The sequence below is a fragment of the Pyxidicoccus sp. MSG2 genome (assembly GCF_026626705.1).
Classification (GTDB): Bacteria; Myxococcota; Myxococcia; order Myxococcales; family Myxococcaceae; genus Myxococcus.
Window position 1 is genome coordinate 3,444,288 of record NZ_JAPNKC010000001.1, and the last position, 56,829, is coordinate 3,501,116.

The window sequence follows — 56,829 nt, forward strand, 5'->3', positions numbered from 1 at the left end:
CACCCGCGCGTGGCGAGCGCTTGTGCAGCGCCCGCGCCACCATCTCCTTCCCCGTCCCCGTCTCGCCCGTAATCAGCACCGGCACGTGGCTCGCCGCCGCGCGCGCCACGTGTTTGTACACCTCCAGCAGCGCCGGGCTGCGCCCCACCAGCACCAGCGAGGTGCGCTCCACCTGCTGCCGCAGCGAGCGGTTCTCCTCCACCAGTCGCTTCTGCTCCAGCGCCCGCCGCGCCACGCGCAGAATCGCGTCCACGTCGAACGGCTTCGCCAGGTAGTCGAACGCGCCCTGCTGGATGCTGTCCAGCGCCCCCTCGATGTTGCCGAAGGCCGTCACCACGATGACCGGCGTGTCCGGCAGGTGCGTCTTCACCGCCTGCAGGACCTTCAAGCCATCCCCCGGCTCGGGCATGGCCATGTCCGTCATCACCAGGTCGAACGGCCCCTCCGCCAGCCGCTCCGCCGCGCGCTTCGGGTCCGCCGCCTGCGTCACCGTCCCCAGCGTGCCCAGCAACCGCTGGAGCAGGTCGCGAGCCTGGGGGTCATCGTCCACCACGAGGATGCGGGCTGTGCTCATGTGCCGACCTTGCGCATTCCGGAAGCGGCGGAGGCCACCTGCGACTCACCGATGCCACCCGCCGCCACCGGGCGCACCACGCGGGGAAAGCGCACCACCACCCGCGTGCCCCTCCCCTCTTCCGAGCGCACCACCAGCGTGCCGCCGTGCGCCTCCACCACGCGCTTCGTCGTGACGAGCCCCAGCCCATGGCCCGGCAGGGCCCGCACCTCCGGCGCGCGGAAGAAGGGCTGGAAGAGCGAGGCCAGCGTCGCCGGCGCCATGCCGATGCCGTTGTCCTCCACCTCCAGCACCGCCTCCTCGCCCTCGGTGGACACCCGCACCTTCACCTTCGGCTCCGCCCGGCCCGCCGTGTACTTCACCGCGTTCGTCAGGAGGTTGCGCGCGCCCACCTGCAACAACTGCCCCGGGCAGTCCACCACCACGCCCGGCGACAAGTCACGCTCCAGCGCCACGCCCTGCGCCGCCGCCGTCTGCGCCACCTCCAGCAGCACCGTGGTGACGGCCGTGTCCAGCTCGCCCACCGTGCGCTCACCCCGCGTGCCCGCGCGGCAGAAGCGCAGCAGCGCCTCAATCAGCTCGCCCATGCGCAGCGCGCTGGACTCGCACTGCGCCAGCATCTCCAGCGCGCCCGCGTCCTTCACCGCGCCGGTGCGGCGGATGAGCGTGAGGTAGCCCTTGAGCGGCGCCAGCGGCGAGATGAGGTCGTGCGCCACGCGCCGGGTGAAGGCGTCCAGTTCCTGGTTGTGCCGGCCCAGCTCCTCCAATTGCCCCTGAATCGTGGCGTCCTGGCGCTTGAGCAGCGAGGTGATGTGCCAGCCCACTCCCAGGGACAAGAGCAGCGCCAGCAGCGTGGCGCTCGCGCCCAGGGCGGTGTTGCGCACGCGCAGGTCGGCGAGCCGGCCCACCAGCTCGCGCGCCTGGTCCGTGTTCTCCTGGGCCAGCGTGCCGGCCAGCGTGTCCAGCTCCGCGGCCAGCGGGCGGATGCGCTCGGCCAGGTGGCGCCGCGCCCGGTCCGCCTCCCGCCGCTGCGACAACACCGCCGCCGCGCGCACCTGGTCCGCCAGCCCCTGACACCCGGCGTTGAAGCGATGCCACACCGCCTTCTCTCCCGGGGGCAGGTTGCGCGTGTACGCCTCCGACGAGGCGCGGATGTCGCCGAGGATTTCCTCCATCACCGCGTCCGCCGCGCCGCGCTCGGCATCGTCGGTGGCGCGGATGTGCGCTTCAATCGCGGACTCCAGCGACAGCGCGTCCACGCGGATGCGGCCGATGAGGCCCGCGCGCTCCAGCGCCTCCTGCACCAGCGCGTCCACCTGCCGACCCGTGCGCACCTCCGTCCACAGTGTGAAGGAGGTGACGGCGGACAGCAGCACCACCACGAAGAAGAAGCCGGCGCGGTAGCCGCGGATGGGCGTGCGAGAGCTCACGGGGGATGATTCCTCTACCACGGCGGCGCCCGCGGCGCGGGGCCCGCCCGTCCTTCACGGTGCTTCACTTCCACCGAGCCTACGGAGCGCCCGTCTTGCCGCCGTCCCGCGGCGAGGTACCGGACTGCTGCGGAGGCTGCATGCGCCGGCGGGCGCGCTCCAGCGCGGACTCGTACCAGACGTCCGACAGCTCCTCGTGCATCTCCTTCAGTTCCTTCAGCTCGTTGAGCTGCCGCTCCAGCGCCAGCAACTGCGCGTTGTGCTCCTCCAGCGCGTGCCGGTCCGCCTCCGTGCGCACCAGCTCCTCCAGCACCACCGCGCGTCCCTGCTCCGCCTCGGCGCGCTCCAGCGCCAGTCGCTCCAGGGCGGACTCCAGCGCGGCCATCCGCACCGCCAGCGCCTCGGTCCGCTCGCGCTCCGCTTCGTACTCGCGCCGCCAGCGCTCTGCTTCCAGCACCTGGGCCTCGAGCTGCGCGGGGGTGATTCGCGCACACCCGCCTCCCAGACATGCCACCGCCGTCACGAGCCGCAGGTACCGCATACACCGTCTCTCCCGCGCCGCGGCCGCGCGACATGCGCGGCGTGAGGCCCGGGCCTGCCACCTGATGTCACCGGGTAGCGGATGCAGCTTGCTCAACTGCTCCGGTGTCGTCAAAGCGACAGGTGCTCGCCTGGGGAGCAGGCCCCCACTGTTGCTCCGCCAACCGTGGAGTTTCTCCCCAACGAAATGCCGCTTGCGCACGCGCTTCACTCTGAGCGGGGCCCTGGCACGCCGGCTGCTCAAGGGACAGGCACCAACCCGACGCAATCCAGCGTCGCCCCCCGAACGGAGCTTTCCATGAAGACCGTGTTCGCCGCCGCCCTCCTCGCCGCCGCCACCGCCTTTGCCAACACCCCCGCTCCGGCCGCCGAGGCCAAGCCGGCCGCTGCCGAGGCCAAGCCCGCCGAGGCCGCTCCCGCCGCCGAGGTGAAGGCCGAGCCCGCGCCCGCCGCCGAGGCCAAGGCCGAGGCGAAGCCGGAGGCCAAGCCCGCGAAGAAGACCAAGAAGGCCCCGAAGACCGAGACCGCCGCCGACACCAAGTAATTCCAGCTTTCCCAGTTCCAGAAGCAGCCGCGGGGGTGCCTCTCCAAGGGAGGCGCCCCCGTTGTCTTTTTTCTGGGTCCCCGACAACCCGGTCCACGCGTCAGCGCGAGCACGCACTCGGAGAAGGGTGGGAGTCTCTTTCACCCCGCCCGGGTCATTCTTCTCGTTACGCGATTGCGTTATTCAATGAGTCTGAGATTTGACAGGAACAAAGGAATCCTGCTTAATGTGACTTAAGTGAATGACAGCCCGTTCCGGACAGTGACGGAACTCGTTGTTCCCCCCCTCACTCTGGAAAGCCCCCTCCGATGATTGAAGCCTTCGCGAAGGTGTCAGAAGCCTCGAAGATGCTCCTGGACAAGGGCCTGGGCGCGGCCACCGGCGGCGAGGCGCTCCGCATGGTGGGCCACGCGCTCGGCGTGGACCGGGCCTACATCTTCGAGAACCGCGTCCACGGCACGTACGGCCGCTTCATCACCGACATGCGCCACGCCTGGGCGGAGGCGCCCACGCCGTCGCCTCTGGCCAACCCGGTGCTGCGCGCCTTCTCCTTCCGGGACTTCGCGCCGGGCTGGGTGGACATGCTGGAGGCGGGCATGGTGGTGGCCTGCCCCACCCGCGACGCGCCGCCGATGATGAAGGACCTGCTGGAGCGCCAGGGCACGCAGTCGGTGCTGCTGTGCCCCATCCACCCCTCGCGGCAGCAGTGGTGGGGCGTGGTGGGTTTCGAGGACTGCCAGCGTCCCCGCGCCTGGAGGCCGGAGGACATCAGCCTCCTCAAGTCGCTGTCGCGCGCGGTGGCCGCGTCGGTGCGCCACGGACAGATGCGCTCGTCGCTGGACCAGGTCCGCAACAGCCTGCGCCAGGCGGTGGGCCGCACCCCGGTGTCCGGACACTGAAGGCCGCGCAGGTCGCCTGCCTGGGGGGGTACCGGCGACCCGTGAGGAGCGGATAGTACGCCCCCGCGTTTCTGCTACCCTGGCGGCCCCTCGCTCACCGCCATGTCCTCAATCGACCCCACCGCGATCAGCCGGCCACGCTCTCCGGACCTCATCAGCGGCTACCACCTCGAGAAGCTGGTCGGTAGCGGAGGCATGGGAGAGGTACACAAGGCCACCCAGCTCTCGCTGGGCCGCACGGTGGCCGTGAAGCTGCTCAACCCGGAGCTGGCGAAGGACCCGGCCTTCATCGCGCGCTTCCAGAAGGAAGCCGCCGCCCTGGCCACGCTGAGCCACCCGCACATCGTCTCCATCGTCGACAAGGGCAAGACGGAGACCACCTATTACCTGGTGATGGAGTTCGTGGACGGCCCGTCGCTGCGCGAGCTGATCCGCGCGCCGGAGCTGGACGTCATGGGCGCGCTGCGGCGGATGCTCGAAATCTGCCGGGCCATCGAGTACGCGCACGGCCGCGGCGTCATCCACCGGGACTTGAAGCCGGAGAACATCCTGCTGGACCAGCAGGCCGGCGGCATCGCCAAGGTGTCGGACTTCGGGCTGGCCTCGTTCCTCGCGGATGCGAGCCCCTCCTCGCGCTACGCGCTCACGTCCACGCACGTGTCCATGGGCACGCTGTCGTACATGGCGCCCGAGCAGCGCGTGGACGCGAAGAACGCGGACGCGCGCGCGGACATCTTCTCGCTGGGCGTCATCCTCTACGAGTGGCTCACCGGCGAGGTGCCGCTGGGGACGTTCGACCCGCCGTCGCGGCGCAAGCCGGGGCTGGACGCGCGGCTGGACAACATCGTCACCCGGTGCCTCAAGCCGGACCCGGACGACCGCTACCCGTCGGTGACGGCGCTCATCGCGGACCTGGAAGTGATGGTGCCCGGCAGCCTGCCGTCGCTCTTGCCGGTGAAGCAGACGCGCATGCAGCGCTTCCGCCAGGGCGTGCGCAAGGTGGTGCGCCGCGCGCGGCAGACGGCGGAGGTGCTGACGGTGCTCGCGGCGCTCGGCGTGCTGGGCGTCGCCTGGCTGCGCACCACCGAGCGGCCCGTGCAGCTGCAGCCGGGCGCGGCCCTCACCGGGGAGCTGGGGCCCCAGTCGCCGCGCACCGGGCCGGGGCGCCTGGAAACGGGCCAGGAGAAGCGCACGGTGTCGGTGGGTGACGGGCCGGACCCGCTGTCGCTGCTGGTGGCCGGCCGGGCGGTGGAGTTCGAGGAGAAGGCGCTTGTCTTCCCACCGGAGGACGGGCAGTCGCGCATGGGCCTCGCCCGGGTGGACGTGGTGGGGATGGACGGCGACATCGCCTCGCTCAGCGCCCGCGTGCGCGCCGAGACCCCGCCTCTCACGTGGGAGCGCCGCGCGCGCGCCGTGGCCTTCGGGCCCCCGCCGGACCCGGTGGCCACGCTGCTGCTGCTGGGCAGCAAGGGCCGCTATGTGGCGCTGGTCCACAACGGCGCCGGCGAACCGCTGCGGCTGGAGTGGGCGCTCGGTGAGCGCCGCGGCACCATGCTGGGCCTGGCCTCCCCCGAGGGCGAGGCGGCGCTGGAAATCAAGGTGGACGCCGACGGCATCCTCCAGGCGTACCTGGGCCGGGGCAAGGACCAGCGCGCCATCGCCGAGCCGCTCGACCTGGGGCCGGGATGGATGGAGCACTTCGGCGACGGGCCGGAGCGCGGCCCGGGCATGGCGGAGCGATCCTCCGGCGGGCCGGTGCCCGCGTTCGGCTGCATCGAGGGTACCTGCCGCGCCGAGGGGCTCACCTATATCGTGCGGCAGGCCCCTCCTCCGGGGACGACGGCCCCGGTGCCGCCCGTGCCCGTGGTGCGGACGGTGGCGGCCACCACGGTACCGGCCAAGGCGGTGCCGCCCAAGAAGGTGACGCCGCCCCCGCCGCCCAGGAAGCAGCCCGTCAAGGCGCCCCCCAAGGGCGGCAAGCGGCGGTAGCCGGCCCTTAACGCTCGCAACGGACATCCCAGCGCAGGGGAATATGGCCTCCCACGAGGGATTGCATTATCCCTCCGGCCCTCCTATGCGCACCTTCCGAAGCGGTCTCGCCGCGCTCGCAGTCCTCGCAACCCTGACGGGTTGCCCCCGCGCCTCCTCTTCCGTCACGCCGCACGTCCTCGAGTCCGCCGCCGAGCGGGCCCAGAAGGGCACCGACGAGGCGCGCACGCTCGCGCTCGCGGGCTTCCACGCGTACCTGGTGGCGGGTGACACCGCGCTGGCGCAGCAGCGCTTCGACGCGGCCGTGGCGAAGGACGCGGGAGACGCGTACGCACTGGCCGGGCAGCACCTCATGGCCCGGCGCGCGGGACGCACGGACCGGGCGCTGACGGCCGCGCTGGAACTGGCGGCGCGCTCGCCCCAACACCCGCTGGCGGTGTTCGCCGCGCGCTACGTGCTGGACTCGGTGGGCACGTCGAAGGCGCTGGACGACGACATCCTCCAGGGCGTGGACCGGGCGCTGGCGGCGGGCGCGGCGGGCGAGGCCGCGTTCCTCTTGCGCGGCGCGCGCCTGTCCGTGCAGGTGGTGCGGGGCGACGCGAAGGCGCGGGACGCGGCGCTGCGCGAACTGGGCGGCGTGGGCGAGGCATCCCTCGTGGGCCCCTTCTCCCCCTTCCACGTGCTGTCGTGGGAGGAAGAAGACCCGGTGCGCAAGACGGGCTCACTGGCGGGGCCCTTCACCGGTGCCTTCGGTCCGCTCACCCCGCGCACGCTGCGCGCGCCGGACGGGCGGCTGGACCTGGGCGGCGAGCCGGGCGAGGGCGACCTGTACCTGATGGCCTTCGACGCGGAAGTCACGGAGCCGGGCGCGTACGTGGTGCGCTCGGTGAGCGGCACGTCGCACCAGGTGCTGCTGGACGGGACGCCGCTGCTGGAGCGCCGGGGCTGGCAGCGCGCCGCCTCCACCGTCACCGCGCGCACGGTGGACCTGCCCGCGGGCAAGCACCGCTTCCTCGTCCGCCAGCTCAAGGCCGGCACCTCCGGCGTGCTCACCTTCTCCCTGCTGCGCGTGGACGGGCGTCCCTCCGGCGTGCGCTTCACCGCCGCCACCGGGCCCGCGCCCCAGCCGTGGGGCCAGGGGCCGGAAGCCTCCGACGAGACGCCGGGTGTCTACCCCACGGCGGAGTCGCTGAAGGCGGCGCTGGAGGGAGAGGCGGGAGGCCTGCTCGCCACCGTGCTCGCGGTGCGCGACGGCATGGGGCGGGACGCGGACGGCTCGCGGCGGCTGATGGCGGCGTTGGAGGCCAACACGCCGGCCCTGCTGGCGCTGCGCGCGGAGCTGTCCGCCGTGGACCGCACCGTGCCCACCAAGGTGGCGCGCGGCCGGTCCACGCGGGATTTGGAGGCGGTGCTGGCGAAGGACGCGGGCAACGTGTCCGCGCTGCTGGTGCGCGCGGACCTCTTCCTGGATGACGGCCAGCCGGCCGCGGCGATGGAGACGCTGAAGGCGGTGGACGCGACGAAGGGCCCGCCCCCGTACCTCGTGTCGCTGACACGGGCGCGCGCGGCGCTGGCGCTGGAAGTGGAGTCGCTGGCGGAGGAGTCGCTGCAGGCCGCGCTGGATGCGCAGCCGGGCCTGTGCGAAGCGCTGGGCCTCCAGTACAGCCTGGCGCGCCGGCGCGACGCGGTGGAGCGCGGGGACACGCTGGTGGAGGCGCAGCGCGGCTGCCCCGGCATGGTGGTGCGGCAGGCGGAGCACGCGCGCACCCGGGGCGACATGGAGGCCGCGGCGAAGCTGTACGTGGACCTGCTGGCCAGGGACCCGGCCAGCGTGAGCACCGGCACCTCGCTGGCCAACCTCTACGTGGCCCTGCGCCGCTACGACGACGCCACGGCGGTGCTGCGCGAGCTGGCGAAGGTGTGGCCGCGCAACGCGGACCTGGTGAAGCGCATGGCGGACGTGCGCGAGTACGCGGGCCAGCCGGCCGACGCGCTGGCGCTGCGTGAGAAGGCGCTGGCCATGGAGGGGGATGACCTGTCCCTGCGCCGCGCGGTGGAGCGCGCGAAGACGGGCCGCGAGGTGTTGCAGGACCAGGCCATCGACGGGCGGGAGGCCATCCGCGCGTACGAGGCGGAGCCCATCTCCAGCGGCAGCGTGTCGGCCTTCGTGCTGGACGCGGCGGCGGTGCGCGTCTACCCGGACGGCAGCATCGTCAACCGCATCCACACGGTGCAGAAGGCGCTGGAGCAGTCCGGCATACAGGACATCGCCGAAGTCACGGTGCCGCGCGGCGCGCAGGTGCTGGCGCTGCGCACGCTGAAGGCGGACGGCCGCGTCCTGGAGCCGGAGAACATCGAGGGCAAGGACACGGTGAGCCTGCCGGGCGTGCAGGTGGGTGACTACATCGAGGTGGAGTACCTGCTGGCCGAGGGGCCTCGTGGCCCCGCGCAGCCGGGCTTCACCGCGTCCGCGTTCTACTTCCAGATTGCCAACCAGCCGAACGCGTGGACGACGTACACCGTCGTGGCCCCCAAGGGCATCGGCATGAAGGTGGACGCGCACGGGATGAAGGCGCCCGCTCCGAAGGTGGAGGGCGACGTGGAGGTCTTCCACTACGAGGCGCGCCGGGTGCCGCCGTTCATCGCCGAGCCGGATTCGCCGCCGTCCTCCAACGAGTACCTGCCCTTCGTGCTGGTGGGCGCCGGGGCCACGGGCAACGACGGGCTGGTGCGCGTCTACGGCGACGTGTTCCAGGACCGGTGGACGCGCACGGCGGAGGTGGAGGCCTTCGCGCGCAAGGCGGCCGAGGGCAAGCAGGGACTGGAGGCGGTGAAGGCGCTGCACGCGGCGGCGATGCAGCGCTTCTCCGGGCGGGACTCGGGGCTGGGCCAGTCCGCGTCGTCCACGGTGGCGCAGGACCGGGGCAGCCGGCTGATGGTGATGAAGGCCGGGCTGGACGTGCTGGGGATTCCGGCGCGGGTGGTGGCCATCCGCACCTTCAACACGGACCCGGCGCCGTACCTCTTCCCGCAGGACAGCCTCCTGCCGTTCGCCGCGCTCCGCGTGGACTTGCCGGGCAGCGAGCCGGTGTGGGTGGACACGTCGGTGCGCTTCGGCCCCTTCGGCGAGCTGCCGGAGGCGGCCATGGGCGGGCGCGAGGCGTACCTGCTGCCGGAGCCCGGCAAGCCGCTGGAGAAGGTGGAGACGCCGCCCATGAAGGAGGCGCCCGGCAAGGAGGTGCGGCTGAGCCTGAAGCTGGCCGCGGACGGGCAGCTCACCGGCAAGGGCGAGGAGGTCTATTCCGGGTTCGAGGCCGCGCAGATTGCCGAGGCCTTCAGCCAGCTGTCGGCGGAGAGCCGCAACCAGGCGCTCCAGGGCGCGGTGGCGCGGTACTTCGGCGGGGCGTCGCTGTCCGGCGTGAAGCTGGAGCACGAGGAGCAGGTGGGCGCGCCCTTCGTGCTGCACTACGAGTTCACCGTGCCGCGCTTCGGCCGGCAGGAGGGTGACAAGCGGATGGCGCTGGGCCCCCTCACCTTCCCCGCGCAGCTCGGCCGCCGCTACGTGCAGCTGAGCACGCGCAGCACGCCGCTCTTCATCGACAACACCGAGGCCAGCCGCACGCAGGTGGCGCTGGAGCTGCCGGGCGGCTGGAAGCTGACGGACCCGCAGGCGTCGCTCAACGTGGACAGCCCCTTCGGCAGGTTCAGCCGCGCGGAGAAGCAGGAGGGCAACACCCTCACCATCAACGAGTCGCTGCGGGTGCCTCGCACCCGCGTCGCGCCGAAGCAGTACGAGCAGTTCTCCGGCTTCACCGGCGACGTGGACCTCATCCAGACGCGCGAGCTGGTGCTGGTGAAGCAGTAGAAGAAGGAGGTGACTAGCCTTCCGACGTCGGGGGACGTGCCGGGGCCACCACCGCCACGGCCGCCTCCGGGCTGGCGGGCTCCGGGACGACGGACGCCACCGTCACCCGGGCCCCCGCCTCCTCCAGGAGGGACGCGACGGCCGCGTGCCCCTCGGCGCGGGCCACGTCCACGGGCTTCTGCCCCAGGTCATTCGTGGCGAGCGGATTCGCCCCCGCGGCCAGCAGCGCGGACACCAGGTCCTCCAGGCCGCGCAGCGCCGCCAGGTGCAGCGGGGTGAACTCCAGCGGCCCCGGGCATGAGGGCTGGCGCCGTGGGCCACCAGCAGCGACGCCAGCGCGGTGCGCTTGTAGGCCAGCGCCAGCATCAGCGGCGTCTGCCCCAGGCAGTCCAGCGCATCCACCGCGCAGCCCAGCTCCAGCAGCCGCCGCGCCACCTCGACCGAGCCGGAGCGGGCGGCCACCTCGTGCAGTCCCGTGAGGTCCCGCTCGTCCACCGCGTCCCAGGCGGCGCCCTTCTCCAGCAGCACCTCCAGCGCGGCGAGCTGCCCGGCGCCGCAGGCGAAGTGCAGGCCGGTGGCACCCGGCCGGGCCGGCACCTTGTCCGAGGTGGCCCGCCTCGCCCGCTGATTCACGTCCACCCCCAGCTCCAGGAAGCGCCGCACCAATTCCGTGTGGCCGTGCAGCGCCGCCACGTGCAACGCGCTCTGCCCCCAGCCGTCGACGCCCGCCGGGTCCACCCCGCGCGCCAGCAGCAACTCGACGATGTCGCGACTGCCCTGGGACGCGGCGGCCTGGAGCGGGCCGCGCACGGACTCGCGGGCGGCCGTGAGCGCCTCCGGCTTCCTGCGAAGGAGCGCCTCCACCCGCGCGGCATTCCCCTGCCGGATGGCGGCCACCAGGTCCCCGCGCGAACGGAGGACGCGGCGAACGAGCAGCGAGAGGACCACCAGGCCCACCACGGCGGCGACAAGGTACATGCCGGGAGTTTCTTATGATTTCCCCGACTTGCAACAGTAGGCAGGCGACACTTCGGGTTCCGCCTGAATAGAAGCGTCCGGCGGCCGTCTCTTGTTTCAGACCAGGGACCGGGGTTTCCCCCTCACCCCCTGGCGCGGAGAATGTTCCGCACCCAACGGAGATGACGTCATGACTCCTCGATTCTGGGTCTGCCTGGTGGCCGTGCTGGCGGCGCCGATGGTGTACGGGCAGACGGCTCCGGTTCCCGCGCAGGACCCCGACGATTCCCGCTACGCGTCCGACGAGGGCGACTACGACGACGGCGCGCCGGAGGAGGACGACATCCCCACCGCGCCCACCGCCCCTCCCGAAATGCCCGATGAGCGGCCCTCGGCCCGGCCCTATGCGGGCGCGGTGTGGGCCTCCGGCCACTGGGACTGGGATGGCAACGAGTGGCGCTACGTCAACGGCTCGTGGGTGGCCGCGATGCCGGGCTACCGGTTCATCAACGGCTACTGGGAGCAGGACAGCCAGGGCTGGCGCTGGGTGTCCGGGGGCTGGGCGCGGCCGGACTCGAACATGGTGGAGATTCCCGTCGAGCCCTCCGGCGAAGCGCTGACCACCACCCAGGCGCCGCCCGCGCCCCAGATGGAGGAGCCGCCGCCGGCGCCCGCCGAGAACCTCACGTGGACGCCGGGCTACTGGTACTGGGAGGGTGACAACTGGGAGTGGGTGGCGGGAATGTGGGTGGAGCCGCCCCGCGCCGGCCTGGTCTACGTCTCGCCCCGCTGGGTCCCCCGGGGCCCGTCCTGGTATTTCTCGTGGGGCGGCTGGGCCGTCCGCGGCTCGGTCCGGGTGACGGTCCCCGTCTACCCCTACGTGAGCGTCCGCACGAGCTGGGGTTCCCCCCACGGCTACCGCTACACGTGGCACCGCTACCCGGCGTACCACCACGGCTACCGGGTGCGTGACTACGGCTACCGGAGCCGCAACTACGTCTACCGGAACCGGGACCATGGCTACCGGAGCCACGACAGCGGCTACCGGAGCCGGGACTATGGCTACCGGAGCCACGACAGCAGCTACCGGAGCCACGACAACGGCTCCCGGAGCCGGGGCTCCAGCCGCTGGGGCGAGTCCCGCTCACACGGCTCGAACAGCCACTCCGCGTCTCCCGGTGGCAACTCGCGCGGCCGCGGCCACGGCCGCCACTGAGCGAGGGCCGGCCGCTCACACCGGGGGTGGCAGGTCTTCTCCCGGGAGTCGCTCAGCACCGAACGGGCCCTGACACCGCACGTGTCGGGGCCCGTTGTCGTTTCCGCACCCGCCTCACGCCGGCATCAGCGTCCGGGCCACGTGCTGGACGTAGTCGGCGCGGGCGCGGCTCGAGCTCAGCGTCTCCGGGCTGGCGATGGCGAGGTGCAGGAGGCCCACGTACGTGGAATACGCCTGCAGGGCCCAGTTGCGCGCCTCGCGGGCCGGCAGGCCGAGCGCCCGGTACAGCTTCACCAGGTAGTCGATGCGCCGCTGCGACACCCGCGCGAGGACCGGCTGGATGCGCGGGTCCGCGGCGGCACCCGCGACGATGGCGACCTCAATCCTCCCGTGCGGCCCCGGCTCGAACGTCAGCGTCAGCAACTGGCGCAGTCGCTCCCTGGGCTCCGGCAGGGACTCCAGCCGCTGGATGGTGTCCGTGGTCGCCAGTTGTTCCCAGCGCGCGAGCGCGGCCTGGAGCACGTCCGCGCGGTCCTTGAAGTGCCAGTAGAAGCCGCCCTTCGTCACGCCCAGGCCACGGGCCAGCCGCTCCACCGACAGGGCCTCCACGCCGTCCGCGAGGCTCCAGAGGGCGGCATCCGCCCAGTCTTCCGCTGACAGCCCCGGTCCCCGTTGCCGCTTGCGGATGTCCTCGAGGCTCCGGAAGGGCGTGGGCTCCGGCGGGCGGGAAGTAGTGCGTCTCATCGTTGACCCCAGTCTGGCGGCCCTCTTCCCCGGCGTCCAGGGCGCGCCCTCGGAGGCTCCGCTCTATACGGTACCGTATCGGAATACGGTACCGTATCCGAGGACAGGCACGGAGGCCGCACATGCGAGTGACGAACGGGTCGCTGCTGATGATCACCGGAGCGTGGGTCCTCGTTCTGCTGGGCCTCCGGGTGCTCTTCCAGTCGCGACCGTCCACCCGGCTACCGGAGGTGCTGCGCCCCTTCGCGCAGGGCGCGGACCACGTGGACGTGAAGACGGTGGAGTCGGAAGCCACGCTGCGCGAGTTCCTCGCGGGCCTGATGTCGTACCAGCCGGCGTGGGTGACGGCCCTGTACGGCGTGCGCGCCGTCTTCGTGCGGCTGCTGGGGATGCGCCAGCACGGCCTGCCCCGGCCCCAGCACCTGCGGCCGGAGGACATCCCGATGACTCCGGGCAGCGCGGCCGCGTTCTTCACGGTGCGCCACGCCGAGGAGGAGCACGTCTGGGTCGTGGCCGTGGCGGACAAGCACCTGGAGGCCACGCTGGCCGTCGTCGTGGAGCCAGAGCCCACCGGGGGCCCGCGGCGGCGCTTCCACGTCGTGACGCTGGTGCACTACCGGAACTGGGCCGGGCCCGTGTACTTCAACGTCATCCGGCCCTTCCACCACCTCGTCGTCGGCGGCATGGCCCGCAAGGCGGCGAGCGTCGGGTGACAGGACTCAGGGAGGCAGCCCCACCGCGAGAACGTCGCGCAGCTGGGCGGCCGTGTACTGCGTCCCCCAGAGGGCGTTGACCACCGCCGTCACCCAGTCCGCGCCGCCCACCACCTTGCCGGTGGACGGCTCGAACAAGAACACGCGCGGGTCCATGAGCTCGCGGAGCAGGGGCGCCACGGCCCGCACGTCACTGCCAATCCACTGCAACACGCGCACGTCCCACAACCAGGTCGCCAGCGTCACCTCCGTGAAGGGGACGATGAGGAACTGGGTGGGGCGGCCCAGGTCCGTCAGCAGGTGCCCCAGGCTCACCGTCTCGACGACGCTCCAGTACGTGGAGACCAGCGGGCCGTGCGAGAGGTCCCGGCTGTTCCAATCCACGGGGTCCCAGTGCTGGAAGTAGAGCGGCGTCACGCGCGGCCCCGCCAGGGCCGCCAGCGTCTGGGTCTGCTCCACCGGCACGAGGGTGTCCCAGTCCTCGTGGAGCACCAGGAAGGGAACGCTCAACGTCGACGCCAGGTGCTCGCGCGTCCACCGGCCGTAGTCCGTGCCCGGGCCGCCCGGAGGCCCGCCGGTGGTGGCGAAGACGCGGCGCAGGTAGGGCTCGAAGAACGTCGCGTACTGCCCGAGCCGCGTGGGGTCCGTCACCCGCGAGGGGAGGACGTTGAAGAGGTAGTCCACCTCCCGCGCGAAGTCGGAGAGCGGGAAGAGGGCCACGCCCACGCGAGGACGGGATTCGGCCGGCGCATCCACCGCGGCGTAGAGCGCCTCGAAGCCGCCCCACGAGCCGCCGTGGATGCCGATGCGCGAGCGGTCCACGCCCGGTGCCTGCGCGAGGAAGCGCATCCCCGCGTGCATGTCGTCCCGGTCGTTCTGGATGTCTCCGCCTGCGTAGAAGCGGCCGAAGACGGCCAGCACTCCGAAGTCGTGGAACAGGTAGTAGAAGGCCTCCGCCGCGATGGAGTCGGGAGGGGCGAGCGCGTAGGCGATGGACGAGGAGCCCGCGTGGTAGTGCGGCTCGCTGTCGTCGGGGTGGATGCCGTTCCCTCGCGCGGCCCACTTCGCGTCCACCGCCTCCCCCGTCCAGGAGATGCCGTCGTAGGGGCGCGTGAGCATCATCGTGGGCGAGACGCCCGGCTGGCGGGGCGGGAACCACTGGGCATACGTGGCCGCCTTGCCGGGCTCCTGGAGCCGCAGGAGCTGGTACGGCCACACCTGGTCCCCGAACACGGCGTGCCCCGTGCCGAGCACCGTCACCCCGAGGTCTCCATCAGCCGCGAAGGCGGGCCGACCCACGAGGGTCAGCCCCAGCAACGTCAGTAGGAAGAAGCGCATGCCGCTTCAGACACGGCCGAGGCCTTTTCGTGAAAGCGGGGCGCGCGGATTCCTACTTCGCTTCGATGGGCGACGGTCCGTCCTTGAAGATGGCCACCTGCGGCTCGCCGTCCTCGCCGATGTAGCCGCGGTACATGCCGCTGGAGTTGAAGGGCGTGGTGACGTTGCCCTGGCTGTCCATGGCGATGACGCCGCCCTCGCCGTCGACCTTCTTCAGCACGTCGTTGATGACGACGTCGGCGGCCTCGGACAGGGGCAGCCGCTGGTACTCCACGCGGGCGCAGATGTCGCGCGCCACGGTGTAGCGGATGAAGAACTCGCCATGGCCGGTGGCGGAGACAGCGCAGCCCGGGTCGGCATAGGTGCCGGCGCCGATGATGGGCGCGTCGCCCACGCGGCCGAAGCGCTTGTTCGTCATACCTCCGGTGGACGTGCCCGCCGCGAGGTTGCCGGCCTGGTCCAGCGCCACCGCGCCCACGGTGCCGAACTTGTGGTCCCCCGTCACCGGGTCAAACCCGGGCTGAAGAGAAGACGACGGCTGCGTGCTGCGCTCGGCCTGCAGTGCGCGCTGGAGCGCCTGCCAGCGCTCCTCCGTGTAGAAGTACTTCGGGTCCACCAATTCCACGCCCTGCGTCTTCGCGAAGGCCTCGGCGCCGTCGCCCACCATCATCACGTGCGGCGACTTCTCCATCACCGCCCGGGCCAGGTTGATGGGATTCTTCACGCGGCGCAGGCCCGCCACCGCGCCGGCCATGCGCGTCTTGCCGTCCATGATGGCGGCGTCCAATTCGTTGACGCCGTCATGGTTGAAGACGGCGCCCTTGCCCGCGTTGAAGAGCGGCGAGTCCTCCAGCACGCGGATGGAGGCGCCCACCGCGTCCAGGCTGCTGCCGCCCTTCGCGAGCACGGCATGGCCAGCCTGGAGCGCCTGGGTGAGCGCGGCGCGGACCGCGGCCTCGCGCTCGGACGAGAGGTGATCCCGGTCGATGACGCCCGCTCCGCCGTGGATGACGATGCCCCACTTCGGCTTCACCGCGGGTTTGTCGTTCGTGGAGAGCTGGGACTCCTTCACCCGGGTGGACTCGACGCTGGTGCAGCCCATGGGGCCGAAGAGCAGCGCGGCGCCCGCGAGCAGGCCACGGTGAAGGGGAGAGAGCGAGGCGAACATTCGGGGACCTCCGGGAGCATCCGAGGGGACGAGACCGCGCGTCATCAACCGAAACCGCTGGGCAGGAGCGCATTGGCGTGTACGGCCTCCCACCGGCTCGCCGGGTCGGTAGCACGCCCACCAGGGAGGCACAACGCCCCAGCCACGCGAGCCGCGTGGACGGCGGGAGAAGGGCCTCCCTGCCCGCCCCCTCCTCCATTCACGGACCCGCCGGTCATGCACAGGGTCAGTAACGACAACCTTCCTTCCGGATGACAGGGGCGAGAGATGAAGAAGCTCAAGGGGCTGCGAGTGGCCGTGCTGGCGGCGGATGGCTTCGAGCAGGTGGAGCTGACGCTTCCCGTCAAGAAGCTGGAGCGCGAGGGCGCGGACGTGACGATTGTCTCGCTCCATCCGGGGAAGATTCGGGGGATGAACCACCTGTCCCCCGGGAAGAGGGTCGACGTGGACGCGACGCTCCACGAGGTGAAGGCCGCGGACTATGACGCGGTGCTCATCCCCGGCGGCCTCGTGAATCCAGACACCCTGCGGCAGAGCGCGCTGGCGCAGGACTTCGTGCGCGACGCGGACACGCTGGATTTGCCCATGGCCATCATCTGCCACGGCCCGTGGCTGCTGGTGTCCGCGGGCCTCATCGAGGGACGCAAGGTCGCCTCGTGGCCGGGCATCCGGGACGACGTGAAGAACGCAGGGGGAGAGTGGGTGGACGCGCCCGCCATCCGAGACCGCAACTGGGTATCCAGTCCGAGCCCGCAGCACATGCTCGCGTTCCTCAACGGCATGGTGGAGCTGTTCGCGGAGAAGATGCCGGAGGTGGCGGCACGCGTCCCGGCCCACGTCGAGGCGCCCCGGAAGCGGTGGCCGAAGCTGCTCGCGGGGAGCCTGGCCACGGCGGCGCTCGGCGTGGGCGCGCGAAGGCTGGCGGCACTGCGCTGACGCGGACAGCGGCAAAGGCCCGGCACCACCGGGCCTGGGCCGTCACATCCAACCGAGCTGAAGCTTCGCCACGTCCGTCATGCGGTCCTGGCTCCACGGCGGGTCCCACACCAGGTCGATGTTGGCTTCCTTCACGCCGGGCACGGAGGACACCTTCTGGCGCACGTCGTCCACCAGCACCGGGCCCATGCCGCAGCCGGGCGCCGTCAGCGTCATCTGGATGTCCACGCGCTGCCCACCCTCCGGCAGCGGCTCCGCCTTGCACGCGTACACCAGGCCCAGCTCCACGATGTTCACCGGAATCTCCGGGTCATACACCGTGCGCAGCTGCTCCCAGACCTGCTCCTCGTTGAAGGTGCCGTCGTCCGCGGCGGCCTTCTCCTTCGGCGCGTACTCCTCGCCGAGCGCGCCGCCGTCCTTCTCGTCGATGCGGAAGAGCTGGCCGTACGGGTCCTGCACGGTGATGTTGCCGCCGAGCGTCTGCATCACCCGCAGCTCCGCGCCCGCCGGCAGCATCACCCGGTCTCCACTGGGGATGATGGTGGCGGACACGTCCTGCCCCAGCACCGCGGTCATTCCTCTCATGGTGCTCATCCCTTCCCTACTCCGTGGACACGGCCTCGCCGCGTCCCTCCAGCGCCGCGCGCAGCGTGTGCCACGCGAGGCTCGCGCACTTCACCCGGGCCGGGAACTCGCTCACTCCGGACAGCACCGCCAGCTTCCCCAGCGCGTCCACGTCCACGCCCTCCGGCCCCTCCGTCACCAGCTTGTGCACCCGCTCGAAGAGGGCCTCGGCTTCCGCGCGCGTCTTGTCCTTCACCGCCCCCGTCATCAGCGACGCGGACGCCTTGGAAATCGCGCAGCCCTGCCCCTGGAAGCCGATGTCGCGGATGACGTCGCCCTCCACCTTCAGCGTCACCGAGAGCTGGTCGCCACACAGCGGGTTGTGCCCCGCCGCCTCGCGGTTGTGACCCTCCACCACGCGGTAGTTGCGCGGCCGCTTGGAGTGCTCCAGGACGACCTCTTGATAGAGGTCCGACAGGTCCGAGCTCACTTGAACACCTCCAGCACCTTGTGCAGCCCGCGGACGAGCGCGTCCACGTCCTCCGTCGTGTTGTAGAGCGCCAGCGACGCCCGCGACGTGGCCGGCACCTTGAAGTACTGCATCACCGGCTGCGCGCAGTGGTGCCCCGTGCGGATGCAGATGCCCTCGCGGTCCAGAATCGTCCCCACGTCGTGCGGGTGGATGTCCTCGAGGAGGAACGACAGCACGGCCGACTTCTCGCGCGCGGTGCCGACGATGCGCAGCCCCGGCACCGACTCCAGCGCCTTCGTTGCGTACGCCAGCAGTTCCTGGTCGTGCGCCGCGACGTTCGCCATCCCCAGCGCCTCCAGGTACTCGATGGCCGCCGCGAGCCCCACCGCGCCCGCCAGGTCTGGCGTGCCGGCCTCGAAGCGGTGCGGCACCCGGTTGTAGGTCACCTTCTCCATGGTGACGGAGAGGATCATGTCCCCGCCGCCCTGGTACGGAGGCAACGGCTCCAGGCGCTCCAGGCGGCCGTACAGCACGCCGATGCCCGTGGGGCCGAACATCTTGTGCCCGCTGAAGGCGTAGAAGTCGCAGCCCAGGTCCTGCACGTCCACCGGGAAGTGCGTCACCGCCTGCGCCCCGTCCACCAGCACGGGGATGCCCTTCGCGTGCGCCCGGCGAGTGAGCTCCTTCACCGGCACCACCGTGCCCAGCGCGTTGGACACGTGCGTCACCGCGAGGATGCGCGTGCGCTCCGTCATCAGCGCGTCCACCGCGTCCAGCTTCAATTCGCCACGCTCATCCACCGGGATGACCTTCAGCACGGCGCCGGTCTGCTCGCACAACATCCGCCAGGGGACGATGTTGGCGTGGTGCTCGATGTGCGTGATGAGGACTTCATCCCCCCGGCCCAGGTGCTTGCGGCCGTACGTCTGCGCCACCAGGTTGATGGCCTCGGTGGTGCCGCGCACGAAGATGATTTCCTTCGCGTCGCGGGCGTTGATGAAGCGGCGCACCGTCTCGCGCGCGCCCTCGTAGGCCTCGGTGGCGCGCTCGGAGAGCACGTGGACGCCACGGTGCACGTTGGCGTTGTCGTGCTGGTAGAAGCGGACGATGGAGTCGATGACCGACTGAGGCTTCTGCGAGGTGGCCGCGCTGTCCAGGTACACCAGCGGCCGGCCCCGCACCTCCTGCCGGAGGATGGGGAAGTCGGCGCGAACCTTCTGCACGTCGAAACCGCTCATGCCCGCACCTCACGCCGGGCCGCGCCCGGCAGCTTCAGGGCCAGCAGGCCCTCCACACTGTCCCGCACCGGCCCCGCCGGCACCGCGTCCACCACCTCGCGGGCAAAGGCATACGTGAGCAACCGCTCGGCCTCGGCCTGGGGAATGCCGCGCGAGCGCAGGTAGAACAGCGCCCCCGCGTCCAGCCGCCCCACCGCCGCGCCGTGCGCGCACTTCACGTCGTCCGCCAGGATTTCCAATTGGGGCCGTGCGTCCGCCTGCGCCGACTCGGACAGGAGCAGGTTGCGGTTCTGTTGCCGCGAGTCCGTGCGCTGCGCGTCCGGCCGCACCCGGATGAGCCCGTGGAACGTGCCGCGCGACTTGTCGTCCAGCACGCCCTTGTACAGCTCGCGGCTGGTGCAGCGGGGCACCGCGTGGTCCAGCGCCGTGCGGTTGTCCAGGTGCTGCGTGCCCCGGCCCACGTAGAGACCATTGAGCGTGGCGTCTCCGCCCTCGCCCGCGAAGGCCGAGTGCACCTCGTTGCGAGACAGCGCGCCGCCGAAGGAGAAGGCATGCGACGCGAAGCGGCTGTCCCGCCCCTGCCGCACGTGCAGCCCGCTCACGTGCACCGCCGTGTCCGCCTCCGCCTGGAGCTTGTAGTGGTGCAGGCTGGCGTTGTCCTCCAGCGTCACCTCCGTCACCGCGTTGGTGAAGGTGGCGCCAGCGCCGACGCCCGCGTACGTCTCCACCAGCGTCGCCTCGCTGCTCTCACCCGCGAGCACCAGGATGCGCGGGCTCGCCAGCACTGGCGAGTCTCCACGCGTGAGGAAGAGGAGCTGCACCGGCACCTCGCTCACCGTGCCCGGGGCCAGCCGCAAGAGCGCGCCGTCCTCCAGCAGGGCCGCGTTGAGCGCGGTGAGCGCTGAGTCACCGGACAGGGCCCGCTGGCCCAGCACGGACTCCAGCAAGTCACCGTCCTCGCGCAGCGCGTCCCGCAGCGGCTTCAGCGTCAGCCCGCGCGGCAGCCCGGCCACCGACGACAGTTCCGGCGCCAGCCGCCCGTCCACGAAGACGAGCCGAGGGCCCGGCAGTCCGAGCCGCTCCACCATCGCCGACAGTGCCCCCGGGCCGCGCGCATCGGCGGCCGGAATGAACATTCCTTCCGCGAGGGGCGCCAGCCGGGTGTACTTCCACGCCTCGTCGCGATTCGTCGGCAGTCCCTGCCGCTCCAGCTGCGCCAGTCCCTCGGCGCGCACGCGCTTCAGCCACGCCGGCGCGGACGCATCCGCCGCATGGAGGCGCGAAGCCACGTCCAGGTAGTGCGCCAGGGCCGGCGTCATCGCCGCGCCTCCCCGCCCTTCGGTGCGCCCGCCTTGCCGTCCTGCAGGCCCAGCCAGCCGTAGCCCTTCTCCTCCAGCTCCAGCGCCAGCTCGCGCCCGCCCGAGCGGATGATGCGGCCCGCCGCCATGACGTGCACCTTGTCCGGGACGATGTAGTCCAGCAGCCGCTGGTAGTGCGTAATCAGCACCATGCCGCGCTCCGGCGAGCGCAGCGCATTCACGCCGCCCGCCACCGTGCGCAGCGCGTCGATGTCCAGGCCCGAGTCCGTCTCGTCGAGAATCGCCAGGCGCGGCTCCAGCACCGCCATCTGGAAGATTTCGTTCCGCTTCTTCTCGCCGCCGGAGAACCCCTCGTTGACCGAGCGGTTCATGAAGGCCGCGTCGAGCTGCACCAGCTTCGACTTCTCCCTGGCGAGCTGGAGGAAGTCCATCGCGTCCAGCTCCTCCAGCCCCCGCACCCGGCGCTGCGCGTTGAGCGCGGTGCGCAGGAAGTGCAGGTTGCCCACGCCTGGAATCTCCACCGGGTACTGGAAGGCGAGGAAGACACCCGACGTGGCGCGCTCCTCGGGCGACAGCCCCAGCAGCGGCTTGCCGTCGAACAGCACCTCGCCCTGGGTGACTTCGTAGCCGTCACGGCCCGCGAGCACGCTGGCCAGGGTGCTCTTCCCGGAGCCGTTGGGGCCCATGATGGCGTGCACCTCTCCGGGGCGCACCTCCAGGTCGATGCCCTTGAGGATGTCCTTGCCCGCCACGCGGGCGTGCAGATTGCGAACCGTCAGCAATGCCATGACCTACCCCACACTCCCCTCGAGGCTCACCCCGAGCAGCTTCTGCGCTTCCACCGCGAACTCCATCGGGAGCTCCTTGAACACCTGGCGGCAGAAGCCGTTGACGATCATCGACACCGCGTCCTCCTGGGAGATGCCGCGCTGCCGGCAGTAGAAGAGCTGGTCCTCGCCAATCTTCGACGTGGACGCCTCGTGCTCCACCTGCGCGGACGCGTTCTTCACTTCGATGTACGGCACCGTGTGGGCGCCGCACTTGTCGCCGAGGAGCAACGAGTCGCACTGCGTGTAGTTGCGCGCGTTCTCCGCGCTCTTCAGCACCTTCACCAGCCCGCGGTACGTGTTCTGCCCGCGCCCCGCGGAGATGCCCTTGGACACGATGGTGCTGCGGGTGTTCTTCCCGATGTGCACCATCTTCGTGCCGGTGTCCGCCTGCTGCAGGTTGTTGGTGAGCGCCACCGAGTAGAACTCGCCCACCGAGTCATCGCCCTTGAGGATGACGCTCGGGTACTTCCACGTAATCGCCGAGCCCGTCTCCACCTGCGTCCACGAAATCTTGGACCCACGGTGCGCAATCCCGCGCTTGGTGACGAAGTTGTAGATGCCGCCCCGCCCCTCGGCGTCGCCGGGGTACCAGTTCTGCACCGTGGAGTACTTGATGTTGGCGCCGTCCAGCGCCACGAGCTCCACCACCGCCGCGTGCAATTGGTTGGTGTCGCGCTGGGGCGCGGTGCAGCCCTCCAGGTAGCTCACGATGGCGCCCTCGTCCGCGACGATGAGGGTGCGCTCGAACTGGCCCGTCTCCGCCGCGTTGATGCGGAAGTACGTGGACAGCTCCATGGGGCAGCGCACGCCCTTCGGCACGTAGACGAACGAGCCGTCGCTGAACACCGCCGAGTTGAGCGCCGCGAAGAAGTTGTCCGAGTACGGCACCACCGAGCCCAGGTACTTCTTCACCAGCTCCGGGTGCTCGCGCACTGCCTCGGAGAACGAGCAGAAGATGACGCCCGCCTTGGCGAGCTTGTCCTTGAACGTGGTGGCCACGGACACCGAGTCGAAGACGGCGTCCACCGCGACGTTCTGCATCAGCTTCTGCTCGTGCAGCGGGATGCCGAGCTTCTCGTAGGTGCGGAGGATTTCCGGGTCGACCTCGTCCAGGCTGCCCTTCTTCGGCTTCTGCTTCGGCGCCGAGTAGTAGCGGATGGCCTGGTAGTCGATGGGGTTGTACTTCACGGCCTGCCAGTCCGGCTCACGCATGGTGAGCCAGTGGCGGAAGGCCTTGAGGCGCCACTCGAGCATGAAGGCGGGCTCGCCCTTCTTCTCGGACAGCTGGCGGATGACGTCCTCGCTCAGCCCCGGGGGGAAGGTGTCCGACTCCACCTCGGTGACGAAGCCGGCCTCGTACGGGCGGCGAGTCAATTCCTGGAGGGTGTCGGTGCTCATGAACGGACTCCTGTGGCGGAAGCGGAAGCAGGGGGCGCGGCGCTGGCCGGGGCCGCGGGCCGCGACGGCATGCCCAGGCCCACCAGGCGCTCGGGGATGCGGGGCGCGGGGGCGACGAGGTCCGCCAGTGTCAGCCGGCCCAGCGCGTCTTGAATGGCGGTGTTGATGAGGCGCCAGTGGCCGCGCACGTGGCACACGGACTCCAGCTCGCAGGGGGCGCCGCCCGTGGTGTGGACGCCGCACTCGGTGAGGGCGACGGGGCCTTCCAGCGCGGTGACGAGCTCCGCCAGGGTGAGCTCGGCCGGCGGGCGGGCCAGGCCATAGCCGCCGTTGGCGCCGCGGTGGGACACCACGAGGCCCGCCTGGAGCAGGCTCTTGAGCACCTTGCTGGCCGAGGGCAATGGCACGCGCGTGCGCGCCGCCAGCTCGCGAGTGGTGCGCGTGTCACCCTCCGCGCGAGCCAGCTCGGTCATCAGCACGATGCCGTAGTCGGTCATCTTGCTCATCCGAAGCATGGGTGCGGGTGTCTCCTCTCCGGGTCGGATTCCTGCGGGGACCCCGGGGCTCCCGGGGGCGTCATATGTAATGTGGACCAGTTCAGTCCACATTGCATTTTGGAGCACTGCCCGGGAGCCGCTGGTTGGAGGGCAGGTAGGAGAGGGCTAGGGTGGCAGGCCCGTCCCCCGGAGGAGCCCTCACGATGCGCCGTCCCCTGATGCTGCTCGCCACCCTGGCCCTGGCCGCGGTGGCCTGCGAGAAGAAGTCCACGCCCGCGCCCGCGCAGCCCGCGCCGGACGGACAGAGCGCCGGGGCCCAGGCGCCCGGCCCGGCCCCGGTGGATGCGAACACCATCCTGCTGGGTGAGGTGGGCAGCCTGACGGGCTCGGAGGCGACGTTCGGCATCTCCGCGCGCAACGGCATCGAAATGGCCATCAACGAGGCCAACGCGGCGGGTGGGGTGAAGGGCAAGAAGCTGGCCGTGCGCGTGTACGACAGCCAGGGCCGCCCGGAGGAGGGGGCCCAGGCGGTGACGCGGCTCATCACCCAGGACAAGGTGGTGGTCATCCTGGGCGAGGCGGCGTCCTCGGTGTCCATGGCCATGGCGGAGAAGGCGCAGGCGGCGAAGGTGCCGATGATTACGCCCACCTCCACCAGCCCCGAGGTGACGAAGAAGGGCGACTACATCTTCCGCGTCTGCTTCATCGACCCGTTCCAGGGCCTGGTGATGGCGAAGTTCGCCCGGGAGAACCTGAAGCTGTCGAAGGTGGCGATGCTGCGCGACAACAAGAGCGCGTTCTCCATGGGGCTGGCGGACGTGTTCACCGAGAAGTTCACGGCGTTCGGCGGCAAGGTGGTGGGGGACGAGAGCTACTCGAAGGGCGACACGGACTTCCGCGCGCAGCTCACGGCGCTCAAGCAGCTCAAGCCCGAGGCCGTCTTCGTGCCGGGGTACTACACGGACGTGGGCATCATCGCGCGGCAGGCGCGTGAGGTGGGGCTGAAGGTGCCGCTGCTGGGCGGTGACGGCTGGGACTCCGACAAGCTGTACGAGCTGGGTGGCTCCGCACTGGAGGGGAGCTACTTCTCCAACCACTACTCGCCGGACAACCCGGACCCCAAGCTCCAGCAGTTCCTGGCGAAGTACAAGCAGGCCTACGGCAGCGTGCCGGACAGCGTGGGCGTGCTGGCGTACGACGCGGCCCAGGTGGCGATTGAGGCCATGAAGCGCGCGCCGGATACGAGCGGCCCGGCCCTGCGCGACGCGATTGCCGCGACGAAGGACTTCCCGGGCATCTCCGGCCGAATCACGCTCGACGCGAATCGCGACGCGGTGAAGGAGGCCGTGGTGCTGAAGGTGGCCGGCGGCAAGGCGGAGTTCGTCACCACCGTGAAGCCGTAGTCACCGCACTTCCACGTCGCCCACTCCGTCAGGGAATGGGCGACTGGATGATGTAGTAGATGCCCTGGAAGTACCGCTGCAGGCCGTTGATGAGCTGCACCAGGAACGGCCAGCCCAGCACGGTGAAGCCCAGCAGCGCGGCGGTGATGGCCGAGTACTCCACCATCGCCTGACCGCGCGCTCTCGCGAGGAACCCGGCCTTCATTTCCCACCCCCGGTCCCCGGAGCGGGCGCCGGCACCTTGGACGGAGGCTCAGGCGCCTTCGCCGCGGCCTCGCAGCCCTCCAGGCACTTCTTCTTCGTGTCCGCGACGAGCTTCTGGCACTTCGCCAGGGCCGCGCCCGCCTTCGCTATCTTCGTGCAGGTCTCGTCGAAGGCGACCTCGTCGCCGTCACACCTGCGCGTGCACGCGTCCACCGCGCCCGCGGGCCCGGCGGCGAGCCACAGCCCCAGCCCGGCCAGCACGGCCAGCGCCCCCTGGGTCGTCTTCATCGGTCCTTCCCTCCAGAATCCCATCATGGCGCGCCCCCCCGTCGCAGCAGGGACAATTGCAGCTCCACGCCCGGCGACTTCTCGCGCAGCACCGCCCTGCCCCGCGACTCCTGCCGCTCCAGCTCGAAGGCGATGCCTCCCGTCTGTATCGGCTCCGTCGCCCCCGCCTGCCACCCCTTCTCCCGAAGCACCGCCCGGTAGCGCGCCTCCGCGCCCCCGAGCGTGTCCTCCGGCAGCTTCCCGGACACCACCTGGTGCGTGGAGCCCTCCATGTCGAAGGTCATCGCCAGCGGCTCCGTGAGCCCCGGCGGCACCGGCACCCACGCCGGCACGCCCCGGCCCCGCTCCACGAGCCCCTTCACCTGTCCGGACGACACGAAGACCAGCGTCTCCCCGCCCTGCGCCAGCACCGACACCAGCCGCACCTCGAGCGAGTCCGGGCTCCAGTAGCCCACGTAGCCACCGTTGTCCCCGTGCGTCTCCCGGACGACGGGCAGCCCCATGTCCAGCAGCACCTTCGCGTAGTGCCCCAGCACCTGCGCCGGCGTGTCCCGGGTGGAGAACCACGCCACCGCCATGGACGTGTCCGGCCCCAGGTAGTCCGCCGCCAGCACCTCGGGGCGGCTGCCCGCTCGCGGGTAGGGCGGGAAGTGCGACAGCGCCCGCTGGAGGATGGCCTCCTCGGCCGGCGTGCGCGCCAGCTCGCGCGTGGAGCCCTCCTCCCCGTGCCCGGGGAACTCCGGCGGCGCCCACTCTCCCGCCGGGGCGCTGCTTCCATACGAGACGCGCTCCCAGGCGAAGCCGATGAGGCAGCCCACCACCGCCACGGAGAACAGGAGGGCGGGGATGCGGACGGCCCGCCCTGATGCCGCCGCCATCAACAGGGTTCCTCTGGCTTGCAGCCCATGTACCCGGTGCCGCGCGCGTCCCGGGTCTTCTCGTTGCCGTTCTGGCCCCAGTCGCGCCACTCGCTGTTGAAGTAGCTCTGCGAGCTGCCCTGCTGGGTGATGCTCTCCTCCGGCGCGTCGTCACCGAACGTCTTGATGGCCATGCTGGGCTCGCGCGGGTCATCGCCCGCGGGCTTGCCATCCAGGCTCAGGTTGTCGGCGAGTATCTCGTTGTCGATGGCCTCGTCGACGTAGTCGGCGGCCGCCTGCGACATGTCCGAATAGCCCTGGTTGTCCTGGTGCTTGTACAGGTGGGACACGCGCTCGAAGAGGTCCCCCGACTTCGCGCCGGGCCGGATGTCGGCGGGCTCGGTGAGCGCCCAGGTGTCGGTGAGCACGGAGAGCCGCTCCCACGGCAGGAGGTAGACGTTGCCGGCCAGGCCCGTCGGGTCCGCCTGGTAGGTGCCGCCCCTGGCGTTGTTGTGGACGCCCGCGCCCTTGCTCTGCTTGTCCTTGGCCAGGTCCACCTTGGAGAACTCCGCGAAGACGCTGCGCTGCAGGAGGTAGTTCTGCACGCCGATGCGCGCCGAGCAGCGGATGAGGCCGCCCTTGCCGTACTCATCCATGTAGGACTGGTGCATCGACACCCCGTACTCGCCCACCACGGCGCCGCCCGCGTTCAGCGTGCACTCCACCTGCTGGGAGCCGGGGTTGAGCCAGCAGGCGTGGGACACGATTTCCTGGTGGTGGATTTCCTCGTCCCCACACTCGCGGGGGTTGGGCCCGTTCTCGAAGCTGTCGATGCCCGACTCGTGGTCGCAGTACGTCTGGCGCGCATAGCCCTGGACCAGGCCGAAGCCCGCGAACTTCTCTCCGCCCTGCGGCGCCTTGGCGTAGTCCTGGACGACGTAGTCCCAGACGGTGGAGAGCGCGGTCTCCTGCGCGTCCAGGGCGTGGCGCAGCAGGTCGTCCAGGAAGAGCGAGTAGAGGAACACGGGGACGATGACCAGCATGCTCAGCGCCAGCTCCACCGAGGCGGCGCCCCGGGCCGCACGGGCCTGCGCGCGCCTCACAGCGACACCCCCGGCACGCGCGCCATGTCGGCCGCATCCTGGTTGCCCGCCGCCTCCAGCACCCTGCCGGCCTCGTCACCGTCGCGGAAGGGGTGCAGCTTCGCGCGCCAGTAGGGGCCGAAGAGGTTGGGCGGCTCGCGCCAGCCGTTGTCCCCGAAGCGGTGGTAGTAGACCAGCGCCTTGGACAGGCCCACGCCCTCGTCCGCGGACAGCGTGAGCCGGCCCGAGCCCTGCGCGCCGTGCTGGAACTCCAGCGAGGCCGAGCTGTTCAGCTCCCAGGGCGTCTTCTTGGGGTCTCCGCCCCGGAACTGCTTGGTGACGTAGCTGTACACGCGCGGCTGGCCCCAGTCCCGCGTCGCGGAGGGGTTGGCGCGGAACTTCATGAAGCAGTTGCCGGACTGCGAGCAGGCCGTCAGCGCCTTGGCGTTGACGCCCTCGAACGGGTGCTGCCCCGAGTGCGCGCCGCTCGGCTCGTGGCCGCCGTTGCCCTCGTCGCTCCAGACCTCCGCCTTGTAGGGCGACATGCCGATGCCGTGCTTCCACTTGTGGAAGATCATCCCCTCCTCCGACGCCGCCACCACGAGGCCCGAGTTGCCGCCCTGCTGGCCCCCGCCGTTGACCTCGCCGTGGTCCTGCACGGTCTTCGCCGTGCCCACGTGCCGCATCACCTGGTAGTTGCCCTCGTCGGGGATGTCCTCGAACTTGTCCATGAAGTCCGAGTGCAGGTACGCCGGAATCTGGATGGAGGGGATGCCGCCCGTCTCACGGGTGGCGGGCCAGCCGGAGCGGCTCGCGTTGGCCACCTCCGTCATGACCCGTGCGCGCGTCTCGGGGGAGGTGCTCGCCACACTGCCCTGGCAGTCCATGCCATCCACCGCGCAGTTGAACTCGTTGGCGTTCATGCCGCCCACCTGCTGCGCCAGGAAGGTGGCGCCGGGGGCGTTGTATTCCGTCAGCTGCTCCAGCCCGTTGCTCCGGCCGTCCTTCACCGACTTGAGCGTGTTGTCGTGGACCGAGCGCTGGGCGATGTGGAGGTTGTCCACCATGAGGTCCAGGCCCTTCATGGCATTGACGAAGTTCGTCTCCATGCCGCGGACCTTCTGGTCGTAGTCATCGCCCTCCTGGCTGAACTCGCTGGCAATCTGCACGGCCTCGGCGGCGTGGACGCAGTGCTCGATACAGGTGTAACACATACACCTGATGACCTCGAGGGCGGCAATCTGGAAGAAGTTGTTGCGCGCCGCGCGCATCATCTCGCCCGTGACGCTGGCGGCGGCCACGTACGCGTGGATGCTGTTCATGGCCACGTACGAGCCGGCGATGGCCCGGTTGCCCACCGCGTAGTAGTTGAGCGCGCGCGCCTCCAGCACCGCCATGGAGTAGGCCAGCGCGTCGCTGTGCTGCTGCAGGCTCATCTTCTGGCGCAGCGCATGGCTGAGGTTGAAGCTCAGCGTCACCATCAGCGCGAGAATCAGGAAGGACAGGGCGCTGAGCACCATCGCCTGCCCGCGGCGCGCCCTCATCCTCATTTGCCGTAGGAGAACGGGAACTTGCATAGGTTGCTCTCGGGCAGGCTGTTCTTGTTCAGGTAGAAGTTCGACTGCATCCGCATGGTGTAGGTGGCACGGATGGGCATGATGTAGACGCCCTGCGCGGCCGCGTCGTCGTACGTGCCCTCCGACTTGCCGGCGCTGGCGAACCTGCGCCCCTGCACCTTGCTGATCTCCGCCTGCTTCATCTTTCCCATGCGCAGCACGGACGTCACCTCGCGCCCGCGGGCCGCGTGGTAGATGACCCAGTCCGCGAAGGGGATGATCATCCGGTAGTTGAACGTCACCTGGACACGCAGCTTGGTGCGCGCGCTCTCGCGCCACCCGTCCGGGCTGGTGTTCTTCGGGTCGTCGAAGTCCAGCTCCGCCGAGCTCGCGGGGATGTCCTCCTTCGTGGGCCCGCAGATGGTGACTTCGGCGTACTTCAGCGAGACGCCCGGCATCTCGTTCGTCGACAGCTCACTCCACTTGGTCTCGAACTCCTGCGCGGTGCCGACGGGGCGGATGACCTCGATGCCGTCCTGGCCGCCCGTGCGGGTGCCCACCATGGGCAGCAGCACCGCGAGCGCGGCCTTCTCCATCTCGTCCACGTTGGCGTTGTGCAGGGAGCCGGCGCGCACCGCCTTGTAGGCGGCGTACTTCGTCATCAGCCGCGCCTGGTGCATCAACCCCAGCTGGAGGATGCCCAGGATGAGGAAGACGAACAGCGGCAGGACGATGGCGGCCTCCACCGCAGCCTGGCCCGACTGGGTCTCCGTCCCCGCGCGGAGTGGATTCGTCGGACGACGCATGTGCGGAAACTACTTGGGGTTTCCGACGTGGATCAATTCCGACAAGTGGACGCGGGGGCCTTCACCCACCGTGAAGCCTCGCTGAAAACAGACAGGAGCAGCGCATGCGGTAAGGGGTTCCCCGGAAGCTGTAGGCGCCAGGCCCCAACCTTTTCCCATTCACTACGAAAACGGAGCGCGGCCCCCGCCTGCTCGCCTGCCCAGAGAGAAATGGATTACCTGCGTTTCACGATTTCCTGGATGAGCTCCACGTAGCGGCGATTCTTGGGGTTGAGCTTGAAGGCCTTACGGAAGGCGTCCTCGGCAAGAGGCCACTGCGCCTCGCCCTGCGCCACTTCTCCGAGGAAGGCCCAGCCCTCCTCCATGCCCGGTTCCTGACGCACCACGTCCTGCAATTCCTGGAGCGCGAGCCGGCCATGCGCCTCCGGCTTCATCAGGTAGCGCGCGAAGGCGCGGTGGGCCTTGTAGAGCGGCTTCGGGTCGATGTCGCACGCGTACTCGAAGTACTCGAAGGCGCCCGCGAAGTTGCGCGCGTCCAGCCGGCGCTTCGCCTCGTCGAACTGGGTGCTCGCGTCCAGGAGGTCCGTGCGGATGCGGAACTGCTCCGCGGTGCTGGGCCGGTTCGTGCCGCGCTCCTTCTCCCGCTGCGCCGCGCGCCGCTTGCGCCAGAGGAGGTTCTGCTCCGCGTCCGACAGCGCGCCGAAGGCCTTCGCGTACGCGGCCAGCAGGGCCTCCGCCTTCTCGCGCAACTCCGGCGTCTGGAAGCGCAGCGGTGAGTGGCGGTCCGCCCAGGCGAAGAAGGCCTTGCGCAGCGGCACCGGCTGCACGTCCTCCGGCACCTCCAGCAGCGTGAAGGGGTCCTTGCTCCGGTGCGCGAGGAAGGCGCTCACCAGCGCGTTGCGCGCCGCCTCGTCCTCGTCGGAGAAGGGCGTGCCCTGGGGCTGCTGCGCCACGGGTACGGGCGCGGGCGTCTCGACGGGCACGGGCTCGGGCACCGGGGCCGGCGCTGCGGCGGCCAGCTTCGCCGCGCGCTCGTCCACATCCTCCGCGAAGCCCGACACCTCCAGCAGGCACAGCGCGTACAGCCGCCGCAGCACCGTCTCCGTGTCGAAGCCGGTGCGCTCCAGCAACTCGTTGAAGGTGGGACGCTGGCGCAGGGTCTGGAAGAGGCGCGCGTCCTTGGAAGACAGCTTCAGCCCCGCCTCCACGCCGGGCATCTGCCCGAAGCGGCGCTCGTCGGTGAAGGTGAAGTGCGTGGCCACCGCGTCGAAGGGCATCACGTTGGCCACGCCGGTGAGGATGAGCTGCGCGGAATTCATCCGCACGCTCGCGTCCGGCGTCTCCACGTCCGCGATGAGGCGGTACTTCGCGTCCGTCCACCGGAAGCAGTCGAGCAGCTTGTGCGCGAGGTTGGCCTGCAATTGCTTGTAGAGGTCGAAGGGGCTGATGAGCCCCTTCTGGATGAGCAGCGCGCCCATCTGCTGGCCCGACGACACACTCTCCGCCAGCGCCTTCTGGTAGTCCGTCTCGGACAGCCGCCCCTTCTCCACGAGGTACTTGCCCAGCGTCTCGTGCAGCAGGTTGGACTGGCAGCCCACCGGCGCGCCGTCCTCGAAGACGATGCGCTTCTCGCGCTGGCGCACCTTCAGCTCCAGCGTGCAGGTGCGCTCCTCCACCATCAGGGAGTGCAAGAGCAGCGGGAAGGGCGTGTCGGCCAGCGTGCCGTCGCGCTGACGGAGCACCTGCGAGGGCGTGGGGAACATGCGGTGGGTGCCTCCGGTGCGGTGCTACTCGCCCAGGTCTTCTTCCAGGCCCGAGGCCGTGGGCGCCTCATCGTAGTACCCATGGCCGTACACGGGCGGGTTGGACTGCACCTGCCGCATCACCCACCCGGCGGTGCCCAGCACCACCGCCAGCGCCGCCGCGTACATCAGCGGCCGGCTGGGACGCGCGCGCCACGCCCACTTGCGCTCCCGGCGGCGCTGGAAGCGCGGCGCCACCACGTAGTCGCTCCACGACAGCTCGCGCATCCGCTTCGCCTCGTCCGCGCGCCCCGCCTTCGCCAGCGCCTGGGACAGGAGGAAGCGCCCCTCCACCGAGCCATGCCGCACGGTGTTGAAGCGCTCCAGCGCCTCCACCGCGCCCTTCGCGTCCCCGCGCTTCAGCCGGAAGCGGCCTCGCTCCAGGTGGATGGCGCCGAGCTGGTAGCCCTCGTCCAGCTTCTCCGCCTCGTCCAGCAGCAGCTCGCCCCGCTGCGAGTCCCCCGCGCCCAGGTAGGCCACGCCGAGCAGGTACAGCGTGTCCACGTCGTCGTCGCCCGCCTCGAGGTTGGGCTTGAGGATGTCCACCGCTTCCGCGTACCGCTTCTGCGCCACGCGGATGTCCGCCAGCTCGTGCCGGGCGCGCCGCTCATGCGGGTTGGTGAGGATGACGCCGGCCAGGTGCCCCGCGCGCTGGAAGCGCTTGAGCAGCCGCACCGGGCTGGGCAGCACCTGCCACGTGAAGTGGTCCGCCGTGAAGACGATGACCACCATCAGGGCCAGTGCCACCCACGGGCTGCCCGTCAGCATCGTCAGCAACACCCACAACATCCACTTGCTCATTTGCCCTCTCGAATCCTTCTGGCGGGCGCTCCGCTAGAGCAGCCGCGCGCACACGGCGCTGTGCACGTCCGCGCCCTTCTCCGTCAAGGCCAGCCGCCCGTCCTTCAGCGTCGCGAAGCCGTGCTCCACCAGGCGCGCCACCTCCGCGCGCCGGGGCTCCACGGGCTGGCCATACCGCGCGCACACCGCTTCCCAGTCCACCCCGGACACCAGCCGCAGGCCCATGGCCAGCCGCTCCGCGAACAGCTCCTCCGGCCCGAGCGCCTCGCGGCCCTCCTCCGGCAGCCGTCCGGCCTCCGCCTCCACCAGGTACTTCTCCGCGCTGCGCAGATTCACATACCGGTGCGGCGTGGGCTCCAGCAGCATGCCGGACGCGCCCACGCCCAGGGCGAGGTACTCACCGCCCGTCCAGTAGAGCGCGTTGTGCCGCGAGCTGTAGCCGGGCCGCGCGTGGTTGGAGACTTCGTACCGGTGCAGCCCCGCCGCGCCGTACACCTCGCGCACCACGCGGGCCATGGCCACCACGTCGTCGTCCGGGGGCAGCTCCAGCTCGCCGCGCTTCAGCCGCTTCGACAGCGGCGTGTCCTCCGCCAGCACCTCGCGCTCCACCGTCAGCGCGTACGTGGACAGGTGCTCCGGCGCCAGCGCCACCGCGCGCCGCGCATCCGCCTCCACCTGCGCCACCGACTGGCCGTGCACGCCGTAGATGAAGTCCATGGCCACGACGTCGAAGCCCGCCCGGCGCGCCGCGTCCACCGCCCCCTCCACCATGGCCGCGTCGTGCGCGCGCCCCAGCGCCTTCAGCGTCTCCGGCTGGAAGGACTGCACGCCCAGCGACAGGCGATTCACCCCCGCCGCCCGGTAGCCCGCGAAGCGCTCCGCGTCCGCGCGCTCCGGGTTGGCCTCCAGCGACACCTCCACGTTGGGCGACACCGACAGCCGCGCGGCGATTCCCTCCAGCACCTGCGCCACGTAGCGCGGATGCCACAACGAGGGCGTGCCACCGCCGAGGAAGATGGACTCCAGGGGCTTGCCCTTCAGCGCGGGCAGCGCGGCCACCCGTGAGTCCAGTTCCGTGAGCACCGCGCGCGCGTAGCGCTCCTCGGGAACCTGCCGCGCCACCGCCACCGCGAAGTCGCAGTACGGGCACTTCGCCAGGCAATAGGGGAAGTGCAGGTACAGCCCGAAGCGGGCCGCCTGCATTCCCGTGAGTGGGTCCACTGGCGCGTCGAAGGGCATGAAGAGGAACCTCTACTTCTTGCCCTTCAATTGCGCCTCCAGCCGGGCAATCTTCGCCTTGTAGCCAGCCGCGTTCTCGAGCGCTGTCTCGGCTGCCATCAGCTTCCGCTTCAGGTTGGCGACGTCCGTCTTGAGCCCCTCGCGCTCGGACTCCGAGTCGCCCGGGGCCGCCGAGGCTGCCGCCCCCGCGAGCTTCTCCTCGAGCGCCTTCCGGGCCGCCTGCTCTGCCTTCAGGGAGGCCTCCGCCTGCGCCAGCTTCGCCTCGGCCTCCGTGCGGGCCTTGCTGGCCTGCGCCAACTTCGCCTCGGCGTCCGTACGGGCCTGCGCCACCTGCCTGGCCTTTGCGTCGGTCTCCGCTCCGGCCTGTCCCGCCTGCGCCAGCTTCGCCTCGGCCTCCGCTCGCGCCTGGTCCGCCCGCTCCAGCTTCGCCTCGGCCTCCGCTCGCGCCTGGTCCGCCCGCTCCAGCTTCGCCTCGGCCTCCGCTCGCGCCTGGTCCGCCCGCTCCAGCTTCGCCTCGGCCTCCGCTCGTGCCGCGCCGGCCTGCGTCGCCTTCGCCTCGGCTTCCGCCCGGGCCTTTCCCGCCTGCGCCAGCTTCTCTTCCGCCGCCGCGCGGGCCGCGTCTGACTTGCTGGCCGCCGCCGTCTGGGCCTTGGCCGCCTGGAGCGCGCCCTCCAGCATCTTCACCTGCTGTTGCAGGCGCTCCGACTTGTCCGCCTCGGCGCGCGCGCCCTCCAGCTCGTCCTGGAGCTCCGCCAGCTTCGCCTCGGCGCCGCCCTGCCCCGCCGTCAGCGCGTCCACCCGCGCCTCGGCCTCCGCCGCCTTGACCTCCGCGTCCGCGCGCTCGGCCTCCGCCGCCTCGCGCCGCACCCGCTCCAGCGACACTTCCTCCTGAGCCTGCGCCGCGGCGCCCTGAGCCTGCACCGCGGCGCCCTGGGCCTGCGTCAGCGCCCCCTGCAGCCGGGCCAGCTCCGCCTCGCGCTGCCCGGACGCCGCCTCCAGCATGGACACGCGGGCGGCGAGGCCCACGCGCTCGGCGTCCTTGGTGGCGACCTTCATCTCCGTCGCCGCGAGCTGCTTCTTCAGCTCCCCGTGCTCGGCCTGCGCGGCCTCCACGGCGCCGGTCAGCTCGGCCACCTTGGCCTCGGCCTGGTGCACGGCCTCGCCCAGCGCCGCCGCGTCCGACTCCATCCTGTCCCGCAGCGACACCTGCTCGACTTCGGCCACCTCCAGCGCTTCCTTCAGCGCGGCGGCCTCGCCCTCCGCCGTCTGCGCGCGCTCGCTGGCCTGGGACAGCCCCTCCTCCAGGGCCTGCGTCCGCTCCGCCGCCTTGGAGAGCTCGGCCTCCAGCCGCGCGTTCAGCTTCCCCAGCTCCGCGGTGCGTCCCTCCAGCGCCTGGCGCAGCGCGGGCAGCTCCGCGGCCTCCGCGGTGCGCGCGGTGAGCGCCGCCCTCAGGCCGACGATTTCCGCGTCCTTCAGCGCCAGCGCGCGCTCCAGCTCCGTCACCTGCCCCTGCAGGCCGCGCAGCCCGTCCTCCACCACCGCCAGCTGCTTGCGCGCCTCGTCCCGCTCGGACTCCAGCGTGCGGGCCCGGTCCTGCGCTTCCTCCAGCGAGCTCTTGGACCACTCGCTCTCGGACTCCAGCGCGCTCAGCCCGCCCTGCGCCTCCGCCAGCGCCGCCTCGAGCTGCCCGGCGCGCAGCGCCAGCGACTCCTTCTCCGCGGTGACCGCCTCCAGCTCGCCACCCAGCCGCTCCACGTCCGCGACGACCTGCTGGTACTGCTCCTGCACCGCCTCCAGCGCGCCCTGCGCTTCCGACTTCTGCGCGGCCAGCTCCGCCACGCGGTCCTGCGCCAGCGACAGCGCCTCCTTGGCGCCCACCAGCTCCTCGGCCACCGCCCCGCGCGAGCCGCGCTCCTCCTGCAGGTCCGCGTTGAGGCGGGGGACTTCCGACTCCACCTCGGCCAGCGCCCGGGACAAGTCCTTGCGGTCCGCCTCCGCCCCGGCCAGCTCCGCCTCCAGGGCGGACACCTTCGCCTCGGCCTCGGCGGCCCGTGCCTCCGCGCCCGCCAGGGCCTCGGACACCTGGGTCAGCTTCGCGGGCGCGTCCTTCACCGTCGCCAGCTGGGCCTTGGCCTCCGCGGCCTCCTTGCGCGCCAGCGTCAGCGACTGCTTCACCCCGCTCAGCTCACCGTCGCGCTCCGCGTACAGGGTGCGCGCGCGGGCCAGCGTCTCCGTCTTCTGACGGACGACGGCGCGGAAGTACTCCAGCTTGTCCTCCGGAGAGCCCCCCATGGGCATCCGGATTTCGGGGGGCTCGCCGAAGGGGTCATTGCCCGGCACCCGAACGGCACGGGCCGCCGGAGCCACACCCGTGGCCCCGGCCGACGTGGCCGGCTTCGGCACCGCCACCGGGGAGGCGGGCGCACCCGTGCCAGCAGGCGCGGCGGCCAGGGGGGCGGCCGGACGGCGGGGCGGCAGCGGCGGCGGAGCGGCGGGCGGTGGAGCCGAGGGCGGGGGCTTGGGCAGGGGCCTGGGGGCAACGGCGACGGGTGCGGGGGGGGCCGCTCCGGCGCTGGTGTCTTCCAGGCCCAGGCTGTCGCGCAGGTCCGCGAACGGATCCACCTCTTCCGGTGGTGACGGCATGGGCCCGTGCACGTTACCGCCCACAGGCGCGCATCACCAGGGACGCGTGGGGCGGGGGGCGTGGGCGGTCCGACCTTCCGGCCGGACGGCAGCCATACAGTCCCCTCGACGCCGGGGGGGCCGGACGTTAGCCAGTGGGGGAAAACATCACACCTTGTCTTGCCGGCCCCCGGGGCCGGTGACAGCTTCGGACGTTCCTTATGGCCATCCGCTACGCGCTACCCAACGGGCTCACCGTTGTCTTCGAGGAGCAGCACGCCGCCAAGGTCGCGGCCTTCCAGGTCTGGGTCAAGGCCGGGAGCGCCGACGAGCGGCCGGACCAGGCCGGCCTGGCGCACCTGCACGAGCACATGCTCTTCAAGGGCACCGAGCGCCGCGGCCCCGGTGAAATCGCCCGGGACGTCGAGTCCCACGGCGGCGAAATCAACGCCTGGACCTCCTACGACCAGACGGTCTACCACATCGTCATCGCCAGCCAGTTCGCCCGCACGGGCCTGGACATCCTCGGCGACGCCGTGCGCCGCTCCTCCTTCGACGCGGACGAGCTGGCCCGCGAAATCGAGGTGGTGTGCGAGGAAATCAAGCGCAGCCAGGACACGCCCTCCCGGCGCGCCTCGCGGGACTTGTTCTCCACCGCCTACCAGGTGCACCCCTACAAGCTGCCCGTCATCGGCACCGAGCAGAGCGTGCGAAGCTTCACGCGGGAGAAGGTGCTGGAGTTCTACCACCGGCACTACACGCCGAAGAACCTGGTGCTCTCCGTGTCGGGCGACTTGCGCGAGTCGGAGCTGCGCGAGTGGGTGGAGGACATCTTCGGAGGGGACTGGGGCCGCCCGTACGAAGGCGGGGTGAAGCGCACGGACGAGCCGCTTCCCACCGGCCGCCGCGTGCTGCTGCGCCCGGATGACGTGAAGGAAGCGTGGTTGCACCTGTCCTTCGGTATCCCCCAGGCGGACCACCCGGACACGCCCGCGCTGGACGTACTGGCGATGATTGCCGGCCAGGGCGACGCGTCCCGGCTGGTGCGCGAGGTGAAGCGCCGCCACAACGTGGCCAACGACGTCCACGCCTTCGCCTACACGCCGAGGGACCCGGGCCTCTTCTCCGCGTCGCTGACGACGCAGCCGGCACATGCCGCCCGGGCCATTGAAGAGACGGCGCGCGTGCTGGCCACGCTGCGCGTGACGCCCGTGACGGCGGAGGAACTGGCCACCGCCAAGGCGCTGGTGGAGGCCGAGGCCGTGTACCAGCGTGAGACGGTGCAGGGCGTGGCCCGGAAGATGGGCTTCTACCAGTCCGGCATGGGCAGCCTGGAGGCGGAGGCGCGCTACTACGAGGCCGTGCGCGGCCTGACGCCCGAGCACCTGCGCTCGGCGGCGGAGCGCTACCTGCGCTTCGACCGCGCCGTCGTCACCGGCCTGCTGCCCCAGGGCACGGACTTCACCGAGGCGCAGGTGCACGCGCTGCTCGACAAGGTGGACCGCGAGCCGGCCGCAGCCCCTCCCGAGCGCAAGGCGCGCAAGGTGCCCGCGGGCGAGCCGACCATGCGCATCGCCAAGGCGTCGGCCTCCGGCCCCAGCGACATCATCGTGGAGAAGCTGCCCTCGGGCGCGACGCTGGTGGTGCGCGTGGAGCCCGCGGTGCCGCTGTTCGCCATGCGCGCCGCCTTCGCCGGTGGCCTGCGCTACGAGACGCCGGCCGACAACGGCATCACCACCCTGCTCACCCGCTGCCTCACGCGCGGCACGCCGTCACATGACGCGGAGGACATCTCCCACCTCATCGACGCGTATGCCGGCAGCCTGGGCGGCCAGGGCGGGCGCAACTCGGTGAGCCTGCGCGGCGAGTTCCTCTCGCGCCACTTCGAGCCGGCCTTCCGCCTCTTCGCGGACTGCCTCCTCAACCCGTCCTTCCCCGAGGTCGAAGTCACGCGCGAGCGCACGCTGCTGCTCCAGGACATCCTCACCCGCGAGGACAAGCCGTCCAGCGTGGCCTTCGACCTCTTCGGCAAGACGATGTACCGCTCGCACCCGTACCGCCTGCCGTCGCAGGGCGAGCAGGCCTCGGTGGAGACGCTGACGCCGGAGAAGCTGCGCGCCTGGCACGCGGCGCACATGGACCCGTCCCAGCTCACGCTCAGCGTGGTGGGCGACGTGAAGGTGGACGAGGTGCTCGCCCTCGCGCGTGAGTACTTCGGTGCCTCGCGCGGAAAGGCCGCCCCGCCGCCGAAGGTCGCCGTCGAGCCGCCTCCCGAGTCACCGCGCGAGGAGAAGAAGGTGCTGGCCCGCGCCCAGTCGCATCTCGTCCTCGGCTTCCCGGGTGCTCGCGTGGGAGAGCCGTGGCGGCACGCGCTGGAGGTCCTGTCCACGGTGCTGTCCGGCCAGGGCGGGCGGCTCTTCGTGGAACTGCGCGACAAGCGCTCCATGGCCTACAGCGTCAGCTCGTTCGCCATCGAGGGCGTGGACCCGGGCTACTTCGCCGTCTACATGGGCACCAGTCCGGAGAAGGTGGACGCGGCGCTGGCCGGCATCCGCGCGGAGTTGCAGCGCGTGCGCGACGAGCCCATCCCCGAGGAGGAGCTGGCTCGCGCGAAGCAGCACCTCATCGGCACGCACGAGATTGGCCTGCAGCGCAACGGTGCCCGCGCGGGGCTGCTGGCCATGGACACCTGCTACGGCCTGGGCCTGGACAACTTCCTCCACTACGCGGACCACGTGGCCGCGGTGACGTCGAAGGAGGTCCAGGAGGTGGCGCGCCGGGTCATCGACTTCGACCGCAGCGCGCTCTCCATCGTCGGTCCGTAATCACTACTTGCAGGCGCGCGCGTCCACGTGGCGGCAGACGTGGACGCTGCGCGGCACCTCCACCCAGGAGATGTCCTGGGCGGGGTTGTCGTTCTGCCGCAGCGTGTCCTGCGTGGGCGACTTGCCCACTCCCATGTCCAGCGTGGTGTAGCGGATGGCACCCGTGCGCGAGAGGGTAATCACGCTGGCCGGCTCGGCCGGCGGTGACAGCACCTCGCGCGACTTGAAGGGCATGTAGCCCACCAGCTTCCCGTCGTCGTCGAAGAGCTTGAAGCCCTCCGCCTGGTCCGGCCAGCCGGTGATGATGTCCATCTGCCACGAGCGGCCCACGTCCCCCGCCCCCGCCACCTTGCAGTCTCCGGGCACGGTCAGCGGCGGCATGAAGGACGGCCAGGAGACGATGCCGCCGAGGATGCTCGAGCCCGCGGCCGTCTTCTCGTCCAGCCCGCCGTAGCGCACGAACCAGCCGGCGCCCGTGGTGGGCGCGCGCGGCAGCGCGGCCAGCGCCTCCGGGGTGATGTAGCTCTGCATGTCGCCGCTCGGGAGCCGGCGTGCACGCAGGACATTCGGTGGCACGGTGACGTCGCGCAGCCCGCAGCCCTGGCCGGTGGGGCACGCATCATCCGTATCCGTCCATCGCTGACCGTCCAGCAACTGCGCGGAGGCCGGGTCCGAGAAGGTGCGAGCACCGCCGTAGTTGTAGAAGCCCACGTAGGTGTTGCGCGGTACCTGGTTCCGGTCCCCATCACTCAGCCGCAGCTTGCCCTTGCCACCCGAGGCGAGCCGCTGCGTCTCACATTGCCACTGGCTCCCTTGCAGCGTGCACTCGCTGCGCGAGCCCGAGGGCACGCTGTTGTTGGGCGGGAATTTGTAGCTTCCAGAGCCCAGCGCGGCGCCATCGCAGTCGATGGACAGCCGCGTCAGCTCCAGCTTCCCAGGCGCGCACACGTTCACCGGCGCGCCCGACGTCACGTCCTGGTTCCGGGTGAGCACACCGCCGGAGTATTCGAGCTCGTGGGTGCGTGACACGCCGCCCACAGCACCGGCCAGCGTCAGGGAGACGTCGCACTTCATCCGCACGCAGGCCAACAGGTTGTCGGGGCCGCACGCGTCGCCCTCCGTGTCGCGCAGGTGCTGCCGGTCTCCCGTGCCCAGGTACGTGCGCAGCCAGCCCGTCTCCGGCTGGAGCGTGTTGGAGGCGATGTTGAAGAACGGCGTCTTCTGGTGGGCGGGCAGCCCCCTGGCAATCTCGAACGTCCGCGCGCCGTGCCAGTTCGTCACGGTGCCGGTGCTGTCGTCGCCCGGGGCGAAGAGGCGGAACGTCCACACCTGCCCGCCCAGGTCGCCCACCACCACGGTGTCGAAGAAGCCGTCCTGGTCCGCCTTGATGTCCAGCGCCTTGCCCACGTCCACCAGCGCGGGCGCGGCGGCCACCGGCATCAGCGCGTCCGAGCCGAACGTCCACAGCTTCTGCCCCGTCCACGCGTCCAGCACGTACAGGCCGCGCCCCCGGGTGAGGTCCGCGCTGTAGCCGCCATTGAGGAAGACGGCCCAGCGCTCCTCCCAGCCACGCGCCTCACGGAGGCTCTGCAAGCGCACCGGGCCGATGGGCGGCGGCTTGGGCGCGAAGTTCATCCACGCCTGGCCCATGCGGGCCGACTCCGGGTCGCACGCCTGGGGGAACATCCAGCGGAACGGGCCGGCCGCGCCCGCCAGGTTGCCCAGCATTCCGTACGGGTCCGTCACGTCCAGCGCGCTGTAGCGCTGCCCCCCTTCCCGCTCGGTGATGACGGCCAGGGTGCGGAACTCCCCCGGCTGCTTCACGCCGTCGCCCCGGTTCTTCCCCTCGGAGGCATCCACGTGGTTGTCGTCGAGCCCGTCCACCCAGACCTCGCGCGCCATGGCCGTGCCGTCCACCAGGTACTCGTGGCCCCGGACGAGCAGCCCCAGCTTGGGCAGCAGGTCCGGAGGGATGAAGGCCCACAACTCCTGGCCGGTGCCCAGGTCGTAGAGGTCGTCCAGCGCGCTGGCGCGCTCGCGAGCGTCGATGGCCCGCCCCGCGTGCACCGCGTGCAGCATGCCGCCGTTGGAGCCCACCAGCAGGAAGCGGTCCCTGCGGCCCTGGGCCTGGAGGTACTGGCCATAGGCGCCGTAGTCGCCCTCGGCCAGGCGCAGCGGCGGCTGCATGGGCGTGGCCTGGTAGCACGGCTTCGCGGAGTTGCCACCGCCGCACACCGGCTCGGCCGTGGGCGGCGTGCCTTCCTGCACATAGTCCGCGTAGAGCGTGCGCAGGCACTGCGGGGCGAGGCCGAGGTCACACAGGAAGGGCTCCGCGGGCGGCTCCACCAGGATGGGCGAAGAGTGGAAGATGTCCCCCAGCTTGCAGGAGCGGCTGCTGTCCCCGGCGCACGGCCGGTCCTCGTCGCGGTCCCTGTCGCCGTCCGCGTCGAAGACGTCCTGGCCCCGGACGAAGGCGACGACGGCGCGGGCGCACTCGAGCTGCTCCGCCGCGGCGCCCGTCCACACCTTGTCCAGCCGGGTGAAGACGTCCGCGCAGAAGGCGTCACCGCCGGCCAGCAGCAGCGGGCGCAGCTCATCCGCGTGCTGCAGGTCGAAGGGCACGGGCGGGTTGTCCTCCTGGTCATAGCGCCCGTTGCCGTCGCGGTCCTTCAGGGTGAAGAGGCAACGGCCGCCCGTCTCGCTGATGGGCGTGCCGGGGCTGCCAAGCTGCTCGCACGGCGCGGAGGCGCTGCGGCGGCCAAGCGTCTCGCCGAGATTCCAGAAGGGCACCGCCGGGTCTCCGCCCTCCAGCCGTCCCGCGGCGTTGCGGCGGGCCGTGTTGGCCTTCACCCACTCGCCGGAGACGTTCTCCTCGACGATGTTGTTGCGGGCGAAGGCCGTGGGCTGCGGCACCTTCCCGGGACCGGGCGTGAAGCCCGCCGGGCGGTCCAGGTAGAAGGAGTCGTCACAGTCGCCGTCGCCGTTGAGGTCCAGCGGGTCCCCCTGCTGGGTGCGAGCGCGGGCCGCGTCGCAGCCCTGGGCGAACTCGCCGTAGAAGTAGAAGCGGTAGAGATGGCCCTCGTAGGGCTGGCCCTTGCGGGGGATGAAGCGCGGCACGTACGCGGAGGTCTGCGCACTGCCGGCCTGCACGCTGGCGACGCTGGCGGAGGAGAACGAGGTGGCCGTCTCGCGCAGGTCGCCGATGGCCGTCATCAGCGCGTCGCGGAGCTGGGCCGGCGCGTCCGCGCGGTAGAAGTGGCCTCCGCCCGCACGCGCCATGCTGCGAAGCATGGGACTGTTGTCACCGTAGCCAATCGTGTACGTGCGCACCGACTGCATGCCGTCCAGGTCCCCGCGCAGGTCCGCGTTGGCGAGGAAGAAGGCGACGTCGTCCATGAAGTTGCGGTTACGCGCGTCGCCGCCCTTGGGGCCGCTGTCGTCGTCGTCCTTCCCGTCGCCGTCGGTGTCGATGAAGTAGTCGCAGTCCTCCTTCGTCACGCCGTACAGGTCGCAGTAGTTCACCCCGCCCGGGTCCTGCTTGTTGGTGGGATTGAAGGTCAGCGGCGTGCCGTCCGGGTGCTTCGCGCCCGCGCCCACCAGCAGATTCAGCATCCTGGCGACGGGCACGGTGTTGTCGTTGTCCGGGCGGCCATCGGACAGGACGATGACGGCGCTGGCCTGGCACGCGGCGCACACGGACTTCTGGTCACCCGGGCCCTCCAGCGGCAGCGGGTCCGCGTAGTCGCCGCCCAGGTGGGTGAAGTCGAATTCCTTGCGCGCCCACGTCTTGCCTCCTCCGGCCTCGTCGCCGCGCGTGCCGCGGGGCTCACCGGGGTAGCCATTCTCGGCGTCCACCGGGTTGGTGAACCACTTCGCCCAGACGTTGTCCTGCCGCTGCGAGGAGAAGTACGCCCCGAGGCTGTAGAGGGACTCGCCGATGGAGCGCTCACTGTTGATGAACTCCACGGCGTTGACGGCATTCACGAGCCCGGAGCGCTGCAGGTCATCCTCGGAGAAGAGGGGCCACGACTTGTCGCACGTCGGGCGCACGGGCCGCAGGAGCCACGCGGGGTCGAAGAGGTCATCACTGTGGCTGAAGGTCGCCACGCCCATGCGCAAGTCGGGCACGGTGTTGACGACGTCCTTCAGCACCTTGCGCGCGATGACGAACTTGGGCGGCCGCACGTTCAGCACGCGGCCACTGAGCACCCAGCGGCGGCGGTCTCCGCCGTCCTTGTCGCCGCGATACCAGCCCACGGTGCGCAGGCACGCCGCGCAGGCCGCACGCTTCGCGGCGTCGCCGGGCCAGAGTCCGCAGGCGCCCTCGGGCTGGGTGAGGCCCCGGGTGCCCTTGAAGTCGCGCAGGACGGTGTACTGCTGCGTCGAGTCACCGGCGGTGTCTCCGTTGCCCAGCTTCTGCAGCGGCAGCCGCGTGCCATAGGAGAGGTAGTACTGGTCCGGGTCGAAGAAGCCACGCCCACCGCCCAGCGTCGCGTCCGGGTCGAACACGCGCGAGCCGTTGAGGCGAGGGTCGGAGGACTGGAGGTCGAACCAGGCCATGCCCGCGCGCAGCGTCGGGTCATCGCATCCGGTGACGGTGGGAACGGACTCCGGCAGCGACTCGTGGAAGTCCTGCATGGAGGCGTTGTTGCCGAGCAGGAAGATGGCGGCGGGCGGACGCGTCCGGGCCTCGAAGAAGTCCTTGTCCGCGCCGGAGGGGGCCTGGAGCATCGCGTCCCCCATGGCCACGGGGCCCGTGCAGCACGCGGCGAGCGGCGGAGGTGTCAGGGCGCCGGAGACGGCGAGCCCGGCGGTGAGGAGGACGGCGGCCCCGGCCACGGCGCCCACGAGGGCGGTGCGGCGGCGCGGGAGAGGACGACGGAACATGGAGGACAGGCGCATGGGGGCGCTCCTGTGTGGGGAAGGAATGGGAGCTACAGGCCGAAGCGGAGGGTGAACTCGACCTCGCTCTCCGCGCCTCGGGCGTCCAGGCAGTGGACGATGACCTGGTAGGTCTGCCCGCCGAGGCCAGAGGCGGGAGCGACGACATTGGTGAGGTCTCTCGCGCTGGAGCGGCGGCCGTGCGTCACCTGCGGCACCAGTCGCACGCCGCTGACGGTGGGCACTTCGCCCACGTGCCCGCTGCGGATGCAGCGCGCGTCGTCACCGGACACGCTGCCGTTGCACCCGGGCAGGCCCGCCAGGTCCAGGCGCTGGTCCGTGGGTGTGAGCTGCGTGGGTGAGTTTCCGATGAGCCGGAAGCGCGACAAGAGGTACTGGCGGCCAGCGTCGGCGCAGGCCACCAGTTCCTCGCTGGAGCGGAAGCTGCTGGCCGCGCCGCGCTCGGCGCCGGAGAAGCCGATGGCGGCCATGGCCAGCACCGTCACCACGGCGAGCAGGATGACGACCAACAACAACACCGAGCCCCGGGGAGAGGACGTGCGCTTCATGGTTCAGCCTCCAGCACAGAGGAGCCCGTCGGCGGGCATGCGGCCCGTGCATGCGCCGGGCGTGGTGGTGTCCTGGGAGTAGGCCGGCAGCGGCATCTCCGTGGAGCGCAGGTTGCGGGGCACGAGCGTCGTCTCGTAGAGGAAGCGCCGGAAGCCGGCCGGCGCGGGCAACGCCGTCTCTCCGGCCATGGCGGGGATGCGGGCCTCCATCCCCGCCTCGCGCAGCACGGAGTCCGCCAGCGAGGCGCGTGCCACCAGACGCAGGCGCACGGCGCGCACGTTGGCCGGGTTGTCGTTGCGGCGCAGCGGCGAGCCCGCCGGCGTCTCGTAATCGGGTGGCGGATGGGCCACGTCCCACCGGGGCACGAAGGCGTCGCCGTTCTCCCGCAGGAAGGTGACGCGCAGGGCCTCGATGCCCTCGGCCACCGGCTCGCCCACCGCGTCCGGCCGCGCGCCCAGTCCGTGCGCGCGGAACAGGTAGGGCCGGGGCGGCGTGCCCGGAAGGCCGTCGTCGTCCACCAGCCGCACCGAGTAGTCGTGCACGTCCACCTTGAAGACGCGGGCGGGCAGCCCCGCCGCGCCGTCGAAGCAGGGCTCGTCGAACACCGTGCCCAGGTCGGGGAAGGTCCCCGTCGCGGGGTCCAGCGGCAGCACGGTGGGGCCATTCGACGCGGCCACGTCCTCGGACAGCCGGCCATAGCCCCAGCGCATGGCCCCGGGACAGACGACCTGGAGCACCTGCCCCCGCCGCAGCGACACGGGCAGCGACGCCACGCTGATGCTCCCGGCGGAAGCGCCTCCCTGCTCCGCGACGGCGGCGCTGAACATCAAGTCCCGCGAGCGCACCACCAGCCGGTCCGACGCGTTGGGCCCCGAGCCCGCCCAGTCGTCCGGCAGGCCGAAGGCATACGCGGGCTCCAGGCCGTAGCCCGCCATGCGGAGCTGCCGCGTCAAATCATGCAGCGCCTGGCGCATGCCGGCCTGCCCACCCCGGATGCCTTCCTGCGTGTAGACGCCCCGGGCGAAGGCGATGAAGGCCGCCGCCACCGCGAGCACGGTGAGCATGGCCACCGTGGTGCCAATCAACATCTCAATCAACGTGAAGCCCCGCCGAGCGCGCATCACCGCCCCCCGCCGATTCCCGTGAGCGACACCGGGTTGAACTTGATGACCTGGCTGGTGACGCGGCGGACGGTGCGGCCGTCGTTCCACGTCACCAGCACCCACACCACCTTGCGCGCACCGGAGTGCGCCTGCGCCGCCGGCACCGGCTGCCCTTCCGCGTCCACCTCGGTGACGACGAAGTAGCGCCGGTAGCGGTCCCACTGGCCGGCGCCCACGGGGAAGTCCGACTCCGGCAGCCCGTGCCACGGCTGGGAGTGGAGCCGCGCCTCGCCATGGAGGCAGGCGACGTAGGCGGCATGTCCGGGAGCCGCCGCGTCCAACAGCAGGCCGGCCGCGTCGGTGGGGTCCTCCGCGCACGGCGAGCCCGAGGGCACCAGCCGCGCGTCGTCGTACCCCCAGAGCTGCACCTGCGCCACCAGGTCCGTGGCCACGGCCACCGCATGCACGTGGCGGCGGGCGGCGGCGGTGGAGGTGCGCGCCTGGATGATGGCGCCGAGCAGGCCCGTCATCCCCAGCATGAAGACGATGGAGGCAATCATCGCCTCGATGAGCGTGAAGCCGGCGCTCCGGCGTGAGGGCTTGCGAGTCATGGCAGTCACGGGTGGCCGTCGAAGGAGCGGATGAGGCCGGTGCCCAGCAGCACGAGGGCGCGCACGTCGGCGCCCTCGGCACGCCCACCGAAGACGATGGAGCCCGCGCCGCGCGCATCCTCCCGCCCCTCCGCATCGAGGAGCGCCACGCGCCCGTCCGGCTCGAAGAGGATGGCGCCGCGCACCGTGCCCCCGGACGGCGAGCAGAAGGTGCAGGGCGCGTTGTCGGGCACCTGGCAGAACGGCGGCGGGAAGGCCCAGGAGCCATCCGCGCTGCCCGAAGCCAGCTCCACCGAGGGCGCGCCCGCATCGCCACAGCTCGCCTGGATGGGAGGGCTCGCCAGCGAGCGGAAGCCCCTGGGCGCCAGGCGCACGGCGTCGCCGAAGTGGCCCGCGTCCAGCACGCGGAACGCGGCACCGGAGGGCGCGGGCAGCGGCGGCACCAGCTCCTCCGGCGTACGCCAGCGCGGGTGCTCCGCCATGGACTCATCCAGCAGGAACCACGGGTCCACCAGCGTCCAGAAGCGGATGCGTGCGTCCGTCCCCGGGGCGCCTTCCGCCGTGTCGATGATGACCGCCGTGCGCACTCCACGGCCCAGGCTGTGCGCGCGCGCCGCGGACAGCGCGGCATTCAGCTCCATCACACCGCCGGACATCCGCGCCCGCGCGGGCAGCACGCCCAGCGCCATGACGGACAGGGTGACGAGGATGGCGAGGATGGCGAGGACGACCACCATCTCGATGAGCGTGAAACCCCCAGGGCGACTTCGCATCGGCACTCCGCAACGGCTGCACCGCCGTGGACCCGCTGCGGGGGACAGGAACCTGCTTCGAGTACGTCGCGCCGACGCCCCCGCCCCAGCCCCCCGAGCTGTGAGACCTTGTGCGGACCCGTGCTCCCCAATGCGTGCACGTCCGCTCGCCGCCGCCGCCCACCACGCCCGGAATGAACGGTGGACATGGGTTTCGGGTTCCACGCCGTACCGGAGGGCAGGTGCGTGGATTAGCGAACGGTGCTTCGTGAAGCAGGGGTAGCGGGTGTCCACCGCGTGTCGACGCGGGTGTTGGCTCGGAGGCAGGCGCCTATTCAGCGCCGAGGGCCACGTCGAGCGCGTCCAGCAGCGCGCCCGTCGGAGCACCGGGAAGCGCGGAGCACATGTGCACGAGGCCGCGCTTCATGCGCAGCCGGTGCGGGTGTTCCTGCGCCTCGCGGGCCAGCGCATCCGGCGCCACCGGCTGCGCCAGCAGGATGGCGCAGGTGCGGAAGGTCTCCAGCGTGTCTTCACCGTCCTCCTGGAGGGTGACGGGCTCGCCGTCCAGCAGCAGTCCGGTGAAGGACTCCTCGCGCATCTCCTCCGCGGTGAGCACCAGCGTCCCGTTGGACGTGAGGCGGGGCGCGGGTGGCGGACCATGGCCGCCGGCCAGCTCCACCATGCCGTCCACGGGCGTGTGCTGGCAGGGCAGCTCGCGCAGGGCCACCATCTCATCCCCCTTGCGCGTCTCGTGGACCTCGCCGCTCTTGGAGAGCATCACCAGGCCCGACACCAGCGCGGGCACCCCGAGGATGAGGAACCCCGCGCCCCACGCGGTGGCCAGCTTGCGGTTGGACGCGCCGTAGTAGCCTTCACGGTCGATGGCGCTCGTGTGCGGCTCGTCCGAGAAGAGCGAGCGCCCCAGCACCAGGCCTCCGCCCAGGGCCGTGAGGATGCCGCCGGTGCTCACCGACGCCGCCGCGCCCCGCGAGGAGTACGTGGTGATGACGTTGTCCGCGTACTCCTCGTGGTACTCCGTGCGGCAGACGTCCGCCGCGGTGAAGTGCAGGGTGAGGCGCGGCCACTGCGCGTCGACTCGCGCGTAGGCCAGCCGCTCTCCCAACACCTTCTGCTGGGTGTAGGTGCGCACCACGGGGCCGCGCTCGGTGCGCCGCTCCATGTCCAGGGGCGCGCACCCCACCGCGAGGACGAGCACCGCCGCGCCGAGCCGCTTCATGGCTGACCTCCCTCTTCCCGGAAGAAGCCCGCCACGTCCTGGCACTGGTTGAGGAAGCGCACGGCGTCGTCACACGACGTGGGCGTCTCCGTGGTGGTGCCGTTGCTCAGCAAGAGCTCGCGGCAGTCCAGGAAGCGCTCGCGCGAGGGCGCGGTGAAGGCGAAGTCCTCCGCCCCACACCCGGTGCGCTCCTCCAGGGAGAACTGGCAGTCCGACCCCGGGGCGAGCTGCGGGCCCACGCCGGGACAGGTGGCTGTCTGGCACAGCCGGTTGACGACATCCTGACAGACAGCCGCGTCTGGCGCGGAAGGGCCAGAGCAGGCGGTCAGGCAGACAAGGGGCCACAAAACGGAAACGGTTCTCACGGCGCTTCCACGCTAGGCACAGGGGGATTAAACGGCCCGCATGTCCCAGACCTATTTGTCACTCACAGTGGAGTTGCCCGAGGAAGCGTCGGAGGCCGCACAGGATCTCCTCCATGAGTCGGGTGCACTAGGCCTCGAAGTGAGGGATCGCGAGACGCCCCCGATGCCGGGAGTCCGCGGCCCGAAGCCGGGCGAGGCCATCGTCATCGGCTACTTCGAGGACCGCGATACCGCCGAGGCCGCGCAGGCCGAGGTGCAGGACACGTGGCCCGACGCCCGCGTGGGGCTGGAGGAGCAGCCGCAGCAGGACTGGAGCAACCAGTGGAAGTCGCTCATCAAGTCCGTGCACGTGGGCCGGCTGTGGGTGGGGCCGCCGTGGGACGTGGCGAACGCGCCCGCGGACTCGGTGCGGCTGGTGATTGAGCCGAAGATGGCGTTCGGCACGGGAGACCACCCGACGACGGCGCTGTGCCTGGCGGCGGTGGACGCGTACATGAAGGACCACCCCGGCGCGAGCGTGCTGGACGTGGGCACGGGTACGGGCGTGCTGGCCATCGCCGCGAAGAAGCTGGGCGCGGGCCGCGTGGTGGGCACTGACAACGACCCGACGTCGGTGGAGCTCGCGCGGGAGAACCTGACGGACAACGGGACGCCGGACATCGACGTGTCGGGGAAGGAACTGACGGCGGTGGAGGGCACCTTCGACCTGGTGCTGGCGAACATCCTGGCGAACACGCTGATTGAGCTGGCGCCGCTGATTGCGCCCAAGGTGAAGGACCGGGCGATTCTCGCGGGCGTGCTGGCGCACCAGCGCGCCGACGTGGAGGCGGCCTACCGCAACCTGGGCTTCACCGTGCTGGCGGGTGACCAGCAGGGCGAGTGGGTGCGCATCGATTTGAAGCGGTAGGTCCCACTACTGCTTGGGCGCATTCGGCTTCGTGGGGGTGGAGGCCACCGCGGTCTCCACCGCCACGCCACCGGCAGTGGGCTTCTCCTGTGGCGCCTCGGGCAGCCGCCCCATACTGGTGGACAGCGTCTCGGTGGCGGGGCGCGCGGCACGCGCGGACGCCTCACGGGCGCGGGTGTCCTCGCCATCATCCACGAGCTGGTACAGCAACTGGATTCGCTGGGCCTGGGCATCCTGGAACAGACGCTGGGCCACGTTCCGAAGGATGTTCGGACTCAGGCCATCCGTCGTTGCCAGCTCATTGAGACCCGCTGCCTTTTCTTCGACGGCGCCAGTGACGTACCAGACGAGGTCCCTGGCGCCGCGCAGGCCCTTCTTCTCCAGGTTCTCCCAAGCCTCGGGCAGCGCCTGGGCCAGCAGGGCGAAGTCAATCCACCCGAGAATCTGGTGCTTGTCGAAGTTGGTGTTGCGCTGGAGCCGCAGAGGGTCCGCCATCGCCATGCCCACCACGTCGTGGATGCCCTCCTCCTGGAGCCGCTCCTCTATCTGCGGCGTGATGCCGCGAATCATCGCGAGCGGCATGGACCGATCGGGCGGGACATACGCCGGGTCCTTTCCGATTCGCTGCGCCTGCCGTGCGATGGCCTGCGCCACATACCGGGGCGCCATGCCCACCCCCAGGTACACGGCCTGAGTGCCCCACCCCGCGGACTCGCCACTGCCTCCCAACCCCGCGACCCAGATTTTCGACAGGGCCGCGGCCATCAGGGGCCCCAGCGCCATGGTGACCGCGCACCAGAGCGCCGCGCCGCTGGTGATGTCATGACGGAAGCCCCGCTGGCCCAGATACAGGAGCACGTAGACGTACGAGCCCACCGCGCCCAGGCGCGCGGCCTCCAGCGTGCGGTTGGAAATCCACGCCGTCCCATCCTTGCTGACGAGCACGACGTTGAGCGCGCCCTCCGAGACGGGGTTGAGGACATAGGAGGCAACAGCTCCCATGGCGATGATGGCCAGGGCTGGCAGCCCATAGCGCAGCGCGATGTTGCTCGTGTTGAAGTAACGGTCATTCGCCTCGACCATTTCCTTGAAGTTGGCCTGGTCGCGAAGGCTGAACGCGTCGCTCCTCATCACCCCTTGCGAGATGAGGCGGGGCTTGATGAGCCCCAGGTAGAGCCCGTGGTGGATGACCAGCAAGGCGGGTAGCGCCGACAGCGTCCAGGTCCAGAACGCGTACCGCGGAAGCAGGTTGCTCGACAGGGCCGCGAAGATCATGGCCACCAGCACCAGTCCCCACAACGTCCGCTCGCCCTGGAGTTCCTGTCGCAAGCAGAGCATCCCCAGCAGCACCGAGACCACGAAGACCAGGAGCACGCCCGTCCCGCTCGGCTTGTGGTTCTCCTGTGAGGGGGCTTTGCCTGGCGATGGCGCTTCGACTTCCGGTGCCGCATTGCCTTGTGTGGCGACCTCGGTTCCCGGTGCCGCACTGCCTTGGGTGGCTACGTTGGTTCCCGGTGCCGCATTGCCTTGGGTGGCCGCTCCGGCTTTCGGCGGCAGCTTGCCTTCCTTGAGGTACGTCTGAAGCTCTCCGGGCCACTCCCATGGCAGGGCGGCTCCCACGTAGAACACCGCCAGGACTCCCACCGCGACGATGAACAGAAAGGCGCCAAGCGTGACCCGGAATGCATGCCAGATTCTCGCCCCGCGACCACTGGCTGGCTCTGCGTCCAGGACCTGCGCCTCGGCCTGAGGCTCTTGCTGTGTCATGTGTTCCCCCGACTGCCGCATGCGCCCGAGTGTAGGCGCGAAGGAAGGCCGGACGGAAATCCCGGGGATTTCGGCGCCAGGGTGCCGATTCAAGGTCCACTCAATCAGGGAGGGTGCGTATCCACCCCGAGTGCCTGGCCCGACAGCGTTCCGCTCACGGGGACACCACGAGCGCCCAGCCTGGGGTGCCCTACTCGCGCGTCCGCGTGCGCACGGGCCGCAGGTCGCGGTCCAACTCCACCACGGCGGTGCCCAGCCCACCGCTCTGCATGCGCGAGTAGCGCACGTCACGGATGGTGACGCGCCAGCCGTCCGCCGTCTGCGCGACGTCATACGTGGGCAGGCGCAGCCAGTTGGCGAGCCCGCGAATCTCCGGCGCGGCGAGCGCGGCCTGGATGACGGGGCTGGGATTGGGCTCTCGCGGCTGGCTCGGGCCGCTGAAGTGGAAGCGGTTGTCCTTCGCCTCCAGGAAGTCCGCGCTGACGAAATGATAGCGGTCCGGCGCCAGCGCGATGATGTCCCGCACGAAGGGGTTGGCCGGAATGGGGCCGGCGATGGTGCGCTCCACCGGGAGGTTCTGCTCACGCAGCCACGCCAGCGCGCCCGGCGCCGCCACCTGCGAGCCCACCAGGATGGCGCCCAGGTACAGCACGAGCGCCACGCCGCACACCGTAGCCACGCGCTGCGCCGACACCGCGGGCGTGCCACGCAAGCGCAGCCACAGGATGGCGATGACGCCCACGCTCCACAGGACCTTCGCGGGCCAGGGCACGAAGGCGGGAATGGTGATGAGCGCGGTGGTGGCGGCGCCCAGCACCAGCCAGCCCGCGATGGAGCGGCGCGTGCGCGCATCCGCCATCACCACCGACGCCCCCGCGAGGAGCCACACCCACGGGTCGATGATGAAGAGCGCGTCCCCGTAGAACCACGTCCCGTCGAAGGGCATCAGCAGCCGCACGCCGTACGTGTTGAGCCAGTCCAGCGCGGGATGGCTGAGCACCGACAGCACCGAGCACACGAGCAACGGGCCGAAGCGCGCGGGCGCCAACTCCGGGTGCCGCCGCCTGCGGACGTGTTTGTCCCAGAGCAGCATCAGCCCCGTGAGCACGAAGGGCCACAGGGACAGCGCGAGCACACCGTGCGTCCACCCCCGGCGCCAGTACAGCGACGCGTCCGAGCCCGCGAAGGCGATGACGGCATCCACGTCCGGAAGGTTCGCGCCGATGACGAGCGTCGCGGTGGCCAGCGGCGTGGTCCGCTTCAGCCCCGCCTCCGCCATCCACGCACCGACGAGCGAGTGGGCCAGGTTGTCCATGGACGCGAATCACTCCCGTGAGTGGACATCCCGGCACCACGGCCCGGACATCCACGTGAGGCCTGAGTATAGGGGCTCCGCGCCGTACATCCTCGCCACGTTGGGCCCCGCGCCCGGGACGGGGTAGCGTCCCGCCCGCGTGGAGACGCAGACTCCTTCCAGGCCCCCGGCAGACGTCCGGTCCCAGCTCGTGGGCCCGCTGCTCGCGTACCTGCGCGCGACGGGGCATGACCCGGCGCCGCTGGTGGAGCGCTTCGGCCTCCCCGCCAACGCCGCGTCCCTGCCCGAGGTCAGCCTCCCGCTGGCCACGCTGCACGCCTTCCTCGACGCCGCGGAGGCGCTCTCCGGCGACGCGTTCCTCGGCCTGCACGTGGCGCAGCGGGTGCCGCGCGGGACCTACGGCCTGGTGGAGTACATCGCCCGGGCCTCGCCCACGGTGCGCGACACCTTCCGCGCGCTGGCCCGGTACATGGCGCTTCTGGAGCCCGCGTGGCACGCGTCCTTCCAGGGCGCCGATGACGGCAGCGGCACCTTCGCCTACGGCATCCCCGGCGAGCCGCTGGCCTACGGCCGCCACGCCAGCGAGTACGGCCTCGCCCTCTTCGTCCACGTGGGCCGCCAACTCACCGAGCGCCCGTGGAATCCACGCGCCGTCGCCTTCGCCCACCCCGCTCCCATGGACGTGCGCCCCCTGCGGGAGCACTTCGGCGTCACCCCGGCCTTCGGCGGCGGCCTCAACGCCCTCACCCTGGACGCGGCCAGCCTGGACATGCCCGTGGTGGGCGCCGACCCCGTCCTCCTCTCCGTGCTGGAGCGCGCCGCCGGGACACCGCCGCCGGCCGCCGGCCCTCCTCCCGGTCCGCCGGTGCCCGACTTCGTCCAGCGCGTGCGCGAGGCCATCCGCGCCTTCCTGCAGGAAGGGACGCCCCAGGTGGGAAACGTGGCGAAGGGGCTCCACGTCAGCCTCCGCACCCTCCAGCGCCGCCTCACCGAGCACGGCACCTCCTTCCAGGACGAGGTCGACACGGTGCGCCGTGAGCTGGCCTTCCAGTACCTCAAGGACCCGCACCTGGGTGTCAGCGAGGTGGCCTTCCTCCTGGGCTACGCGGAGCTGAGCACCTTCGACCGCGCCTTCAAGCGCTGGACGGGAATGACGCCCCGCGTCTGGCGCGAGGGCGCCGAGGGCTGAGCCTCACGGGCTGGCGTCCGCTGCCAGGAGATTGGCGCGTGCGGCCAGGAAACCCTGGGCGACTTCACCTACCGTACACGTCCCGCATTCGCTTTCCCCCGGAGGACGCATGCTCAAGCCCCAGGTGGTCGCCCTCTTCGACGAGTACTATTCCTCGCACCAGCACCCCACCAACCGCCTCACGCACAAGGTCGCAATCCCTCTCATCATCCTGCACATCGTCACGATGCTGGACTGGGTGAGGCTGGTGGCCGTGCCGGTGCTGCCGGGCGGAGTGCTGACGCTGGGCATGGTGGCGTGGGCGCTGTCCGCCATCTGGTACCTGCGGGCCGACGTGAAGCTGGGCCTGATGGTGGTGTTGTTCATGGCCGCGTGCTTCCCCGTGGGCCGCATGCTCCCGACGTGGAGCGTGGTGGGCATCGCCGTATTCGGCTGGCTGGTGCAGCTCGCCGGGCACAGCGTCTGGGAGAAGAAGTCGCCCTCGTTCCTCACCAACCTCGTCCACGCGCTGGTGGGCCCGCTGTTCTTCGTCGCGGTACTCTTCGGGGACTACGTCCTCAAGCCCGTGCAGCCGGTCGCCGCACCGGTCCGCGCCTGAAAGTGCCACGCCCATGAGCTTCGCCGACAAGCTGCGCGCCTGGATGCCCCTGCATGAGAACGGCGTCAGCCGCGCCGTGCACTTCGTGGGCGCGTACATGTTCACCTTTGCCCTGCTGGTGCCGCTGAGCCTGGTGCGCGTGCCGGTGGGGGGCCTGGAGCTCACCGCGGCGCACGCGCTGGTGGTGGCCGTGGCGCTCTACGCCGTCTCCCTGGAGTGGACGGCGGGGCTGCTGATGGCACTGCCCCTGGTGCCCACGCTCGTCGCCGCGCAGTCGGTGGCGGGCCTCCCTGGAAGCACCGCCGCGGGCGTGGCCGTGGGAGTCATGGTGGTGCGCTTCGCGCTCGTCGTGGGCGCGCACGTCGTCTTCGAGAAGAAGACCCACGGCCTGTCCCTGGGCGGGCCGCTGCTCTTCTTCATCGAGCCCGTGTACCTGCTCACGCTCGCCCTGTTCGCGATGGGGCTGAAGCGGGACCTGCACGCCCGCGCCACGGCGGGCGGCGCGCCCGCGGCCCGGCTGGCAGCGTGACCCGGTGAAGAAGGACGGGCCGCGTCCACCGCGCGTGGATGCGGCCCGCGACCTTCCGGTCCGGCGACGCGTCAGAGACGCTTCGAGCGGGGAGCCCACCCTGGCGCGGCGACGACGCGCCCATGCGGCTCGGACGACCGGCGGCGGCTTCCTCTCGGAGAGCCCACCCTGGCGCGAGCCGCGGCCGGCTAGGTGCCGGCGACGGCCGGGATGACCGGGACGAGGGGTTGCGCCTCCTCCGCGGGGAGCCGGCCCTCGAGCGTGTAGACGACCACCGCTTCGCGCCGGCCCTTCACGTGCGTCTCCGTCAGGCGCTCTCCGGCGAAGCGTCCGCCGCCCTGCCGCCAGGTGCTCTCGCTCACCAGGATGTCCACGCCGAGCTCCTTGGTGAGCCCCTCCACGCGCGAGGCCAGGTTCACCGCGTCACCGATGACGGTGTACTCGTGCTGCTCGGCGCCCCCGAGCATGCCCGCCGCCACCACGCCGGTGTGCAGCCCGATGCCGATGCGCAGCCGGGGCTGCCCCTGCTGCTCGCGGTGCGCGTTGAGTTCCTCCAGCCGCGCCCGCATGTCGAGCGCCGCGCGCATGGCCAATTCCGCGTGGTCGTCGCGGTGGTCCGGCACGCCCCAGCACGCCAGCATCCCGTCACCGAGGAACTTGTTCACGATTCCGTCGCGCGCCATGACGATATGGGACATGTGCCCGAAGTACTCGTCGAGCAACTCCAGCACCTGGCGCGGCTGCAGCGTCTCACTCAGCGCGGTGAAGTCACGGATGTCGCTGAAGAGGATGGTCACCTCGCGCTGCACCGGCTCCAGCGACACGTCCCCGAGCTGCATCACCCGCTCCACCACCTGCTTCGGCAGGAAGCGGGACAGGCTGTCGCGGCGGCGCAGGTTGAGGAACATGCCGCCCACTTCCGCGTTCGTCAGGGCGATGAGCGCGCCCAGGGCCACGTAGCAGAACACGACGAAGCTGACGCGCGCCGGGGAGCCGTGACTCGTAATCCACGCGAGCAGCGCGTACGCGGCGGACGAGAGCGTCGTGGACAGCAGCACGTGCAGCCACGAGTAGCGCGCCACCGAGAAGGCCAGCACCATGCCCAGGCTGGCCGCGAGCATCCCGGCGTCGAAGTGGCTCACCCGATCCCAGGTATGCCACGCCATGTACGAGAAGAAGCCGGTGTCCACCACCGTCGTGGGCAGCGGGAACCACCGGGCCTTGTTGGCATGCGGCTTCTGGAAGCGCAGCACGATGAAGGCGGTGAGGGCGAACAGCGCGTAGGCGCCAATGGCCAGCCTGCGCTCCCAGTCCATCACCGGCCGGTAGGACTCGCCGGTCAGCTCCGCGAGGATGCCCTGGGTGAACGCCAGCAACCCCAGCACGGCGAGGCGGAGGAAGGACACCCGGCGCTCGCCCACCAGCGAGCTCTCCGCCAGCACCACCGCCTCGTTGGCGCGGCCCTGCGCGAAGCGGGCCACCGTGGTGTCGCGGCCCTTCCCATGGCCCTTGCGGCGTCGGCGCATGATGACGTGCTCCTTCAAGTCGTCCGAGAGGGGTCTTCAGTGGAAGCGCAGCGTGCCGGTGGCCCGCAGCTCGCCCACCGGCTCGCCACGGGTGGTGCGCAGCACCGGCTCCGCATGGTGCCTCAGGTCCGCCAGGGGGAGCGAGAGCCCCCGCTGCCCGGCCACCTGCCGCAGCACGGACAGCAGGGCAGGAGGCGAGCAGCGCCCGTCCCCGTCCTCCACCTTCAGCGCCAGGCCCAGCCCCAGCGCCGGCAACGCCGCGCAGTAGATGCCCTCCGCGCCCACCTTCGCCACCACCGCGCCCCGCGCCGCCGCCATGACGTCCGTGCACGGCCGCCCGGTGCCCGCCACCAGTTCCGGGTGCGCCACCATGGCCTCGCGCAGCCGCCGCGCCGCGGGCTCCGAGGAGACGCCGAAGCGCGCATAGGAGGTGGCCATGGCGCTCAGCGACAGCGCGAAGCACACCGCCGTGCACCCATCCACGCCCAGCTTCACCGCGTCGCGGGACTGGCCCGTCCAGCGCAGCACCTCCGCGAGGGCGCGCTCCTGCACGGGGTGGCCGGCGCGCTCGTAGCCCTGCGTGGCCCAGCCGTGGTGGCGCGCCAGCGCGAGCATGCCGGCGTGTTTGCCCGAGCAGTTGCTCCAGCGCGGGGTGATGACGACGCCCGCGCGCAGCGCCTCGTCCGCGACGGACTGCGACAGCGGCGGGTGCGGGCCGCAGGCGAGCTGGTGCTCCTCACAGCCGCACGCGCGCAGCATGGAC

47 protein-coding genes and 2 pseudogenes (2 of these 49 running past the window's edge) are annotated in these 56,829 nt (G+C 71.2%); 13 read left to right on the forward strand and 36 right to left on the reverse strand.

Annotation, left to right across the window (positions count from 1 at the left end):
* From OV427_RS12955 to OV427_RS12965, 3 genes are all read right to left on the reverse strand, one after another.
* Positions 1–574, reverse strand: the start of a protein-coding gene (locus tag OV427_RS12955) for a sigma-54-dependent transcriptional regulator (protein ID WP_267856397.1). Its footprint begins 770 nt before the window's first position; 574 of the gene's 1,344 nt are visible here — the first part of the coding sequence; it begins with the start codon at positions 572–574; its stop codon lies beyond the left edge, outside the window.
* Entirely contained in the window at positions 571–2,004 is a 1,434-nt protein-coding gene (locus tag OV427_RS12960; RefSeq protein ID WP_267856398.1) for an ATP-binding protein, read from the reverse strand. Before OV427_RS12960 ends, OV427_RS12955 begins: the two co-directional genes overlap by 4 nt.
* Before the next feature lie 79 nt (positions 2,005–2,083).
* The gene (locus OV427_RS12965; protein WP_267856399.1) at positions 2,084–2,545 is read right to left on the reverse strand and encodes a hypothetical protein; all 462 of its coding nucleotides are present in this window, start codon (positions 2,543–2,545) and stop codon (positions 2,084–2,086) included.
* A 297-nt stretch (positions 2,546–2,842) separates the two neighbouring features.
* Here OV427_RS12965 and OV427_RS12970 point away from each other — a divergent pair, with 297 nt between their 5' ends.
* From OV427_RS12970 to OV427_RS12985, 4 genes are all read left to right on the forward strand, one after another.
* Entirely contained in the window at positions 2,843–3,088 is a 246-nt protein-coding gene (locus OV427_RS12970) for a hypothetical protein (protein WP_267856400.1), read from the forward strand.
* A gap of 308 nt (positions 3,089–3,396) precedes the next feature.
* A complete protein-coding gene (locus OV427_RS12975; RefSeq protein WP_267856401.1) occupies positions 3,397–3,987 on the forward strand; it encodes a GAF domain-containing protein in 591 nt (196 codons plus the stop codon).
* A gap of 102 nt (positions 3,988–4,089) precedes the next feature.
* Positions 4,090–5,976, forward strand: a complete 1,887-nt coding sequence (locus OV427_RS12980; protein WP_267856402.1) for a serine/threonine-protein kinase — start codon at positions 4,090–4,092, stop codon at positions 5,974–5,976.
* An 85-nt stretch (positions 5,977–6,061) separates the two neighbouring features.
* Entirely contained in the window at positions 6,062–9,841 is a 3,780-nt protein-coding gene (locus OV427_RS12985; RefSeq protein WP_267856403.1) for a DUF3858 domain-containing protein, read from the forward strand.
* A 229-nt stretch (positions 9,842–10,070) separates the two neighbouring features.
* On the opposite strand, the pseudogene OV427_RS50785 reads toward OV427_RS12985, so the two are convergent.
* Both OV427_RS50785 and OV427_RS12990 read right to left on the reverse strand, forming a co-directional pair.
* Positions 10,071–10,127: pseudogene (locus OV427_RS50785) on the reverse strand (hypothetical protein); the annotation flags it as partial.
* Positions 10,128–10,141: 14 nt separating this feature from the next.
* Positions 10,142–10,819, reverse strand: a pseudogene (locus OV427_RS12990) (ankyrin repeat domain-containing protein); the annotation flags it as partial.
* Between the two features lie 169 nt (positions 10,820–10,988).
* On the opposite strand from OV427_RS12990, the gene OV427_RS12995 reads away from it, so the two are divergent.
* Positions 10,989–12,014 (forward strand): hypothetical protein, encoded by a 1,026-nt coding sequence (locus tag OV427_RS12995; protein WP_267856405.1) that lies wholly within the window; start codon positions 10,989–10,991, stop codon positions 12,012–12,014.
* Between the two features lie 114 nt (positions 12,015–12,128).
* Here OV427_RS12995 and OV427_RS13000 read toward each other — a convergent pair whose 3' ends face one another.
* Positions 12,129–12,758 carry a TetR/AcrR family transcriptional regulator gene (locus tag OV427_RS13000; protein ID WP_267856406.1) on the reverse strand — a complete coding sequence of 210 codons (630 nt, stop codon included), beginning with the start codon at positions 12,756–12,758 and terminating at the stop codon, positions 12,129–12,131.
* A 122-nt stretch (positions 12,759–12,880) separates the two neighbouring features.
* On the opposite strand from OV427_RS13000, the gene OV427_RS13005 reads away from it, so the two are divergent.
* The gene (locus OV427_RS13005; protein ID WP_267856407.1) at positions 12,881–13,471 is read left to right on the forward strand and encodes a DUF2867 domain-containing protein; all 591 of its coding nucleotides are present in this window, start codon (positions 12,881–12,883) and stop codon (positions 13,469–13,471) included.
* A gap of 6 nt (positions 13,472–13,477) precedes the next feature.
* Here the strand turns inward: OV427_RS13005 and OV427_RS13010 are convergent, their stop codons facing one another.
* A complete protein-coding gene (locus tag OV427_RS13010; RefSeq protein WP_267856408.1) occupies positions 13,478–14,809 on the reverse strand; it encodes an alpha/beta hydrolase family protein in 1,332 nt (443 codons plus the stop codon).
* 52 nt (positions 14,810–14,861) lie between these two features.
* Positions 14,862–15,977: an isoaspartyl peptidase/L-asparaginase family protein gene (locus OV427_RS13015; protein WP_267856409.1), complete on the reverse strand. Its 1,116-nt coding sequence runs from the start codon at positions 15,975–15,977 to the stop codon at positions 14,862–14,864.
* Between the two features lie 267 nt (positions 15,978–16,244).
* Between OV427_RS13015 and OV427_RS13020 the strand changes: the two genes are divergently transcribed.
* A complete protein-coding gene (locus OV427_RS13020; RefSeq protein WP_267856410.1) occupies positions 16,245–16,913 on the forward strand; it encodes a type 1 glutamine amidotransferase domain-containing protein in 669 nt (222 codons plus the stop codon).
* A gap of 42 nt (positions 16,914–16,955) precedes the next feature.
* On the opposite strand, the gene sufT is transcribed toward OV427_RS13020, so the two are convergent.
* Genes sufT through OV427_RS13055 form a run of 7 tightly spaced genes read right to left on the reverse strand, consistent with a single transcriptional unit; the run spans position 16,956 to position 23,249 of the window.
* Positions 16,956–17,498 (reverse strand): putative Fe-S cluster assembly protein SufT, encoded by a 543-nt coding sequence (sufT, locus tag OV427_RS13025; RefSeq protein WP_267856411.1) that lies wholly within the window; start codon positions 17,496–17,498, stop codon positions 16,956–16,958.
* A gap of 16 nt (positions 17,499–17,514) precedes the next feature.
* The gene (sufU, locus tag OV427_RS13030; RefSeq protein ID WP_163990745.1) at positions 17,515–17,967 is read right to left on the reverse strand and encodes a Fe-S cluster assembly sulfur transfer protein SufU; all 453 of its coding nucleotides are present in this window, start codon (positions 17,965–17,967) and stop codon (positions 17,515–17,517) included.
* Positions 17,964–19,187 (reverse strand): cysteine desulfurase, encoded by a 1,224-nt coding sequence (locus OV427_RS13035; protein WP_267856412.1) that lies wholly within the window; start codon positions 19,185–19,187, stop codon positions 17,964–17,966. The genes sufU and OV427_RS13035 overlap by 4 nt, the downstream gene beginning before the upstream one ends.
* Positions 19,184–20,506 (reverse strand): Fe-S cluster assembly protein SufD, encoded by a 1,323-nt coding sequence (gene sufD, locus OV427_RS13040; RefSeq protein ID WP_267856413.1) that lies wholly within the window; start codon positions 20,504–20,506, stop codon positions 19,184–19,186. The genes OV427_RS13035 and sufD overlap by 4 nt, the downstream gene beginning before the upstream one ends.
* Positions 20,503–21,294 carry a Fe-S cluster assembly ATPase SufC gene (gene sufC, locus OV427_RS13045; protein WP_267856414.1) on the reverse strand — a complete coding sequence of 264 codons (792 nt, stop codon included), beginning with the start codon at positions 21,292–21,294 and terminating at the stop codon, positions 20,503–20,505. The genes sufD and sufC overlap by 4 nt, the downstream gene beginning before the upstream one ends.
* Positions 21,295–21,297: 3 nt before the next feature.
* On the reverse strand, positions 21,298–22,734 hold the full coding sequence (gene sufB, locus OV427_RS13050; RefSeq protein WP_267856415.1) for a Fe-S cluster assembly protein SufB: 1,437 nt from the start codon (positions 22,732–22,734) through the stop codon (positions 21,298–21,300).
* Positions 22,731–23,249 carry an SUF system Fe-S cluster assembly regulator gene (locus OV427_RS13055; RefSeq protein WP_267856416.1) on the reverse strand — a complete coding sequence of 173 codons (519 nt, stop codon included), beginning with the start codon at positions 23,247–23,249 and terminating at the stop codon, positions 22,731–22,733. Before OV427_RS13055 ends, sufB begins: the two co-directional genes overlap by 4 nt.
* A 185-nt stretch (positions 23,250–23,434) precedes the next feature.
* Between OV427_RS13055 and OV427_RS13060 the strand changes: the two genes are divergently transcribed.
* On the forward strand, positions 23,435–24,634 hold the full coding sequence (locus tag OV427_RS13060; RefSeq protein WP_267856417.1) for an ABC transporter substrate-binding protein: 1,200 nt from the start codon (positions 23,435–23,437) through the stop codon (positions 24,632–24,634).
* A 28-nt stretch (positions 24,635–24,662) separates the two neighbouring features.
* Here the strand turns inward: OV427_RS13060 and OV427_RS13065 are convergent, their stop codons facing one another.
* The 10 genes from OV427_RS13065 to OV427_RS13110 all read right to left on the reverse strand — a co-directional run bounded on the left by OV427_RS13065 (position 24,663) and on the right by OV427_RS13110 (position 35,912).
* Positions 24,663–24,839: a hypothetical protein gene (locus OV427_RS13065; RefSeq protein ID WP_267856418.1), complete on the reverse strand. Its 177-nt coding sequence runs from the start codon at positions 24,837–24,839 to the stop codon at positions 24,663–24,665.
* Positions 24,836–25,126 carry a hypothetical protein gene (locus tag OV427_RS13070; protein WP_267856419.1) on the reverse strand — a complete coding sequence of 97 codons (291 nt, stop codon included), beginning with the start codon at positions 25,124–25,126 and terminating at the stop codon, positions 24,836–24,838. The genes OV427_RS13065 and OV427_RS13070 overlap by 4 nt, the downstream gene beginning before the upstream one ends.
* Positions 25,127–25,149: 23 nt before the next feature.
* A complete protein-coding gene (locus OV427_RS13075) occupies positions 25,150–26,004 on the reverse strand; it encodes a hypothetical protein (protein ID WP_267856420.1) in 855 nt (284 codons plus the stop codon).
* A complete protein-coding gene (locus OV427_RS13080; RefSeq protein WP_267856421.1) occupies positions 26,004–27,086 on the reverse strand; it encodes a hypothetical protein in 1,083 nt (360 codons plus the stop codon). Before OV427_RS13080 ends, OV427_RS13075 begins: the two co-directional genes overlap by 1 nt.
* Positions 27,083–28,609 (reverse strand): TadE/TadG family type IV pilus assembly protein, encoded by a 1,527-nt coding sequence (locus tag OV427_RS13085; protein WP_420718263.1) that lies wholly within the window; start codon positions 28,607–28,609, stop codon positions 27,083–27,085. Before OV427_RS13085 ends, OV427_RS13080 begins: the two co-directional genes overlap by 4 nt.
* A gap of 2 nt (positions 28,610–28,611) precedes the next feature.
* A complete protein-coding gene (locus OV427_RS13090) occupies positions 28,612–29,427 on the reverse strand; it encodes a TadE/TadG family type IV pilus assembly protein (RefSeq protein ID WP_267856423.1) in 816 nt (271 codons plus the stop codon).
* A gap of 215 nt (positions 29,428–29,642) precedes the next feature.
* Entirely contained in the window at positions 29,643–31,190 is a 1,548-nt protein-coding gene (locus tag OV427_RS13095) for a DUF4388 domain-containing protein (RefSeq protein ID WP_267856424.1), read from the reverse strand.
* 24 nt (positions 31,191–31,214) lie between these two features.
* Positions 31,215–32,030 carry a hypothetical protein gene (locus tag OV427_RS13100; RefSeq protein ID WP_267856425.1) on the reverse strand — a complete coding sequence of 272 codons (816 nt, stop codon included), beginning with the start codon at positions 32,028–32,030 and terminating at the stop codon, positions 31,215–31,217.
* Between the two features lie 33 nt (positions 32,031–32,063).
* Positions 32,064–33,269, reverse strand: a complete 1,206-nt coding sequence (hemW, locus tag OV427_RS13105; protein ID WP_267856426.1) for a radical SAM family heme chaperone HemW — start codon at positions 33,267–33,269, stop codon at positions 32,064–32,066.
* Positions 33,270–33,281: 12 nt separating this feature from the next.
* Entirely contained in the window at positions 33,282–35,912 is a 2,631-nt protein-coding gene (locus OV427_RS13110; protein WP_267856427.1) for a plectin 1 isoform 8, read from the reverse strand.
* Between the two features lie 200 nt (positions 35,913–36,112).
* Here OV427_RS13110 and OV427_RS13115 point away from each other — a divergent pair, with 200 nt between their 5' ends.
* A complete protein-coding gene (locus OV427_RS13115) occupies positions 36,113–38,716 on the forward strand; it encodes a M16 family metallopeptidase (RefSeq protein ID WP_267856428.1) in 2,604 nt (867 codons plus the stop codon).
* 3 nt (positions 38,717–38,719) lie between these two features.
* Here the strand turns inward: OV427_RS13115 and OV427_RS13120 are convergent, their stop codons facing one another.
* The 7 genes from OV427_RS13120 to OV427_RS13150 form a co-directional block, all read right to left on the reverse strand.
* On the reverse strand, positions 38,720–43,618 hold the full coding sequence (locus OV427_RS13120) for a hypothetical protein (RefSeq protein WP_267856429.1): 4,899 nt from the start codon (positions 43,616–43,618) through the stop codon (positions 38,720–38,722).
* A gap of 32 nt (positions 43,619–43,650) precedes the next feature.
* On the reverse strand, positions 43,651–44,166 hold the full coding sequence (locus tag OV427_RS13125; RefSeq protein WP_267856430.1) for a hypothetical protein: 516 nt from the start codon (positions 44,164–44,166) through the stop codon (positions 43,651–43,653).
* 3 nt (positions 44,167–44,169) lie between these two features.
* Positions 44,170–45,288, reverse strand: a complete 1,119-nt coding sequence (locus OV427_RS13130; RefSeq protein ID WP_267856431.1) for a PilW family protein — start codon at positions 45,286–45,288, stop codon at positions 44,170–44,172.
* Positions 45,288–45,881 (reverse strand): type IV pilus modification PilV family protein, encoded by a 594-nt coding sequence (locus OV427_RS13135; RefSeq protein ID WP_267856432.1) that lies wholly within the window; start codon positions 45,879–45,881, stop codon positions 45,288–45,290. The genes OV427_RS13130 and OV427_RS13135 overlap by 1 nt, the downstream gene beginning before the upstream one ends.
* A 5-nt stretch (positions 45,882–45,886) precedes the next feature.
* The gene (locus OV427_RS13140; RefSeq protein ID WP_267856433.1) at positions 45,887–46,654 is read right to left on the reverse strand and encodes a pilus assembly FimT family protein; all 768 of its coding nucleotides are present in this window, start codon (positions 46,652–46,654) and stop codon (positions 45,887–45,889) included.
* A 310-nt stretch (positions 46,655–46,964) separates the two neighbouring features.
* On the reverse strand, positions 46,965–47,870 hold the full coding sequence (locus OV427_RS13145) for a hypothetical protein (RefSeq protein ID WP_267856434.1): 906 nt from the start codon (positions 47,868–47,870) through the stop codon (positions 46,965–46,967).
* A complete protein-coding gene (locus tag OV427_RS13150; RefSeq protein ID WP_267856435.1) occupies positions 47,867–48,235 on the reverse strand; it encodes a hypothetical protein in 369 nt (122 codons plus the stop codon). Before OV427_RS13150 ends, OV427_RS13145 begins: the two co-directional genes overlap by 4 nt.
* Positions 48,236–48,275: 40 nt before the next feature.
* On the opposite strand from OV427_RS13150, the gene prmA reads away from it, so the two are divergent.
* Entirely contained in the window at positions 48,276–49,142 is an 867-nt protein-coding gene (prmA, locus tag OV427_RS13155) for a 50S ribosomal protein L11 methyltransferase (RefSeq protein ID WP_267856436.1), read from the forward strand.
* 6 nt (positions 49,143–49,148) lie between these two features.
* Here prmA and OV427_RS13160 read toward each other — a convergent pair whose 3' ends face one another.
* Positions 49,149–50,516, reverse strand: coding sequence for a hypothetical protein (locus OV427_RS13160; protein WP_267856437.1), 1,368 nt, complete (start codon positions 50,514–50,516; stop codon positions 49,149–49,151).
* A 583-nt stretch (positions 50,517–51,099) separates the two neighbouring features.
* Complete coding sequence (locus tag OV427_RS13165) at positions 51,100–52,224, reverse strand: metal-dependent hydrolase (RefSeq protein ID WP_267856438.1); 1,125 nt, start codon at positions 52,222–52,224, stop codon at positions 51,100–51,102.
* A 139-nt stretch (positions 52,225–52,363) separates the two neighbouring features.
* On the opposite strand from OV427_RS13165, the gene OV427_RS13170 reads away from it, so the two are divergent.
* The 3 genes from OV427_RS13170 (at position 52,364) to OV427_RS13180 (ending at position 54,540) form a co-directional block, all read left to right on the forward strand.
* The gene (locus OV427_RS13170) at positions 52,364–53,413 is read left to right on the forward strand and encodes an AraC family transcriptional regulator (protein ID WP_267856439.1); all 1,050 of its coding nucleotides are present in this window, start codon (positions 52,364–52,366) and stop codon (positions 53,411–53,413) included.
* A gap of 109 nt (positions 53,414–53,522) precedes the next feature.
* On the forward strand, positions 53,523–54,011 hold the full coding sequence (locus OV427_RS13175) for a DUF962 domain-containing protein (protein ID WP_267856440.1): 489 nt from the start codon (positions 53,523–53,525) through the stop codon (positions 54,009–54,011).
* A gap of 13 nt (positions 54,012–54,024) precedes the next feature.
* A complete protein-coding gene (locus tag OV427_RS13180) occupies positions 54,025–54,540 on the forward strand; it encodes an Mpo1-like protein (protein WP_267856441.1) in 516 nt (171 codons plus the stop codon).
* A gap of 188 nt (positions 54,541–54,728) precedes the next feature.
* Here the strand turns inward: OV427_RS13180 and OV427_RS13185 are convergent, their stop codons facing one another.
* Positions 54,729–56,066, reverse strand: a complete 1,338-nt coding sequence (locus OV427_RS13185; RefSeq protein WP_267856442.1) for an adenylate/guanylate cyclase domain-containing protein — start codon at positions 56,064–56,066, stop codon at positions 54,729–54,731.
* A 36-nt stretch (positions 56,067–56,102) separates the two neighbouring features.
* Positions 56,103–56,829, reverse strand: the 3' portion of a protein-coding gene (locus OV427_RS13190; protein ID WP_267856443.1) for an asparaginase. The gene runs 269 nt beyond the window's last position; 727 of the gene's 996 nt are visible here — the last part of the coding sequence; its start codon lies beyond the right edge, outside the window; it ends in the stop codon at positions 56,103–56,105.

Bases quoted from the DNA above. Each gene is read 5' to 3' on its own strand.
- OV427_RS12995 (WP_267856405.1), top strand. From the start codon at position 10,989: ATGACTCCTCGATTCTGGGTCTGCCTGGTGGCCGTGCTGGCGGCGCCG.
- OV427_RS13175 (WP_267856440.1), top strand. From the start codon at position 53,523: ATGCTCAAGCCCCAGGTGGTCGCCCTCTTCGACGAGTACTATTCCTCG.
- OV427_RS13115 (WP_267856428.1), top strand. From the start codon at position 36,113: ATGGCCATCCGCTACGCGCTACCCAACGGGCTCACCGTTGTCTTCGAG.
- OV427_RS13020 (WP_267856410.1), top strand. From the start codon at position 16,245: ATGAAGAAGCTCAAGGGGCTGCGAGTGGCCGTGCTGGCGGCGGATGGC.
- OV427_RS13165 (WP_267856438.1), bottom strand. From the start codon at position 52,224: ATGGACAACCTGGCCCACTCGCTCGTCGGTGCGTGGATGGCGGAGGCG.
- OV427_RS13055 (WP_267856416.1), bottom strand. From the start codon at position 23,249: ATGCTTCGGATGAGCAAGATGACCGACTACGGCATCGTGCTGATGACC.
- OV427_RS13070 (WP_267856419.1), bottom strand. From the start codon at position 25,126: ATGAAGACGACCCAGGGGGCGCTGGCCGTGCTGGCCGGGCTGGGGCTG.
- OV427_RS12975 (WP_267856401.1), top strand. From the start codon at position 3,397: ATGATTGAAGCCTTCGCGAAGGTGTCAGAAGCCTCGAAGATGCTCCTG.
- sufB (WP_267856415.1), bottom strand. From the start codon at position 22,734: ATGAGCACCGACACCCTCCAGGAATTGACTCGCCGCCCGTACGAGGCC.
- prmA (WP_267856436.1), top strand. From the start codon at position 48,276: ATGTCCCAGACCTATTTGTCACTCACAGTGGAGTTGCCCGAGGAAGCG.
- OV427_RS13085 (WP_420718263.1), bottom strand. From the start codon at position 28,609: ATGAGGGCGCGCCGCGGGCAGGCGATGGTGCTCAGCGCCCTGTCCTTC.
- sufC (WP_267856414.1), bottom strand. From the start codon at position 21,294: ATGGCATTGCTGACGGTTCGCAATCTGCACGCCCGCGTGGCGGGCAAG.
- OV427_RS13035 (WP_267856412.1), bottom strand. From the start codon at position 19,187: ATGAGCGGTTTCGACGTGCAGAAGGTTCGCGCCGACTTCCCCATCCTC.
- OV427_RS13125 (WP_267856430.1), bottom strand. From the start codon at position 44,166: ATGAAGCGCACGTCCTCTCCCCGGGGCTCGGTGTTGTTGTTGGTCGTC.
- OV427_RS13065 (WP_267856418.1), bottom strand. From the start codon at position 24,839: ATGAAGGCCGGGTTCCTCGCGAGAGCGCGCGGTCAGGCGATGGTGGAG.
- OV427_RS13140 (WP_267856433.1), bottom strand. From the start codon at position 46,654: ATGCGAAGTCGCCCTGGGGGTTTCACGCTCATCGAGATGGTGGTCGTC.
- OV427_RS13120 (WP_267856429.1), bottom strand. From the start codon at position 43,618: ATGCGCCTGTCCTCCATGTTCCGTCGTCCTCTCCCGCGCCGCCGCACC.
- OV427_RS13185 (WP_267856442.1), bottom strand. From the start codon at position 56,066: ATGCGCCGACGCCGCAAGGGCCATGGGAAGGGCCGCGACACCACGGTG.
- hemW (WP_267856426.1), bottom strand. From the start codon at position 33,269: ATGCCCTTCGACGCGCCAGTGGACCCACTCACGGGAATGCAGGCGGCC.
- OV427_RS13005 (WP_267856407.1), top strand. From the start codon at position 12,881: ATGCGAGTGACGAACGGGTCGCTGCTGATGATCACCGGAGCGTGGGTC.
- sufD (WP_267856413.1), bottom strand. From the start codon at position 20,506: ATGACGCCGGCCCTGGCGCACTACCTGGACGTGGCTTCGCGCCTCCAT.
- OV427_RS13090 (WP_267856423.1), bottom strand. From the start codon at position 29,427: ATGCGTCGTCCGACGAATCCACTCCGCGCGGGGACGGAGACCCAGTCG.
- OV427_RS13135 (WP_267856432.1), bottom strand. From the start codon at position 45,881: ATGACTCGCAAGCCCTCACGCCGGAGCGCCGGCTTCACGCTCATCGAG.
- OV427_RS12965 (WP_267856399.1), bottom strand. From the start codon at position 2,545: ATGCGGTACCTGCGGCTCGTGACGGCGGTGGCATGTCTGGGAGGCGGG.
- OV427_RS13180 (WP_267856441.1), top strand. From the start codon at position 54,025: ATGAGCTTCGCCGACAAGCTGCGCGCCTGGATGCCCCTGCATGAGAAC.
- OV427_RS13110 (WP_267856427.1), bottom strand. From the start codon at position 35,912: ATGCCGTCACCACCGGAAGAGGTGGATCCGTTCGCGGACCTGCGCGAC.
- OV427_RS13095 (WP_267856424.1), bottom strand. From the start codon at position 31,190: ATGTTCCCCACGCCCTCGCAGGTGCTCCGTCAGCGCGACGGCACGCTG.
- OV427_RS13015 (WP_267856409.1), bottom strand. From the start codon at position 15,977: ATGTTCGCCTCGCTCTCTCCCCTTCACCGTGGCCTGCTCGCGGGCGCC.
- OV427_RS12985 (WP_267856403.1), top strand. From the start codon at position 6,062: ATGCGCACCTTCCGAAGCGGTCTCGCCGCGCTCGCAGTCCTCGCAACC.
- OV427_RS13130 (WP_267856431.1), bottom strand. From the start codon at position 45,288: ATGCGCGCTCGGCGGGGCTTCACGTTGATTGAGATGTTGATTGGCACC.
- OV427_RS13060 (WP_267856417.1), top strand. From the start codon at position 23,435: ATGCGCCGTCCCCTGATGCTGCTCGCCACCCTGGCCCTGGCCGCGGTG.
- OV427_RS12970 (WP_267856400.1), top strand. From the start codon at position 2,843: ATGAAGACCGTGTTCGCCGCCGCCCTCCTCGCCGCCGCCACCGCCTTT.
- OV427_RS13100 (WP_267856425.1), bottom strand. From the start codon at position 32,030: ATGAGCAAGTGGATGTTGTGGGTGTTGCTGACGATGCTGACGGGCAGC.
- OV427_RS13010 (WP_267856408.1), bottom strand. From the start codon at position 14,809: ATGCGCTTCTTCCTACTGACGTTGCTGGGGCTGACCCTCGTGGGTCGG.
- OV427_RS13075 (WP_267856420.1), bottom strand. From the start codon at position 26,004: ATGGCGGCGGCATCAGGGCGGGCCGTCCGCATCCCCGCCCTCCTGTTC.
- OV427_RS12980 (WP_267856402.1), top strand. From the start codon at position 4,090: ATGTCCTCAATCGACCCCACCGCGATCAGCCGGCCACGCTCTCCGGAC.
- OV427_RS13000 (WP_267856406.1), bottom strand. From the start codon at position 12,758: ATGAGACGCACTACTTCCCGCCCGCCGGAGCCCACGCCCTTCCGGAGC.
- sufT (WP_267856411.1), bottom strand. From the start codon at position 17,498: ATGAGAGGAATGACCGCGGTGCTGGGGCAGGACGTGTCCGCCACCATC.
- OV427_RS13145 (WP_267856434.1), bottom strand. From the start codon at position 47,870: ATGAAGCGGCTCGGCGCGGCGGTGCTCGTCCTCGCGGTGGGGTGCGCG.